The sequence below is a fragment of the Undibacterium pigrum genome (assembly GCF_003201815.1).
GTDB classification, from domain to species: domain Bacteria; phylum Pseudomonadota; class Gammaproteobacteria; order Burkholderiales; family Burkholderiaceae_D; genus Undibacterium; species Undibacterium pigrum.
This window is the reverse complement of record NZ_QJKB01000023.1, coordinates 1-43069: the sequence shown is the minus strand read 5'-3', so window position 1 is coordinate 43069 and position 43069 is coordinate 1. Positions and strand designations below refer to the sequence as shown.

Here is a 43069-nt window from a genome sequence, read left to right as displayed (position 1 = left end):
AACCCGATCGCGATGGAAGAAGGCTTGCGCTTCGCTATCCGTGAAGGTGGCCGTACAGTCGGTGCTGGCGTTGTTGCTAAAATCATCGAGTAATAAATAAGTAGTAAAATATATGTCTTGCCTGAATATTCAGGCAAGACATATAGCAAGTGTCAAGATGTAGGGGTGTAGCTCAATTGGCAGAGCGTCGGTCTCCAAAACCGAAGGTCGCGGGTTCGATTCCCTCCGCCCCTGCCACCATCAAGGCCACAGGCCACCGAAAGTAAATAAAGTATGTCTAATCATCCCGTTCAAACAGTTAGTACATCCAATGACAAGTACAAAGTCATTCTGGCGGTAGTGGCTGCGATTGCCGGTGTTGCTGCTTTTTATATTCTCGCTGGACAGGCAACGTGGATACGTGCCATTGCTTTGGTAGTTGGTTTGTTGGTTGCAGTTGGATTTGTTGCAACGTCTGAAATGGGTCGCGATTTTGTCAGCTTTGCTAAAGAAGCTGTGCGCGAAACCAAAAAAGTTGTATGGCCGACCCGGAAAGAAGCTGGTCAGATCACTGCCGTCGTATTCGGCTTTGTCCTGGTGATGGCAATTTTCCTGTGGGGCACCGATCAGTTAATCGGATTTTTGTTGTATGACGTAATCCTCGGATGGAAAAAATAATGAGCGAGAACATTCAGGAAAACGAAGAAGGTACAGCACCAGCGGTGTCTGTACCTAAAAGTGCTAAAAGATGGTACGCCGTGCATGCTTATTCCGGTATGGAAAAGAGCGTGCATCGTGCATTGGTAGAGCGCATAGAACGCGCAGAGATGCAAGACAAGTTCGGTCAGATTCTGGTTCCGACTGAAGAAGTCATCGAAGTAAAAAATGGCAAGAAAGCAGTGACTGAGCGTCGTCTGTTCCCTAGCTATGTATTTGTTGAAATGGAAATGACTGACGATACCTGGCATTTGGTGAAAAACACCAGCAAGGTAACCGGTTTTATCGGTGGCAAATCAAACAAGCCTTCCCCGATACCACAACACGAAGTCGACAAGATTTTGCAGCAGATGCAGGATGGCGTTGAAAAACCAAGACCAAAAGTCTTGTACGAAGTAGGCGAGATAGTACGCATCAAGGATGGTCCTTTCACTGACTTTAACGGCAATGTCGAAGAAGTCAATTATGAAAAATCCAAAGTACGCGTCACAGTCACCATCTTCGGCCGCGCAACTCCAGTTGAACTGGAATTTGCCCAGGTTGAAAAGGTTTAAGACCAGTATTCACGTTTGACCGGTACGTAATAAAGCAATTTATTGAAACTGGTCAGAGCGTTAGCTGTTTAATACAGATAACTCTCAGCAGGCGGAGGAGCCTGTTGGTGTGAAAAGACATTGACAGGCGCTACTACTCAATTTTTGAAGGAGCCAAACATGGCAAAGAAAATCATTGGTTTTATCAAGCTGCAAGTGCCAGCTGGTAAAGCAAACCCATCCCCACCTATCGGTCCAGCTCTGGGTCAACGTGGTCTGAATATCATGGAATTCTGCAAAGCTTTCAACGCACAGACCCAAGGTATGGAACCAGGCATGCCTATTCCTGTTGTGATCACCGCATTTGCTGACAAGTCTTTCACATTCGTGATGAAGACTCCTCCAGCAACTTACATGATCAAAAAAGCAGCTGGCATCACTAAAGGTTCTTCCAAACCACATACAGACAAAGTTGGCAAAATTACTCGCCAGCAAGCTGAAGAAATCGCGACAGTTAAACGCGCTGATTTGACAGCAGCTGATATGGACGCAGCAGTGCGTACTATTGCTGGTTCTGCTCGTTCCATGGGCATCACGGTGGAGGGTCTGTAATGGCTAAGTTATCTAAAAAAGCAAAATTGCTGGCAACGAAAGTTGACCGTCTGAAAGTGTATCCATTTGACAATGCTATCGCTTTGATCAAAGAATGCGCAACAGCAAAATTCAACGAATCCATCGACGTATCCGTTCAACTGGGCGTTGATCCTAAGAAATCTGACCAGGTTGTTCGTGGCGCAGTTGTATTGCCAGCTGGTACAGGCAAAACAGTACGCGTAGCCGTATTTGCACAAGGTGCAAAAGCGGAAGAAGCGAAAGCTGCTGGTGCTGACATCGTTGGTATGGAAGATTTGGCTGAACGCGTTAAAGCTGGCGACATGCCATTTGACGTAGTTATCGCTTCTCCAGACACCATGCGTATCGTTGGTACTCTGGGTCAGATCCTGGGCCCACGCGGTTTGATGCCTAATCCTAAAGTCGGCACAGTAACTCCTGACGTAGCTAATGCAGTTAAAAATGCAAAAGCTGGTCAAGTTCAATACCGTACAGACAAAGCAGGTATCATCCACACAACAATCGGCCGTAAGTCGTTTGCTGATGGTGACCTGAAGTCCAATCTGGTTGCACTGATCGATGCTTTGAACAAAGCAAAACCAGCATCCAGCAAAGGTGTGTATCTGCGTAAAGTATCCATCTCATCCACTATGGGTGCAGGTGTACGTGTAGATCACGCTAATCTGGCAGGCTAAGAATTAAGTCCCTGCATCTTTTGATGCAGGGCGCATCTTTGGGCTGGATGTTTTGAACAAACATCCAGAGTGTCAAAGACCGTTGGGCCGAGTGTGCGAGGGTAGTTTTCAAGCATGAGGTTAATATCTGAAGAGTAATCGACAGGCCCCAACGCAGATGGTGTACCCGAACAAGTTTTGTAGTGATTACTGGTCCCCCAGTGAAACTCCTAACTTCGGACGCCGTGTTCGAAACGATATGAGGGAAGTACATCATTCCGGTGTATGGACTGAATATCATTAATGGAGGTTGACCGTGAGTCTCAATCTGAATGACAAAAAAGCCGTCGTCGCTGAAGTCTCTGCAAAAGTAGCAACTGCACAGACTATCGTCGTGGCCGAATATCGTGGCATCCAGGTCGGTCATTTGACGCAATTGCGTGCTAGCGCACGCGCTCAAGGCGTATACATGCGTGTGTTGAAAAACACATTGGCACGTCGCGCTGTTGAGGGAACTGCATTTGCAAGTCTCGCTTCTGAAATGACTGGTCCGTTGATTTATGCAATCTCGGAAGATGCTGTTGCTGCTGCTAAAGTCGTTCAAGACTTTGCAAAAAGCAATGACAAACTGGTTGTTAAAGCGGGTAACTATGCAGGCAAATCGCTGGATAAAGCTGGCGTTGTCGCATTGGCAAGCATTCCTAGCCGTGAAGTACTGTTGGCACAAGTGGTTGGCATGATGCAGGCTCCTGTATCTGCTTTCGCCCGTGCTCTGGCAGCCGTCGCAGCACAGAAAGAATCCGGTTCTCCTGCAGCACCAGTAGCCCAAGCTGCTGAAGCTGTCGCAGAATAAGATTTTTTCCGTCAAATACCGTATCAATGTAATTAATTAATTGGAGTTTCAAATGGCAATTAGCAAAGACGATATCCTGGAAGCCGTAGGCGCGATGTCCGTAATGGACCTGAACGACCTGGTAAAAGCTTTCGAAGAAAAATTCGGCGTATCCGCAGCAGCAGTAGCTGGCCCAGCAGCAGCAGGTCCAGCAGCAGCAGTTGAAGAACAAACAGAATTCAACGTAATTCTGGCTGAAGTTGGCGCAAACAAAGTTGGCGTCATTAAAGCAGTTCGCGAAATCACTGGTCTGGGCTTGAAAGAAGCTAAAGATCTGGTTGATGGCGCACCTAAAGCAGTTAAAGAAGGCGTTTCTAAAGCTGATGCTGAAGCCGCTAAGAAAAAACTGGAAGAAGCAGGCGCGAAAGCAGACCTCAAGTAATTCAGGTATTATGGCAAATCTCCGGATTTGCCCAAGTCAAAGACAGGAATCCTCTTGGAAGAGAGGGTTCCTCTTTGGCTTCTTTGTCGTTCAGGGTTGTTTAGCTGTTTATTAAGACCGAGGGTTGAGACTTGAGGTTTTTTTGTCACAGAGTTGCTATGCGTTGTTTTTGTGACAAAAATCCTGAATTCTCTATCCTTCCTTGCCACTCACGGAGTGTCCATGCACTACTCATTTACTGAGAAGAAGCGTATTCGTAAATCTTTTGCGAAGCGCGCCAACGTCCACAACGTTCCGTTCTTACTGGCGACTCAAATCGAGTCTTACCAGAGCTTTTTACAAGAAGACAGAACACCGTCAACTCGCAAAAATGAAGGCTTGCAGTCAGCCTTCACTTCGATTTTCCCTATTGTTTCGCACAATGGTTTCGCACGTCTGGAGTTCTTGTCCTACGTTTTAGGCGATCCTGCATTTGACGTCAAGGAATGTCAACTGCGTGGACTGACTTATGCATCGCCTTTGCGTGCAAAAGTTCGCCTGGTCATTCTGGACAAGGAATCGCCAACCAAGCCGGTTGTCAAAGAAATGAAAGAACAGGAAGTCTACATGGGCGAATTGCCTCTGATGACAACTACGGGTTCTTTTGTTATCAACGGTACTGAGCGCGTTATCGTGTCCCAGTTGCACCGTTCCCCTGGCGTGTTCTTTGAACATGACCGCGGCAAGACACATTCTTCCGGTAAATTGTTGTTCTCGGCAAGGATCATTCCTTACCGTGGTTCCTGGCTCGATTTCGAATTCGATCCTAAAGACATCCTGTTCTTCCGTATTGACCGTCGTCGCAAGATGCCAGTCACTATCCTGCTGCGCGCCATAGGCATGAGCAATGAACAGATCCTGGCCAATTTCTTTGTCTTCGATAATTTCAATCTGCACAGTGATGGCGCAGAAATGGAATTCGTTGCAGAACGTCTGCGCGGCGAAGTTGCCCGTTTTGACATCAGCGACAAAGCCGGCAAAGTCATCGTTGCCAAGGACAAGCGTATCAATGCCAAGCATGTACGTGAAATCGAAGCCGGTGGCATCAAGCACATCTCCGTGCCTGAAGACTACCTGCTGGGTCGCGTCCTGGCCAAGAACATCGTTGATGCAGACACTGGCGAAGTCATTGCCAATGCCAATGATGAGCTGACAGAAGAATTGCTGGGTCGTTTGCGCGATGCCAAAGTCACTGATATCCAGACTTTGTACACCAATGACCTGGATCAGGGTGCTTACATTTCCCAGACTCTGCGTGCTGATGATACAGCTGACCAGATGGCTGCCCGCGTTGCCATCTACCGCATGATGCGTCCTGGCGAACCACCAACAGAAGATTCTGTTGAAGCCCTGTTCAATGGTTTGTTCTACAGCGAAGACCGTTACGATCTGTCCGCAGTCGGTCGCATGAAGTTCAACCGCCGTATTGGCCGTGATGAACTGACAGGCGCCATGACTTTGTCGAACGAAGACGTGCTGGCCGTGATCAAGATTCTGGTTGAGCTGCGCAATGGCCGTGGTGAAGTCGATGATATCGATCACTTGGGTAACCGTCGCGTACGTTGCGTTGGTGAATTGGCTGAGAACCAGTTCCGTGCTGGTCTGGTACGTGTTGAACGTGCTGTCAAAGAGCGTCTGGGTCAGGCTGAAGCCGACAACCTGATGCCGCATGACCTGATCAACTCCAAGCCTATCTCTGCTGCGATCCGTGAGTTTTTCGGTTCTTCACAATTGTCCCAGTTTATGGATCAGACCAACCCATTGTCAGAAATCACGCATAAGCGTCGTATTTCCGCCCTGGGACCTGGTGGTTTGACACGTGAGCGCGCCGGCTTTGAAGTCCGCGACGTTCATCCAACCCACTATGGCCGCGTCTGCCCGATTGAGACACCAGAGGGACCAAACATTGGTTTGATTAACTCGCTGGCTCTGTATGCGCGTCTGAACGAATACGGTTTCCTGGAAACACCATACCGTAAAGTGGTTGACAGCAAGATCACGACACAGATCGATTACCTGTCCGCGATTGAAGAAGGTCGTTACATCATCGCTCAGGCGAATGCGACGATCGACGGTGAAGGCAAACTGATCGATGAACTGGTCTCTGCCCGTGAAGCTGGCGAAACGATCCTGGTATCCCCGGAACGTATCCAGTACATGGACGTGGCGACTGGTCAGGTGGTTTCTGTTGCGGCATCCCTGATCCCGTTCCTCGAACACGATGATGCGAACCGTGCGTTGATGGGTGCCAACATGCAACGTCAGGCTGTTCCTTGCTTGCGTCCAGAAAAAGCATTCGTTGGTACAGGTATCGAACGTACTGTGGCAGTTGACTCCGGTACAACAGTACAGGCACTGCGTGGCGGTAAAGTTGATTACATCGATGCGGGCCGTATCGTTATTCGCGTCAATGATGCTGAAGCGCAGGCTGGTGAAGTCGGTGTGGATATCTACAACCTCATCAAGTACACCCGTTCCAACCAGAACACCAATATCAACCAACGTCCTATCGTTAAAGTTGGCGATCTGGTCGCAAAAGGTGACGTACTGGCCGACGGCGCATCCACAGATCTGGGCGAATTGGCCCTGGGTCAGAACATGCTGGTCGCGTTCATGCCCTGGAATGGTTATAACTTCGAAGATTCGATCCTGATCTCTGAAAAAGTTGTGGCTGATGATCGCTATACCTCGATCCATATCGAAGAGTTGTCGGTTGTTGCCCGTGACACCAAGCTGGGTGCGGAAGAAATCACACGTGATATTTCCAATCTGGCAGAAAATCAACTGGCACGTCTGGATGAATCCGGTATCGTCTACATCGGTGCTGAAGTAACAGCCGGCGATACCCTGGTTGGTAAAGTGACACCAAAAGGTGAAACTCAACTGACACCAGAAGAAAAACTGCTGCGCGCCATTTTCGGTGAAAAAGCTTCTGACGTTAAAGATACATCCCTGCGCGTACCTTCCGGCATGGTAGGTACAGTTATCGACGTACAAGTGTTCACCCGCGAAGGCATACAACGCGACAAACGTGCACAACAGATTATCGATGATGAATTGAAGCGTTATCGCCTCGATTTGAACGATCAGTTGCGTATTGTTGAAGGCGATGCATTTGAGCGTCTGGAACGTATGCTGGATGGCAAGATCGCTGACGGCGGCCCGGCCAAACTGGCTAAGGGCAGCAAGATCACCAGAGAATACCTGGCCAGCGTGGATAAATACCACTGGTTCGATATTCGCCTGGCATCTGATGAAGCAGCCAATGCATTGGTCGCGATGAAAGATTCCATCGCTGAAAAACGTCATCAGTTCGATCTGGCCTTTGAAGAAAAACGTACCAAGCTGACGCAAGGCGATGAATTGCCGCCAGGCGTACAAAAAATGGTCAAGGTTTACCTGGCTGTTAAACGTCGCCTGCAACCTGGTGACAAAATGGCGGGTCGTCACGGTAACAAGGGTGTGGTTTCCCGTATCGTGCCTATCGAAGACATGCCTTACATGGCTGACGGTACACCAGCAGACATCGTGTTGAACCCACTGGGTGTTCCATCACGTATGAACGTTGGTCAGGTTCTGGAAGTGCATCTGGGCTGGGCAGCGAAAGGCCTGGGCTTGCGCATAGGCGAAATGCTGAAAGCAAAAGCCAAGGTAGAAGAACTGCGTGGTTTCCTGAAACAGATTTATAACGAGTCTGGCAAGAAGGAAGACATCGACGGCTTCTCTGATGCTGAGATCCTGGAATTGACGAACAACCTGAAAAATGGTGTGCCATTTGCAACACCAGTATTTGACGGTGCGCATGAAAGCGAAATCCGCCGTATGCTGGATCTGGCCTTCCCTGACCATATCGCCGCACAACTGGGTATGACACCATCGAAAAACCAGGTCACCCTGTTTGATGGCCGTACTGGTGAAGCGTTTGAGCGTAAAGTCACGCTGGGTTACATGCACGTTCTGAAATTGCACCATCTGGTTGATGACAAGATGCATGCACGTTCGACCGGTCCTTACTCTCTGGTCACGCAACAACCACTGGGCGGTAAAGCTCAGTTCGGTGGTCAGCGTTTCGGTGAGATGGAAGTCTGGGCACTGGAAGCTTACGGCGCGTCTTATGTCTTGCAAGAGATGTTGACAGTCAAGTCTGATGACGTGAATGGCCGTACCAAAGTGTACGAAAACCTGGTCAAGGGTGACCATGTGATCGACGCCGGCATGCCTGAGTCCTTCAACGTTCTGGTCAAAGAAATCCGCTCTCTGGGTATCGATATCGATCTGGAACGTAGTTAATAAGTAAAGGAGCATCTGAGTAAGCGTAGCGAGCGGCGTTAGTTTGGCGCATTGAAAACCCTGACGCACAGTCGTACGAAGGTACGGCGAGCATCGCAGGCCCAAAATAGCGTCGCGTAGTAGCTTAATCAGATGTTCCGATTTGTAATTGCAGTAAAATCATCGCCCGGATAGCATTCGGGCGATGGCCGTTAAACCTGGCAAGCAGTTTGGAAGTAATGTCGTTCCCGGTATCAGCGGAACCTGTGTCGAAAAGACCTGGCTCTCCCGCTCATGCGAACAGGGTAAAGCGGCGAAGCTTCTGTTGCAGCACCATTCAGCCACCAAGCGTTTGCGCGCTTAACTGGAGTGATACACATGAAAGCTCTGCTCGATCTATTCAAGCAAGTCCAACCCAACGAACAATTCGACGCGATCAAAATTGGTCTGGCGTCCCCAGAAAAAATTCGTTCCTGGTCCTACGGCGAAGTTAAAAAGCCGGAAACCATCAACTATCGTACTTTCAAGCCTGAGCGCGACGGTCTGTTCTGCGCCAAGATTTTTGGTCCTATCAAGGATTACGAATGCCTGTGCGGCAAGTACAAACGTCTGAAACACCGCGGCGTTATCTGCGAAAAATGTGGCGTTGAAGTGACTCTGGCCAAAGTGCGTCGTGAACGCATGGGCCATATCGAGCTGGCTTCCCCAACTGCGCATATCTGGTTCCTGAAATCCCTGCCATCCCGTCTGGGTATGGTGTTGGACATGACCTTGCGCGATATCGAACGCGTACTGTATTTTGAAGCATATGTGGTCACCGATCCAGGCATGACTCCGCTGAAAAAATGCCAGATCATGTCTGAAGATGATTACGCAGCCAAGTACGAAGAATTCGGCGACGAATTCACGGCATTCATGGGTGCTGAAGGTATCCGCGAATTGCTGCGTTCCATCGACATCGACCGTGATGCAGAAACCCTGCGCACAGAGTTGAAAGAATCCAAATCTGAAGCCAAGATCAAGAAATACGCAAAACGTCTGAAAGTACTGGAAGCATTCCAGCGTTCAGGCATCAAGCCAGACTGGATGATCATGGAAGTTCTGCCGGTTCTGCCGCCAGAACTGCGTCCATTGGTCCCGCTGGATGGTGGCCGTTTTGCGACTTCCGATCTGAATGATCTGTATCGCCGCGTTATCAACCGTAACAACCGTCTGAAGCGTCTGATGGAATTGCGCGCTCCTGAAATCATCACACGCAATGAAAAGCGTATGTTGCAGGAAGCCGTCGATTCCCTGCTGGATAACGGCCGTCGCGGTAAGGCAATGACAGGCGCCAACAAGCGTCCTCTGAAATCCCTGGCAGAAATGATCAAGGGTAAGGGCGGTCGTTTCCGTCAAAACTTGCTGGGTAAGCGCGTCGATTACTCTGGCCGTTCCGTTATCGTGGTTGGTCCACAACTGAAATTGCATCAGTGCGGTCTGCCAAAATTGATGGCATTGGAACTGTTCAAACCTTTCATTTTCAATAAACTGGAATTGATGGGTCTGGCTACAACCATCAAGGCAGCGAAAAAACTGGTAGAGATACAAGAACCAGTTGTATGGGATATCCTGGAAGAAGTTATCCGCGAACATCCTATCATGCTGAACCGTGCGCCTACGCTGCATCGTCTGGGTATCCAGGCCTTTGAGCCAGTCCTGATTGAAGGTAAAGCGATCCAGTTGCATCCACTCGTCTGCGCGGCTTTCAATGCCGACTTTGACGGTGACCAAATGGCGGTCCACGTTCCTCTGTCTATCGAAGCACAGATGGAAGCACGCACTTTGATGCTGGCATCCAACAATATTCTGTTCCCATCCAATGGTGAACCGTCTATCGTTCCTTCCCAGGATATCGTGTTGGGTCTGTACTACGCTTCCCGTGAAAAAATCAACGGCAAGGGCGAAGGCATGATGTTCCCTGACGTTTCAGAAGCGATCCGCGCCTGGGACAACAAGGAAGTCGAACTGAGCACACGTATCACAGTACGTATTACTGAATACCCTAAGAATGTAGAAACCGGCGAATTCGTTAAAACCATCAAGCGTTATGAAACGACTGTTGGCCGCGCGATCTTGTCCGAGATTCTGCCTAAAGGCTTGCCATTCACCGTACTGAACCGTGCGTTGAAGAAAAAAGAAATTTCCAAACTCATCGATACCTCATTCCGCAAGTGCGGTCTGCGTGCAACGGTAGTGTTTGCTGATCAATTGATGCAAATGGGTTTCCGCCTGGCGACACGCGCCGGTATCTCCATCTGTATCGATGACATGCTGGTTCCACCACAAAAAGTGACTTTGCTGGCAGCAGCAGAACACGAAGTCAAACAGATCGAACAGCAATATGCGTCCGGTCTGGTGACTGCGGGTGAACGTTACAATAAAGTGGTCGATATCTGGGGCAAAACCGGTGATGAAGTCGGCAAGGCCATGATGGAACAACTGAAAGTTGAGCCAGTCACACGCCGCGACGGCACTGTCGGTACACAAGAATCTTTCAACGCCATTTACATGATGGCCGACTCCGGTGCGCGTGGTTCTGCAGCCCAGATTCGTCAGTTGGCAGGTATGCGTGGTTTGATGGCGAAACCGGATGGCTCGATTATCGAAACGCCGATCACCGCGAACTTCCGCGAAGGTCTGAACGTTTTGCAGTACTTTATTTCCACTCACGGTGCGCGTAAAGGTCTGGCCGATACGGCGTTGAAAACAGCTAACTCCGGTTACCTGACACGTCGTCTGGTTGACGTGACGCAAGATCTGGTCGTGGTTGAAGATGACTGCGGTACAGCCAATGGTTCGTCCATGAAAGCCATCGTTGAAGGCGGTGAAGTTAACGTGCCTTTGCGTGACCTGATCCTGGGCCGCGTTTGCGCCAACGACATCGTCAATCCTGAAACTCAGGAAACACTGTACGAAGCTGGCACACTGCTGGATGAAACATCGGTAGAACGCATCGAAGCCCTGGGCATCGATGAAGTCAAAGTACGTACACCACTGACATGCGACACACGCTACGGTCTGTGCGCAATGTGCTATGGCCGTGATCTGGGTCGTGGTTCTCTGGTCAATGCTGGTGAAGCAGTTGGTGTTATCGCTGCGCAGTCCATCGGTGAACCAGGTACACAGTTGACGATGCGTACCTTCCACATCGGTGGTGCAGCATCCCGTGCAGCGATTGCATCGTCTGTTGAAGCCAAGTCCAACGGTACTATCCGTTTCACAGCAACCATGCGTTATGTCACTAACGGTAAAGGCGACCAGATCGTTATTTCCCGTTCTGGCGAAGTGCTGATCACTGATGACCACGGTCGTGAACGTGAACGTCATAAAGTACCTTACGGTGCAACCCTGATCGTTAAAGACGGTCTGGTCATCAAGGCTGGTACAGCATTGGCAACGTGGGATCCATTGACCCGTCCTATCATTACCGAATACACCGGTACGGTGAAATTCGAAAACGTCGAAGAAGGCGTGACTGTTGCCAAACAGGTTGATGAAGTGACAGGTCTGTCCACTTTGGTGGCAATTGATGCGAAACGCCGTGGTAGCGCTGCTGGTAAAACGTTGCGTCCACAAGTCAAGCTGTTGAACGAACAAGGCGAAGAAGTCAAAATCGCTGGTACAGAACATGCAGTAACGATCGGCTTCCAGGTGGGCGCGCTGATTACCGTGAAAGACGGTCAGCAAGTACACGTGGGTGAAGTTCTGGCGCGTATCCCGACAGAATCACAAAAAACCCGTGATATTACCGGTGGTCTGCCACGCGTTGCCGAGTTGTTCGAAGCCCGTTCACCAAAAGATGCCGGTATGCTGGCAGAGGTAACAGGTACGGTTGCGTTTGGTAAAGAAACCAAAGGTAAGCAACGTCTGGAAATCACAGACATGGACGGCGAGAAACACGAGTTCCTGATCACCAAAGACAAACAAGTTCTGGTGCATGACGGCCAGGTGGTGAACAAGGGTGAGATGATTGTTGACGGCCCGGCCGATCCACAAGACATCCTGCGCTTGCTGGGTATCGAAGCGCTGGCACGTTACATTGTTGATGAAGTTCAGGACGTGTACCGTTTGCAAGGCGTTAAGATCAATGACAAGCACATTGAAGTTATTGTGCGTCAGATGTTGCGTCGCGTTGTCGTGGTGAATCCAGGCGATGCCAACTACATCGTTGGTGAACAGGTAGAACGTTCTGAATTGCTGGATGAGAATGATAGCGTCATTGCTGCCAACGGTATCCCTGCAACATATGAAAATATCTTGCTGGGTATTACCAAGGCATCTCTGTCTACAGATTCCTTCATCTCTGCAGCGTCCTTCCAGGAAACCACACGTGTTCTGACCGAAGCTGCGATCATGGGCAAAAAAGACGGTCTGCGTGGTTTGAAAGAAAACGTCATCGTTGGTCGCCTGATCCCTGCTGGTACAGGTCTGGCATTCCACCGTGCCCGCAAGTTGAAAGAAACTTGGGAAGCCGATGAACGCGTAGCCTTGCTGGAAGCGGAAAAAGCAGCATTTGCTCCGATCCCAGAAGTGACAGCAACTGATGTAGTAGATGGCGAAGCGTAATTAGTCAGCCTATTTAGTTCATTAAGTCATGAAGAAACGGCACCCATAACAGGGTGCCGTTTTTTTTACGCCCGCTGGAATGCCGGGCCGCTGTAAAATACCCGCATACTGATGCGTATGGACATAGATGCATATAGGCGCATCTTCAATAAGTCATACGGTTTGAATCATATTGAGTGACCAGGCAATTGAATAAAAACACCTTACTGAATGCCGTCGACATAGAAAAACTCTGCGATGCAGCCGCACGCGAAGTTGATATCGAAGTCGTGCAAGAAACCGGCTCCACCAATGCCGACCTGATGTCGCGCCTGCCGCTATTGCAGCGCCCGGTGCTACGGGTAGCGGTACACCAGACCGCCGGGCGTGGCCGCGCTGGTCGCCCATGGCTGACCGTGCCTGGCGGCATGCTGACTTTTTCTCTGGCCTGGCATTTGCCGCAAGCACCGCAAAACCTGCTGGGCCTGCCGCTGGCGATAGGGGTTGCGCTGGCCGAGTGTCTGAATACCCTGAACCAGAACGTGCAACTCAAATGGCCAAATGACATCCTGCGCGATGGTAAAAAACTGGCTGGTATCCTGCTGGAATCTGCCGCAGCAAGTGAGGGTGGTACCTGGATAGTCGCTGGCATAGGCCTTAACCTGCAAGTATCAGACGAACTGGAAGCGCAGGTTGGCCGTGCCCTGGCCGATGCACCCTGGCTGGCACAAATGGATAGAAACCTCTTGCTGGCGCAATTATTGAATGCCCTGGCAAGCGCCTTGCAGCAATTTGCCGGACATGGTTTCAGTGCCTTCCTGCCACGCTGGAATGCCTTGCATGCCTACGCCAACCAAAGTGTGCATATCCTCGATCATGGGCAAATTTTGCATGCAGGCATAGCGCTGGGTGTGGACTTGCTTGGTTGCCTGGTATTGCAGACCGAGCAGGGCCAGGTCAATGTATTGGCGGGTGATGTGTCTTTGCGGCCAGCAACATGAAAAAGGATAAAACTGGCATGACGCAGTTATTCATCGATGCAGGCAACACGCGCGTCAAATGGGCGGTAATCTCGCTGGATACAGTAGTAGCGGGCGCTGCACCGGTATGGCAGCAGATCGCCTCTGTCAGTCACGCTGAGCTGGATAGTTTGAAAACCAGCTGGCAAGGCATGGAGTTCAAGCATGTTCTGATTTCCAATGTCGCTGGTGCAGCTATCAAAGATAAGTTGACGGTCTTGCTGGAAGATGTGCAGCCATGTGTAGCTATAGACTGGTTTGCTTCGCAGGAAAACATCGCTGGCCTGCACAATGCTTATCGCAATCCGGCGCAACTGGGCTGTGACCGCCTCGCCTCCATGATAGGTGCGCATTATCTGTTCCCGCAACAAAGCCTGGTAGTCGCCACTTGTGGAACTGCCACCACAGTCGATGCTGTTACTGCCGCAGGCCTGTTCAAGGGCGGCATGATCTTGCCTGGCCTCAAGCTCATGGCAGAATCACTGGCACGCAATACCGCGCAATTGCCTCAGGTGGCAGAATCGACCGATATCGCCAGGGTGTTTGCCGACAATACCGATCATGCCATCATCAGTGGCTGTATCAGCGCCCAGGTCGGCGCCATCTTGCGCGCTGTCGATGCACTGGAAAAGCAAGAATCGCAAAGCATCAAATGTGTGATTTCTGGTGGCGCTGCACCGTATTTACTGAGCCATTTGGGCATTCCTTACCAACATGTCGATAATCTGGTCTTGACGGGCCTGTTTGTCGTGGCACAATCAAGCCCGGACCGATAACACTGACACTTACCATGCTGAGATTCTTTTTCTGGAGCCTGCTCATCCTGAATGCCTTCCTGCTGGCATTCAATCTTGGCTATTTAGGACATTGGTCACTCGATACCCATGAGCCAGAGCGCCTGAAGAAGCAACATCATGTCGACCAGCTCAAATTGATGACGGCTGCCGAGGCACTCACGCCTGCAGAGCCAGTATCAGAAAAGAAAGCCGAAGTCATTGCCTGTCTGGAAGTTGGTAATTTCCAGCAAACCGAGATACCCCGCATAGAAGAAAAACTCAAGACCCTGGCCCTGGGCGACCGCCAGTCGCGCATCAATATTGTTGATGTCGCCACCCACATGGTCTTCATCCCATCTCAGGGTAGTAAAGAAGGTGCGGATAAAAAAGCGGGCGAATTGCGCCGCCTGGGCATCAATGATTTTTACATCGTCCAGGACCAGAGCAATCTGCGCTGGGGTATTTCCCTGGGCGTCTTCAAAACCGAAGAAGCAGCGAAACTGCATTTGAACAATCTCAGCAACAAGGGCGTGCGCTCAGCCCGTATAGGCCCGCGTACCGTCAGTACCAACAAATTCGCTTTCCAGCTCAGAACCCTGAGTGCAGAAGAAAAGAGTAAGTATGACGCCATCAAGGCTGGTTTCCCTGCGCAAGAGAATCGCAATTGTCAGTTGACGCCGTATAGCAGGAGTTAATTTTTACCAGATCTGTTATCCTGCCAATATGAATAGTTTTGTCATCCTGACCGTTTGCATTGCGATTCTCTGTCTGGTAATGAATCTTTATGTGACTTACCTGGTCGCCAGGAGTGAATTTTTTGATCCTGTGCAAAAGTATTGTCAATATGGCCTGATCTGGCTATTACCAGTCATCGGGGTTATAACTTGCTATCTGTTTGTGCAGCCCAGCCTGGGGCCTCCCAGTGGACAATATGTAAGTCGGGACGATGCAAGCGAAGGGGATTTCATGAACTTCTCAAGGTCAAATAAAGATTATTTCAGCGGTCACGACTGATTCTCTGTTCTTCATATCTCTTTTCACTTCAAATACCTGATGCAATTCCCATAATGTGGGAATGCTTTCTTGATGTTTCTCATTTGCTTGCTAGAATGAGTCACGTACTGCTATTTCAATCCATGTTCCCATGTCCACAGCCAGCAAGGACCTCATTCCCCAAAACGAACGCGTTCTGCAAGTCCTGACTTGCATAGCCCGTCATGGCGAAGCACTGTCTGCGCGTGAATTGGTAGAGCAAACCGGCTTGCCCCTCAGTACCCTGTACCGCCAGCTTGCGCCGCTCAAGAAATGGGGCCTGGTGCAGGAACATGCGCAAACCGGCCTGTATGAACCTGGCCCTCTGGCCGTGCAACTGGCGCGCGGTTTTGACCAGCATTCCTGGCTCATGAATGCCGCACGTGATGAGCTGGCTGAGCTGGTGCAAAAATCGGGGGAAAGCGTAGGCCTGCTGGCCTACGTGAATGGGCAGGTGGTGTGCCTGGACATGCAGGAAAGTCAGCAAGCACTGCGCTGTTCCTTTGCCAAGGGCCGTGCCAGTTCCAGCGTGCGTGGTGCGTCGGCCAAGGCCTTGCTGGCATATCTGCCACCTGCCTTGCAAGATGATCTGCTGGCACAGAATTTCCTGGAAAATTCACCGTTATCAAGCCCGTCCCTGCAAGACTTGCAAACCCAGTTGAACCGCATACGCGAGCAAAGATATGCCACCAGTGAAAATGAAGTTGATCTGGGTATCTGGGGTGTCAGCGCACCGGTATTTTCTGGCCGTGGCAAACTCGAAGCCACTTTGTCCCTGATGGCACCGGCGCAGCGCATACAAGAGCGCAAGCAAGAATTCATCAACATGACCCTGGCAGCAGCCGACAGGCTGAGCCGCAAACTACAACATCCATAAAGACGGAGACATCATGACTGCGTATCACTTTCAACAGGGCAGCCTGCCACTACTGATTTCCATGCCACATGCAGGCACCAGCATACCGGATGATGTCGCAGCCCAGATGCTGCCAGTGGCGCTGGAAAAAGCCGATACCGACTGGCATTTGCCCAGCCTCTACAATATGGCAGCAGAGCTGGGTGCGTCTACCATAGCAGCAGAATATTCGCGCTATGTGATAGACCTGAACCGCTCCTCTGACAATGCCAATCTGTACCCAGGGCAAGATACAACCGGCCTGTGCCCCGTCGACACTTTTGCCAAACAGCCTTTGTATGCACCGGAAAATTTGCCGGCAGAAGCCGAAGTGCAACGCCGCATCGCCACTTACTGGCAACCCTATCACCAGCAATTACAGCAAGAGCTGGATCGTTTGCTGAGCCTGCATGGCAGCGTCGTCCTGTGGGATGCACATTCCATTGCATCGCAAGTGCCACGTTTTTTTGAAGGCAAATTGCCAGACCTGAACTTTGGTACTGCCGATCAAAAATCCTGTGATGCAGGCATGCAAACTGCCGTCGCCAATGCGCTGCAGAATTCAGCCCATGCATCTGCCTATACCCATATATTCAATGGCCGTTTCAAAGGGGGCTATATCACCCGCAATTATGGCCAGCCATCCCGCAATATCCATGCGATACAGCTGGAAATGAGTCAGTGTGTCTACATGAACGAAGCCGCGCCTTATGAATATCGTCCCGATCTGGCTGCACAAGTACAGCCTTTGCTGAAGCAATTGCTACAAGCCTGCCTGGACTGGAACAAGGCGCAAGGGAGGGTCGCATGAGCAGTTTGTTTGCCCATCATGCATTGCTGCCACAAGGCTGGACCAGCAATGTACGCCTGCACTGGAATGAGAGCGGTGACCTGAGCCTGGTCGAACAGGATGCAGCTTTGCAGGCACATGAAAACCAGGCGCAGTTTGTTTTGCCTGGCATGACCAATTTGCATTCGCATGCCTTCCAGCGCGCCATGGCAGGCATGACAGAAATGGCTGGTGAGGGCAAGGACAGTTTCTGGACCTGGCGTGACCTCATGTACCGCTATGCCCTGCATATCAAGCCAGAACAAATCCAGGCTATCGCTGCACAACTGTATGCAGAATGCCTGCGCCATGGCTATACCGCAGTCTGTGAATTCCATTACCTGCACCGTGACCAGGATGGCAGTTTTTACGCACGCCCAGCCGAGATGGCCGAACGCGTCATCGCTGCTGCAGAGCAGACCGGCATGGGTATCAGCATGTTGCCAGTGCTGTACAGTTATGCCGATTTTGGTGAGCAGGCCTTGCGCCACGACCAGCGTCGCTTCTCTACCAATGTGGCAGAGATCATGCAGTTGATAGAAGCGCTGGAAGGCAGGCGCAATGCCCAGGTTGAGGTTGGTGTAGCCCCGCATTCACTGCGTGCTGCCAGCATCAGCCAGATACGTGAACTGGTAGAGACATTACCCGCCGCCCGTCCCATCCATATCCATATCGCCGAGCAACAAAAAGAAGTCGATGCCTGCATCGCTTACTCAGGCAAACGCCCGGTAGAACTCTTGCTCGATAGCGGGCTTGTGAATGAGCGCTGGTGCCTGGTGCATGCCACGCATCTCAGCAAGGCAGAAGTGCAGGGCATGGCCGCCAGTGGCGCAGTGGCTGGTATCTGTACTACCACTGAAGGCAACCTCGGCGATGGTTTTTTTGATCTGCCAGATTACATTGCAGCTAGTGGTCGTTTTGGCATAGGCAGTGACAGCCATGTATCACAAAGCCCGGTAGAAGAATTGCGCTGGCTGGAATATGGCCAGCGCCTGCGCCTGCAAGGCCGCAATATCGCCAGCATTGCCGGACAGCGCAAAGTTGGGGATTTTTTATACCAGCAAGCTTTGCAAGGTGGTGCGCAAGCCAGCGGGCGTAAGCTCGGCCAGCTAAGTGCAGGCTACCGGGCCGACATCGTGGTACTTGATGATGAGCATCCCAACCTCGCAGGGATAGCTAGCGCAGATGTACTCAATACCTGGATATTTGCAGGCAACGATAATCTGGTGCGCGATGTGTATGTGGGTGGGCAACAAGTAGTGGAAAATGGCAAGCATAGGCAGCAGCCTGAAACACAAGCCGCTTATGCTTTGTGTATGCGTGCTTTACGCATGTTATAAAAAATTGAGCCTCGTTGAATTTTGTTCAGAAGGTCACTGTATGTCGCCCGAGGCAGGGCACATGCTCATCTTATGCCTTGACTAAGCAAGATATACAGAGTGCCATGCAAAGTTGTGAGGGCAGAATACAAAGCGCATGAAGCAATACCAAAAGCCACAAATGCTGCCGTTATTTTAAAGAAACCAGATGGCGTACTTTGTGGACCATAGTCGTTTCCCCAACGTGGTCCGGATAAGAAGCACAGCAAAGGGAGAATGATTACGGCGATCAATGGAAATGACAAGACCTTGACCGACCATGCCGGGACATTCAAGTCGCGTAAGCGAGCAGCCGACATGGGATAGAAAAATGCCGCAAAGACGAGGCCCAGTATGGAGACACTCAACTTGAACATAGGTGGACTGATGTATCCAGGCACCACAAGTTTTTCACAGATCAAGGTGACAGCGACAGACCAAATAATAATCGCTACTGACATGCTCAGTAAGTAAGTGCCCGCGCCGATTCTGCGCTTCATTAATTTGATCAATGCTCTGACGTAAGTTTATCGTGAGGGGGAATTTTGAGTGTAGCTTTTGGCGCCACACTCATCACTGGAATTATAAAAGAGCTTAATTTCCGCGCAATCTCGTCGCAGCATCCCGCAACATCTTCTCCGTCGTTTCCCAATCCACACAGGCATCAGTCACTGAGCAGCCGTATTTGAGTTGCGACAAATCCGCAGGTATAGGCTGGTTGCCGGCGATGATATTGGATTCAATCATGACACCGACGATGTCCTTGTTGCCATTGGCAATCTGGTTGATCACATCGGCCATGACCAGAGGTTGCAGTTCCGGTTTTTTATAGCTATTGGCATGTGAGCAGTCGACCACGATATTGGGTGGCAGCTTGGCCTTGACCAGGGCTTGCTGGGCCATGGCGACAGATACTGTATCGTAGTTAGGGCGGTCGCCACCACCACGCAAGACTACATGGCCATATTGATTGCCGCTGGTGCGCACGATGGAGACGCGGCCCTGGCCATTCAGACCCAGGAAAGAGTGTGGGTGTGAAGCAGACAGGATCGCATTGATGGCGATGCTGATATCGCCATCCGTACCATTCTTGAAACCCACAGGTGTAGACAAGCCGGACGACATTTCACGGTGGGTTTGTGATTCCGTCGTGCGCGCACCAATCGCCGTCCAAGCGATCAGATCACCCAGGTATTGTGGCGAAATCGGGTCCAGCGCTTCGGTTCCGGTCGGCAGACCGAGTTCACAGACGTCCAGCAAAAACCGGCGGGCTTTTTCCATGCCCTCATCAACGCGGAAAGAATCATCCATATACGGATCATTGATATAACCCTTCCAGCCCGTCGTCGTGCGTGGCTTTTCAAAATACACGCGCATGACCAGCAACATCACATCCTTGACTTCTTCCTGCAGGGCTTTCAGGCGACGTGCATAATCCAGCCCGGCAACCGGGTCATGGATTGAGCAAGGGCCAACGACGACGAACAGGCGTTTGTCCTTGCGCTCCAGTATGCTGCGCAGGCTTTCGCGGCTTTGCTCGACGACATCGCCTGCCAGATCGCTCAAAGGCAGGAGCGCATGCAATTCTTCAGGGGTGGGCATGTTCTCGAAAGAACTGACGTTGATATTTTCCAGTATGGTGTGTGTCATGTTGAGTAAGATGCTTTTGCGTTAGTTTATTGCGTTAAATTTGGCCTACATTATCACCTATTACCGGATTTTGTTTGTGCCCCTGTAATCACAATCTCGCTTAAATTGCCTTTATCTGTTCTGATCATCCCAGGATAAAGTCCCCTAAAATCCAGAGTAAGCCGTTTTTTGTGCGTCATGACAGATGCACGGTGATGGCATTTTGCTCACTGAAGATGATGACCATGTTAAGTACTGCGCAACAAGAAGAATTTGCCAGCCAGGGGTTTCTGGTATTGCGGCAACAGGCCAGCACGGCCTATTGCGAAGAAGTAATCGCCTATTGCGAACAGCAACTGGCTGGGCAGGTACAACCTATAGAATACGAGGCTGATACCCGCTATCCTGGCGCACCCGCTTCACGCGATGCAGAAGGCGGCCTGACGGCCAGGCGTTTATTGCAGGCTTATGCCCGTGACCCGCGTCTGGCGCGATGGGCGACTGGGCCAGCCCTGGCTGCGACTTTACTGCAATTGCTGGGTGAGGGGGCCTTGCTGTCCCAATCGCATCACAACTGCATCATGAGCAAGCAGCCGCAGTATTCCACCGCCACAGGATGGCACAGGGATAGCCGTTACTGGAATTTCCAGCGCGCAGAACTGATATCGTCCTGGCTGGCATTGCGCAATGAGACTCTGGAAAATGGCTGCCTGCTGGTGATACCCTGTTCCCACAAAACCGATATTGATGTTGCCCAACTCGACGAAGCCCAGTTCTTGCGTACTGATCTGGAACAAAACCAGGCTTTGCTGGCGCAAGCACGGCCCGTGCCTTTGCAGCAGGGCGATGTTTTGCTATTCCATAGCAATCTCTTTCATGCAGCAGGCAAGAACCAGACTGCAGCGACCAAGTTTTCCATGGTATTTACTTACAGATCTGCAGATAATCCACCACGGCCAGGTACGCGTTCTGCCGCTTATCCTGAAATCACCTTATAAGCGCAGACGGTAAAGGCAATCTGCACTATGCTGTAAGTTATCGTCCAGACAGAAGTGGAGTATCACCATGCTCAGTATGTCAAAGTTGTTGGCTTTAACTATTATCGTCGTGTCCAGCCTCAATGCCCAATTTGCGCAGGCGGCAAGTAAAGAAGTGTTCCCTGCGCAGCCCGCCCTGGCTGGCACCATGCTGAATGGCAAACCCTTTAAACTCGATACGGGTAAGGGCGAGGTCATCCTCGTGACATTCTGGGCCACATGGTGCCCAACCTGCCAGGCCGAGATGCCAACGTTTCGCAAATTTTATGAAGCCAATAAAAAGTCTGGCTTTGAACTGGTGGCCGTCAGCATCGATGATGCCATGAGCGATATCGACGACTATGCCAAACAGGCAAAATGGCTGAGTAAGGCTAACCAGGGCTTTCCCTCACTCTGGCGCAATGCCTCTGATTACCAGGACAATTTTGGCAAGGTGTTTGCGACACCAACAGTTTTTTTGATAGGCCGTGATGGCAAAGTGCTGGAGTCATTTAAAGGCGGCATCAAACCCGCACAATGGGCGCATATCAAGGCCATCATACAAAAGCACCCTCCCTCAGCTAAAAGCTGATCATTCTCAGCAGTATCCTCGCCAGCAATTTGCCATGCTGCATGACAGATTTTTATTGTAAAAATTTGTTGTCAAACTTGCCGTATTGCTATATTGACGTTACTATCTGACAAGTTTGGTGAGTGAGAAATGAATTAGTTTTCCTACTTTCCTGTTTTGCTCTCCCTTTGCAATCCCTTAGCACTCCCTGCTGCAGGCCATGCGCCAGATCAATTTTGCCTGCAGCTTTTGAGAGTTTTTGTATGAAAGGTCTTGGTGAAGTCAAATGCGCTTGTGCACGCTTGCCCCGGTTTTGCGGCTGACTTCGCTCGTTCTGGTACTTGGGCTGAGTATGCAGGCGGCACATGCCAAAGACGTAGTCATACTGACGGCCGATCCTATAGACCAGCGCGGCCAACCCTTGCCCCTGAAACTGGCAGACAAGTTATTCGAATTTATCGAACGCGAAGAAAACCTGCAGATACAACAGCAGCGTAGTCCCTGGCCACGCGCCATGCAGGCAGCAGAAAATGGCGAAGGTGTTTTATACGGCGTCAGCAAGACCAAAGAACGCGAAAAAATCTTCCGCTTTTCCCTGCCCATACAATCAAAGTACATGTTCCTGGTGACCAGGAGCGATGCACAATTCCGCTTCAATACCGTAGCTGACCTCAAGGGCAAGACCATAGGCATACCGCGTGGCTTTAGCTATGGTGACCGCTTCGATGCCATGAAAGACAATCTCTTCAAGGTGGAAGTTGATAATTACGCACCCTTGTCACGCATCTATAAACTTTTGTTCCGGCGCATGGATGCTGGCTTGTTTGGTGAGGTGAATAAAGACCCGCGCGTGCTGGAAAATCGCTTGCAGGTCTTGCGTGATGAGAATGAAGGCAGCAGCTCACCATTTGCCGATGTGCGCCTGACGGTATTGCCCAAGCCGCTGCTGATAGACACTATCCATTTTGCAGTCAGGGCAGACAAGGATGACGGCATCATCGACAGACTCAATGCTGCCATCCTCAAAGCCAGGAAGGCTGGCCTCCTGGAAGAAATACGCTAAAACTTTAGATATTTTCCAGTGCTATCAATTCCTGCACCGTTTGGCGACGGCGGATTTGCTTGATCTGCTCACCATCCACCAAAATCTCCGGTATCAGCGGGCGTGAATTGTAGTTTGACGACATGCTGGCACCATAAGCACCGGCATCATGGAAGACAAACAAGTCGCCAATTTCGCAAGCTGGCAAGTCCTGGCTTGTTACTACGCCACCATCTTCTTGCGTGAATACGTCGCCAGATTCACATAAAGGCCCGGCCACTACGGTAGGGCGCAAGGCGGTAGTACGTGCCGTGCCATCTGCTGCATGACAGCTAATGCGATGGAAACTGCCATACATGGAGGGGCGCACCAGATCATTAAAGCCAGCATCAACCAGGGCAAAGAAATTACTGCCCACCTGTTTTTGCGCACGCAATTCAGAAATCAAGATGCCGGATTGCGCCACCAGGAAACGGCCAGGTTCTATCTCCATGCTGATCTTGTGGCCCAGCAGGGTTTCGATTTCTTTCCTGGCCTTGTCCCAGATTTCAAAATAGTGGGCAGTATCGACCGCAGGCTCGTCACCACGGTAAGGGATGGACAAACCGCCACCGATGGAAATTGCCTGCAAGTCACGCTTGCAGATTTTCACCTGTTCTATCATCGCATCGCAGACGCTTTGCAAATGATTATAATCAACGCCAGAACCGATATGCATGTGCAGGCCCACCAGCGTCAAACCATATTGATCAATGATGGCCAGTGCATTCTGCAATTCTTCATGCCAGATACCGTGCTTGCTTTGCTCTCCACCGGTATTGGTCTTGCGGCTGTGGCCGTGACCAAAGCCAGGGTTGATGCGCAGCCACACTGCATGGCCAGGATGTGCCTGCCCCAGTTGCTCCAGCATTTGCGGTGAACCACAGTTCACCGGGATATTTAATTCCACCACGCGCTTCAGGGTTGCACGGTCCAGCAAATCGGCAGTGAACACGATAGGGGCATGGCCGCCATGCTCAGCCTGGCTGGTATAACCTGCTGCCAGCGCGCGTTCCACTTCACCGAGCGAGACAGAATCTACCATCACGCCTTCTTCACGCATCAGGCGCAACAAATGGATATTGCTGGATGCCTTCTGGGCAAAACGGATGACATCAAATTGTCGCAGGCGGGCAATTTGCGCTCTTATAATGGAAGCGTCATAGGCCCAGCAAGGTGTGTCAAACTCAGTGGCAATATGGGCAAGCTGGGTTGCGGTAATAGTCGTTGTCATGGCAATTCTTCCAGGGCGTTCTAAGGTTTGGTGTAAGCTCTACAGTAACTCTACTTTAGCAAGTGCAATCCATGGTTTGAATGGGATTCCATAGGGAATTGTTCATCCCGCCAAGGGTTTGATTGGAAATCTACGCAAAATGCTTATGAATCATAAACTTGATCAGTTTGACCAGAAAATCCTGCAATTATTGCAACAGGATGCCCGCATGTCCCATGCCGAGATAGGCCGCCAGGTACACCTGAGCCAGCCTGCCGTGTCCGAGCGCATCAAGCGCCTTGAAGCTGCCCAGGTAATACGTGCCTATCGTGCCGATATTAATCCCAGGGCACTGGGTTATCAAATTACCGCCATGATCAGGCTCTCAACACAACAGGGGCGGCCTTATGCCCAGTATGTCGCCAGTTGCCCTGAAATCATCGATTGCTATACCGTAACAGGTGAAGATGGTGCCGTGATGCGCGTACTGGCAACCGATGTAGAACATTTGCAGCGTATCATTAATGAATTGAATGCCTTTGGCTCTACCTCGACAGCGATAGTGCTGACTACCCATGTTGCCGGTAAAGCCATCAGTGCGCCCAGTGTGCTGATCACAGAATGAAAGGAAAACCATGTCCAGCTTATCTCGCTCAGGTTTGACGTTGTTCACTTTGCTGGCTTGCCTGGCCTCTCAGTGTGCACATGCTGCCGATGAAGAAGTCGATGCCATTACTCCTTACCGTCCCTCAGTATCGAATGCGGCACAATTGCCAGTGGCGGGGCAGCTTGAGCTGGAAATGGGGATTAACTCCAGCAAGACCGGGCCTGCACTGCGCCAGAGTTTGCCTTATCTGTTCAAGCTGGCGTTTTCCAAAGAGTGGGGCATCTTGCTCGGTGGCGAGGCACATATTATCAGTGATGATGGCGCAGGCCAGCGTGACCGCGGCTTTGGCGATACTACATTCACCATAAAGCGGGCGTTCGTGATTGACGAGGCAACTGCTTTCGGCCTGGAGTTTGGCAATAAATTCCCCACTGCCAAAGACGCCCTGGGATCTGGCAAATCTGACTGGACAGTGAACGGTATCATCAGCCAGGACATGGGCAAAGTCCATGGCGATTTGAATTTGAACCTGACACATCTGGGCTTTGCAGAAGATGCCACATCGCACTGGCAAACCGGCTTGTCGACTTCCTTGTCGACCGAAGTGACAGATAAAATGGGCCTGACTGCCGAATGGGCAGGCTGGCGTCGTGTCGGTACCAAAAGCCAGAAGCAGGCACTGATCGCTTTCACGTATAGCCCCAATAAGCGTCTTACTCTTGATGCTGGCATGATCAAGGGCTTGAATACGGCGACCCTGGGCCGTGTCTGGTTTGCCGGTGTGGTGGTTCCGGTTGCCAGGTTGTGGTAACGCAGCCTGCTTGTGAGCGGGCGCAAAACCTGATGATGACTTAAGCCGTATAATGCGCTTTTGTATTGTTTATTGATTTGTTTTTTGCTTTGGGAAAACCATGCTGGCGCCTTCTTCACCGCGTAAATTTGCGATCTTCTCCGTCATTGCTGCAATAGCACTGATCGCACTGGCGGTCACGTTTTTCATGAATTACCAGTCTAAAACACCTGCACCGGCAGTCACTTTCGTCAATCTCAAAGGCGAAAAAATCTCCTCAGAAAGCTTGCGTGGCAAAGTGCTCATGGTGAACTTCTGGGCAACCTCCTGCGTCACTTGCGTAGCAGAAATGCCGAAGATGATAGAAACCTATAATAAATACAATAAGCAAGGCCTGGAATTTGTCGCCGTCGCCATGAGCTATGACCCACCGAATTATGTGCTCAACTACGCCGAAACTCGCAAGTTGCCTTTCCATGTTGCCCTTGATACCCAGGGCCAGCTGGCCAAGTCATTTGGCGATGTCAGGCTGACACCAACCACCTATGTCATCGACAAGCAAGGCAATATCCTCAAACGCTATGTCGGTGAACCATCGTTTACTGAATTACATACGCTGCTGGAACAGGCTTTAGCGACCTAGTCGAGCGGGAAGCTTTGCAACTCGGTTTTGGCAGCCAGCAGCGCTGCCTTTAAAATTTCTGCAATGTCAGGATGGCTGAGCATGCCATCCTCATCCAGCCCCGCACCTATCACAGGCAGCTTCACAGATGCTGTTTCCAGTATCTTCGCCGACATCACGCCCAGTATCTCGCGCAAGGCAGCATCAGCATGGGTGGCCCTGGGGGACGCATTGAAGACGATGACAGGCTTGTTGACAAACACATCGCTGCTGACTGTCCAGTCCAGTGCATTTTTCATGACGCCAGTCACGCCGTGGGCATATTCCGGGCTTGCAATCAGCACGGCATCTGCGGCACTGATCTGTGCTTTCAAGTCCAGTACGGTAGCAGGGGGTGTCAAATCCAGATCGGGATTAAACAGGGGCAATGCTGCCATCCCTTCATAAACCAGTATTGCCATATCCGGCGGTGCCAGGCGTGCAGCAGCACGTAACAGCATGGCATTCAGGGATGCCGCGCGCAAACTGCCGCAAATTGCCAGTATCTTCATTGGTCTGTGCATCCTATGTGAGCAAGCAGACATTATGCGTTAAATAGTATGTGATAAAAAGATAGTGGAGATGGCGGAAAAACGATGGTCTTTGCCGGGAAAACAAGATGGTGAGTCAGCTTCTCAAGGCAAAAAAGCAACTGATATGTCAAATCTTGACATTGACGATATTATTTTATTGACCATTAGTAATAAGCAGTCTATTTTTCAAGAAAAATATACAAAAAGGTAAATGGATGTCAGCATCATTCAGTAATGACGAAATAGAAGATAAATTTTTCCTGTTGGGGCAGCGAGAAATTCTGGGGATCTTGAATGAGCTTGCCCATAGACGTGAACCAGTCACAGTCTATTTCAATGAAGGTCGTGAATTCATCGTGACCCTGATACTTTCTGCCAGGGACGATGGACTGGTATTCGACATAGGTGGCGATGCCCGCGCCAACAAGTTGCTGGAAAAAGCCAATAGCTGCGTTTTTCTGGCTCTGCCTGACGGCATACGTGTACAGTTCAGCGGTGTTAATCCACAGCGTTTTACCTGGGGTGGTCAGGATGCCTTCTGGGTGCCTATCCCGCAGCGCGTCGTGCGCATGCAGCGGCGGGAATATTTCCGCAATGAATTACCGATAGTCGATCCGCTCAAGGTCAGGCTCTACGACGACAAAGGCGAAACCCTGGCTTACTGGCCCATCTTCGATTTATGCGTGGGCGGCTTGAGTGTGCAAGTGTCCGGCCCGCCAGAAGTCAAGGTACAGGACCGCATCGCCAGGCTGCATATCGTGCTGGGCATACGCAATGTTATTCGCTGTGAAGGTGTGGTGCGCCATGTTACCCCCATAGAAAAGAACAAGCAGGGCAGATACCGTATAGGTATCAGCTTTCATAAATTGCCGCATGAAATGGATGTCGCCATACAAAGACATATCAATCAGCTTGAATATGAGCGGCGCAAGTTGTTGCCAAAGTGAGCGAGCCAGTGCCAGGCCGCCGCGCCGTGTACGACAGTGTCATGTTGTCGGGGGCCTGAGATATTGTGAGATGCGTGGCAATTGATTCACTCAGCCATTTTCATGTCCTGCCCGGTTTCCTGTTTTTCTTTCGATTCTTTTGCCGCCTTATAACGCTCCTCGCGCTTTCTGGCTTGTTCGAACATTAACTCGGTTGATTTCCAGAAGCCTTGAATTTGACGGCGGGTTTCTCTGGCTACGTTTTTATCTACAGGATTGCAGTGCCGAATAGTCTGGCCCTGTTCATTGGGATGCCAGGTAATAGCGGTATCTATGGCGCCTTCCAGATTCTTCGCTGGCTGGCCATTCAGGCATAGTAATACCACGTCCACACTTAACTCCGCCCTGCCTGGCACTGCCTTCCAGAACACGGCCAGGCCTTCACTGTTCCAGACTGTATTGTAAGAACCATTTGCCAGCTCTTTCTTGTCTGCCAGCCATTGATAAATAAACTTGATATCATCAAAATGCAATTGATTCTCTTCTACTACAGTACGGCTGATACCTTTGCATGCGCCAGGCACAAAAAAGGAAAAAAATGGTGCAGAACCCACGTCGCTAAGCCCCAGGCTCCCAAACCATCTTGAGGTTCTTGGACTGGTATGGCTTCTTAGCTTGCAACCATCGAATTCATATTCGCGTTCAAAGGTATCATCTGCCTTGATTTTGATCGTCGATCCATTCACGTTCACTTCCAACCGGGTATTCATCTGCATGACCATTTCAGGTATGGGCGGAACGCGTGCAAATGAAATTGGGGTGACAGACAGCAGCATCGATAACAGTGTAAGTGTTGGCGCGGTTCTCCAGATATGTTTAGTCGTGAGCATGTTTTACTGGTTGTGGTGGAATGATAAAAATCTTGCGACGCGTACTTTGAAGTGCTTGCAACGCGATGGCAAGCAAAGCGCTAATCTGATTCAGATGGCGCATTACTCAATACTTCAAGTTGCAAATTGGAATACCGTCCAGAAAATGACCGCCGTGGCGCTGGCAATAGCAGGTAGCTAAACTTCAATGGAATACAGTATTATCAAATTAAAATTTGTGAAGAACTGACATAAGCTGTTTCTGGAAGCTGGCATGATAGTGCCAGACCTGATTACCTGGAGTTTTGCCAATCCTGCCATGGCACTTACACTGCGCACCCTTTTCGAAAGCGAACTCCTGTCCATACGGCATGGCGTGGCCAGACCTGCGCCTGATGATAGCAAAGAGCTGGAATGCGAAACTGCTGACCTGGTATTGCTACCCATCGCCGGTGTGCTGGCCAAACATGATGGCCCAAAACAGCATGTCATTGCCAATGCCAATCATGCGATTTTCCTGGGGACAGGCCAGCCTTACCGCATCACCTTTCCTGGTGACATAGGTGATGAAGCCCTGGTACTGGACTTCTCAAAAGAAGCGCTCATGCAAATGCTGGTTGATGCCGTTGGTGTGGAACAACTGTATGCTCCGGCACTCAGGCCACATAGTCTGTTGCCACCAGCCAGTGTACTCAATCGCGAACTCCTGTGGCGGCATCTGCATGAGCCCGTCGTCAATCAACTGGCTGTGCAGGAAATCAGCGTCTCCGTGCTGACCAGTTCAGTGCAGGCAGCTTGCCTGGACCGCCAGCAATTGCAGCGCACCAGGCATACCCAGACGCAGGCTCGCAGACGCTCGCAAGTTGAAGCAGTCAAGGAACTCATCTCGCTGTGTCCGCAACAGGAATGGGCGCTCGATGAGCTGGCCAGCCATGTGCATGCATCGCCCTTCCACCTCGCCAGGGTATTCAGGGAAGAAGTTGGCTTGCCTGTGCACCGCTATCTGGTACGCACCCGGCTGGCCAGGGCCTTGCGCGCCATGCAGGCCTCCTGCGCAGACCTGACCCAGATCGCCCATGCATCCGGCTTTGCCAGCCACAGTCATTTCACTTCCAGCTTCCGTTCGGTATTCGGCATGACACCGACGCAATCGCGCCAGCGCAATAGCACTAGTTGAGCATGATGTAAAAAAACTGAGCAAGATTGTGGTAGCGGCGCCAGTGATCGGTGTTTAAGATCGCCAGTACCGAAACAAGCAGGAAGGCTTATGTCCCATTACTTTGATACCCGCAGCAACCCACGCCAGGCCTATCCGCTGCTCGCGCTATTGACGGTGCTGATGCTGGCCTTGCCCTTTATTGCCATGCAGTTTGGCAATGCCTGGGTACGTATCATGGACTTCGCCTTGCTCTACATCATGCTGGCACTGGGCTTGAATATTGTCGTCGGCTTTGCCGGATTGCTTGACCTGGGTTATATCGCCTTTTATGCCCTCGGTGCGTATATGACAGGTTTGCTGGCCTCACCGCAATTTGCTGTCCTGCTGGAATCCCTGATCAATAATTTCCCCATGCTGGGCAAGGCTTTGCTATGGCTATGCGGGCCGGAAATTGCTGAGCATGGCATCCATTTATCAGTGTGGATCATTGTTCCGCTGGGTGCAGCGCTGGCGGCTGTACTGGGAGCACTGCTGGGCGCACCTACCCTGAAGCTGCGTGGTGATTACCTTGCTGTCGTTACCCTTGGCTTTGGTGAGATTGTGCGCATCTTCATCATCAACCTGAATGCGCCTGTGAATATCACAGACGGCCCCAAGGGCATCAATATGATAGATCACATACGCATCTTTGGCGTGTCTCTGGGCGGCGAGCCGGGTTCGCAGGCCACAGTGCATTTTGCCGGTTTTTCCATGCCCTCGGTGAATGCCTATTACTTCCTGTTCTTGAGTCTGTGCGCGGGCATTATCTTCGTCACTGTGCGCCTGCATGATTCACGCCTGGGTCGTGCCTTTGTCGCCATCCGTGAAGATGAAACTGCCGCCATTGCCATGGGCATCAACACCCGCAATATCAAATTATTGGCCTTTGCCATGGGGGCCTCGTTTGGTGGCGTGGCCGGTGCCATGTTTGCTGCCTTCCAGGGTTTTATCTCGCCAGAATCATTTTCACTGAATGAATCCATTATCGTTTTATCGATGGTGATACTGGGTGGCATCGGCCATATTCCCGGTGTCATTCTTGGCGCACTGTTATTGGCTATCCTGCCCGAGGTATTGCGCTATATAGTCGCCCCCTTGCAACAACAACTGTTCGGGCATATGTTGATAGAGCCTGAAGTATTGCGGCAATTACTGTTGGGCCTGACCATGGTCATCATCATGTTGAAACGCCCGGCGGGTCTGTGGCCAGCACCCAGGCATGAAGACAGAATGCAGCTTGCAAGCCAGTAAAAGAACATCATGGAAAACCTGCTCGATAACATCGTCTGGCATACCTTGTCAGGCCCGCATCTGCCGTTTTCCATGGGCAATGCCAGAGTGCGCCGCTATGTCGAAGGCTTTCCTGCATTCGTTGGTTTTGCAGACCGGGCCAATCCAGATTTCACAGGACTGGCCACGCTAGTCAGCCCCGGCGAGCAAGTGTATTACGATGGACTTGCCACTATCAGCTTGCCGCAAGCATGGTCAGTAGAAGCAGAATGCAGCATACAAAAAATGCTGTGGAATGCAGGCATGCCCCCGGCAGATGAGAGCCTGGACGCCCAGCGTCTGGGCCCATCTGACGCAACAGCCGCCATGCAACTGGTGGACCTGACCAGACCCGGCCCTTTCAGCCCGTGTAGCCTGGAGCTGGGCGAATACATAGGCGTCTACAACGGCCCGTATTTATTTGCCATGGCAGGCGCACGGCATTGCGCAGGTGGCTACCGGGAAATCAGCGGTGTCTGTACCCATCCCGATTTTCAGGGCCAGGGCTGGGCCAGGCGGCTGGTACTGGCTTTGATACGCCGCCACATGCAGGCGCAACAAAAGATTTTTTTGCGTGTCCTGCTTGAGCATGAGCAATTGCATCGCCTGTATCTGGGCATGGGCTTTGACGACTATGCGGTATCGCTGGCCAGGACCATCAAATATACTCGCTGATAAATGAAAAGCTAATCTAGAAAAAAAGTTCTAGACAAAAGTTTCTAGAACATTTATTCTGCATCCATTGTGTAAATTGGATGCAGAATATGTCTTCCTCAGTTGCAAAATCATCTATCCCCAAACCCACGGCGTCCGAGCTGAACCTGCTCAAGGTCTTGTGGCAGCATGGCCCCATGAGCGCCAAGCAATTGCATGAAACCATACAGGCAGAACGGCCCGATCTGGCTTATGCCACCGTCTTGCGCCATCTGCAAATCATGCATGGCAAGGGTATTTTGACGCGCGATGAAAGCCAGCGCTCGCATGTGTATGCGCCATCCCAGGAGCAGGATTCACTGCAAACCAATTTGCTCAAGGACATGATACAAAAAGTCTTCGCCGGTTCTGGCAAGGCCCTGGTGCTGGCCGCCTTGCGTGGCGGCCATGTCAGCGACAAAGAACGTGATGAAATCGAACAAATCCTGCAGGATGAGAAAAAATCATGACAGCAGTTTCATTTACAGAATATACCGTCGCTGAATTGCTGGGCTGGCCCTTGCTGCATTTTGTCTGGCAGGGTGCCCTGATTGCCAGCGTCTGCGCCATCCTGCTGGCCCTGACCCGCAATGCAAGGCCGCAATTGCGCTATATGCTGGCATGCACAGCCATGCTCATGTGCCTGCTGTGGCCTGTAGCAGGTGTGCTGCAGCAATGGCAAGACCCGCAAACCATCAGCCTTGAGACGGCGATACAGCTGGCTGGCAAGGCCAATGTCTCGCTGGACCTGGTCTGGGTCAAGCAAAGCCTGCTGGCAGCCCGGATTGAAGCCTGGCTACCGCTGGTAGTCACTGTCTGGAGTATGGGTGTGCTGCTCATGCTCATGCGTCTGGCGCTCGGCCTGTTATGGGTTTACCGTCTGGGCCAGCATGGCAATGACCTGGCTGCCCTGACGCAGCAATGGCAGGCCCGCAGCAATCAACTGGCTTACCAGTTTGCCATTCGCCGCCAGGTGACATTGAAGTTCCAGAAAGACCTGGTAAGCCCGGTCACCTATGGCTGCCTCAAGCCCGTCGTCGTCATGCCCGCGTCTTTGCTGACCGGCATGGCACCCGATATGCTGGAAGCCTTGCTGGCACATGAGCTGGCCCATATCAAACGCTGGGACTATGCCGTCAATCTCTTGCAAAACCTGGTCTTGTCACTGCTGTTTTATCATCCTGCAGTATGGTGGATATCAAAACGCATCGATGCCGAAAGAGAGCTGATCGCCGATGACATGGCCGCCGCCATGCTGGGCCAGGCCAAGCCACTGGCACGCGCCCTGCAAGTGCTGGATAAACTGCAGATAGCAGGCATGCCACAGACAGCCATGGCAGCCAATGGTGGCGACCTGCTGTCGCGCATCAAGCGCCTGGTACGCCCCGATGCACAACCCTGGCACTGGAAGATGGCCGCACCCGTCCTTGGCATTGCTGCTGCTTTACTGCTGGTATTGCAAACCCAGGTCAATGCTACGCCAGAGCCTTCGGTGCCCAGTGTCACCCAAAAAACAGAAGCACCCGTACACCTCAACGCCTATATCAAAACCAGTTCAGCACATGTACTGGTACTGGATGAGCAAAGCGGCAAAGTCTTGCTGGAAAAAAATGCCGACACCATTGTACCCATCGCCTCAATCAGCAAGCTGGTGACAGCCATGGTCATGCTGGATGCCAGACTGGATATGAACGAAAACGTCACCATCAGCAAAGACGATGTGACTGGCTGGCAAAATACCCAGGTCAAATTGCAGGCAGGCATGACCCTGTCACGCCAGACCCTGCTGGAATTGATGCTGACACCTTCCAGCAATGCCGCAGCAAGAGCAATGGCCAGGAGCTACCCCGGTGGCAAGCAAGCCTTTGTCGCTGCCCTGCAAAATAAAACCGCCAGCCTGGGTTTGCGGGCCACCCATCTGGAAGAAGCCGCGGGCATCTCCGAAAAAAATCGCTCCAATGCGCGGGATGTAGCGCGCCTGGTACAAGCCGCCGCCAGTTATCCCGAACTGCGCAGGCTGACCAGCCGCAGTGATGGGACATACATGGTTGCAGGCCAGCTCCATCAATACCAAAGCACCAACGACCTGACCGGCAACAAAGAGTGGGATATCAGCCTCTCTAAAACCGGCTACTCCAAAATCGCAGGCCGCTGCCTGAGTATGCGAACCATCATTGCAGGCAAGCCCATCATCATGGTCTTGCTGAACGCAAAAAACAGCGACGTGCGCACTGACGATATTGTGCAGATACGTAATGCTCTTGAAGCAGCAACAGCAGCGCCAGGCTAGATCACCCTGAGCAACTAATCCCCCTTTTCCACGCATGACAGTCTTGCGCCAGCAATGGCGCAGGGACTGCTCACGCCTTTAAAACCAGAAGAAAGAAAACATCATGCTTTTTCAGCAGACCTCAACACGTCTGTCCACCATCGCCCTGAGCATACTGGCCCTGTTTGCCAGCAAGCCAGCGCTGGCGCAACAGACTCCGCAACAAGTCGAAATCAGCGCCAAAAGCCAGCCTAACCGCGACAGGCAGGAAGATGTAGGCATGCGTGTCGTCTATGGCCGTGAAGACCTGGATAAATACGGTGATACCAACCTCAGCGAAGTCCTGAAGCGCCTGCCCGGCATCAGCGTTACCGAAAGCAAGGGCAGGGGCGCAGAGATACGCATGCGCGGCCTGGGCAATGGCTATACCCAGATACTGCTCAATGGCCAGGCCACACCAGTCGGCTTCAGCATAGACAGCATCGCCCCGGACCTGATAGAAAGCATAGAAGTCATGCGCGTTGCCGGTGCCGATGTCAGCGCCCAAAGCATAGCCGGGACCATCAACATTATCCTCAAGAAAAAAAGCAGCAAGCAAGCCACAGAAATCAAATCCAATGCCAGCATGCAAGATGGCCGCCTCTCTGGCAATCTGTCCTGGAGTGTCGGCGATAAATTGCCTGGCACACAGGCCGACATTTCCTATGTCCTGGCAGGCACGCTGGAAAGCAATAGTACCGAAGTCAATGCCATCCAGGCCGAGAAGTATTCCACGCGCGCAAATGCAAGCGCAAACACAAATACGGCATGGCACATGCAAACAGACAGGCTGCTGCAACAAAGCCAGCAAAACCGTCGCGATGTCGCCAGCCTGTCACCCCGCCTGAGCTGGAAAATCGATGCACAAGACAGCATCAACTGGCAAGGCAATCTCAGCCTCTCCAGGCAAGAGCAAGCCAAGCATGAGAAAGACAATTCGCCACCAGAGCAAAGCACAGAATTCCCTGACAACCACAGCATCTGGGCTGCCCATTTACTCACTTCACGCAACGATATCAGTTGGGAACGCCGTCTGGCCGACAGCGCCAAACTGACGATGAATTTCGGCTGGAACACGTTCGACCGTTCTGCCAAATTCCAGTTCTGGGGCAAGGACAATAGCGGCGCATTGGCGGTACATCGCTATGTCACTGGCGATGCCGATGAACGAGAATATCGCTTCAACGGAAAATACCTGGCCCCGTATTCAGCATCACATGTACTTAGCCTGGGCTGGGAAGCCAGCCGCGCATTGCGACATGAAAACCGTGATGAACAAGAATTTATCATCGGCACCGGCCCCACGCCCATAGATCCCCATGCCTATCAGGCCAGCCTGCAAAAACTGGCAGTCTACATACAGGATGAATGGACCATCAACAGCGCCTGGTCGGCCTACCTGGGTTTGCGCATGGAGCGCATCAGCAGCAATAGCAGAGAGGCTGGAGCCTTCGACTTTGAGAATAAATCAAACATGCTCAGCCCCATACTGCAAAGCGTCTGGAAACTCGATGCACAAAGACAATGGCGCATGGCCCTCAACCGCAGCTTCAAGCTGCCTACCGTCGCCAACCTCGTGCCGCGCCGCTTCCGCATCGATAATAACAATACCCCGCTGAATGCAGATTTTCAGGGCAACCCCAACTTGCGTCCAGAACGCGCCTGGGGTCTGGAGCTGGCCTATGAGCATTACCTGACAGAAGGCAGCGTCATCAGTGCCAATGCCTACTGGCGACGTATCGATGACGTCATGCTGGAACAACTCGATCAGAACGGTAAAACCTGGGTAGCCAGCCTCTTCAACAATGGCCGCGCCAGGATAGTGGGCCTGGAAATTGAAGCCAAGGCCAACCTGCAAGAACTGGGCAGCAAATTTGGCTTGGGGCAAACTGCATCCATACCCGCCATAGAAATACACGGCAACCTCAACCGCAACTGGTCCACCGTAGAAAAAATACCCGGCCCCGACAACCGCCTCGCCCAGCAAACCGGCCTGCTGGTAAGCGTGGGGGCAGATTACCAGGTGCAACCCGCCTGGCGCATAGGCGCAGACTACAACTACCAGGCTGCCAGCAGCTTGCGTGAATCTGTTTACCTGACCGGGCACAGCAACCCCAGACGCCATCTGGATATCTACCTGGCCTGGAAACAAAGCAAGCAAAGTCAGCTACGATTTTCCATCGCCAATGTTCTGCAACAAGACAAAGTCGAATACGGCAGCTACACCAATGAAACTTCACGCTGGACAGAAACCGGCCTGCAACAAACAGCACGCACCTGGCGTCTGGTGTGGGAGCTGAAGCTGTAAATTGAAACTGTAATGCAAGCCCACAGCATTCATCAAGACTATAATTTTTAGCAATTTTTAAGGACAAACAAATGAAATCCTCAAGCATGAAATTTCTCAGTACCAGCATATTTTTCTGCGCATCCATGCTCAGCTTCAATACCATGAGTGCACAAGTCGACGACGTCAAAAGCGTTGTCGATGCAGCCGTGCTCCCCCTCAAAGATAGCAATGCCATCCCCGGCATGGCCGTCGGTATCTATGTCAACGGCCAGCAATACATCTTCAACTATGGCCTGGCATCCAAAGCAGACAACACGCCGGTGACTGACACCACCCTGTTTGAAATAGGCTCCATCAGCAAAACCTTTACCGCAACCATGGCAACACTGGCGCAAGAAAGAGGCAAGCTCAAACTCAATGACAAAGTAGCAGACCACCTCCAAAGCCTCAAAGGCCACAGCTTTGGAAGCACCAGCCTGCTTAGCCTGGCTACCCACACCACAGGTGGCCTGCCATTGCAGGTGCCAGAGACAGTCAAGAACGACGAACAACTGATGAGCTATTTAAAAAACTGGAAGCCAGCGCATACACAGGGCACATACAGAACCTATAGCAATATCAGCATAGGCCTGCTCGGCGTCATCGCCGCCCAAAGCCTGCAACAGCCTGCAGCAAATATCATGCAGGAACAAATCTTTCCCGCATTTGGTATGAACAGCAGCTACCTCGTCGTGCCAAACAACAAGCGCGCAGACTATGCTCAAGGCTATAAAAAAGACGACACCCCAGTCCGCCTGCGCGACGACGTGCTTTCCATAGAAGCCTACGGCGTCAGAACTACCGCCAGCGACCTGCTGCAATTTATCAAGGCCAACCTCGGCGACATGCCACTCGCACCAGAATTTGCACAAGCCCTGAAAAATACCCACACCGGCTATTTCAAAGCCGGTGGCATGACCCAAAGCCTGATCTGGGAACTATACCCATACCCCGCAGACCTGGCCACCCTGTTTGAAGGCTCATCTGACCGCATGGTCTTCGAAGCCACACCCGTACAAAAAATCACACCACCCATGACATCCACAGCCAATGTCTTCATCCACAAAACCGGCGCGACCAACGGCTTCGGTGCCTACATCGCCTTTGTACCACACAAGAAAATAGGCATAGTCATCCTCGCCAACAAGAGTTATCCCAACAAGTTGCGTATAGAAACTGCGCAGAAAATATTGGGGCAGTTGGGGGCATAAATTAGCCAAAAAATTGAGTTCAATGCATGTCTTTCAGGACAGATGGTTCACAAAGCTGTGGGCCAAGTGTTCCGTACCTGCCTTGCTCAGGCAGGAGACTGTGGGAGGTATTACAGAGGTTTAGTTCGGCAACTTATAGCATTGAAATTCTGATTAATGTTATTCAGTTGGGAATTTGCTTTTTTGTCGTCCATCTTTATAGCGTCTGCTTCTGATACTTGAAAAGTGTTAAAAACCTCTCGATTTTCTAACCATATCAAAGGCAACGTTGATGCGCTTTCCCTCGGCTTCAGCGACAATACGGAGTTTTGGCCCAAGTGCCGCAACCTTGTCTGGATGGTATTGCTGAATGAGTCGCCGCCGCTTGTGTTCTATTGCTTCCCACTCAGTCCCTTTGTCTGCCTCAAATAACTTATAAGCATCTTCCAGGGTTAAGAGGTCATTATCATCTGGTGGCGATTTTTGTTCCTGTTCAAACATTAACGTTAGAATGCCGTTCTTGAATGAAGCCGAAAATATAGCATTACATTTTATGCATGTGTACTGCCGATTCTCGACTTCTATCTGGAGACGAAGGCGTTGCCCGCATTTACAATCAATAATTGGGCGTGGATTTGGGGAAGTCTCCGTTTGATTAATATGATCGGTATTTTCTCCAAGCGCAATAATTGCATCTTGAACTTGTTTTGCAAGTGCTGTTGCCTTTCGAACTTGTCGATGTTTAAGTTCTGCAGCAATTTTTTTCAACTCACAATGGTCGGATTTGGAAACTTCAAACATTTCTTGAAGCTCAAAAATCGACTTCTGAATGTAAATACGTGTCATACGATTACACTTTAGTTGATTGTTCTGATTCGACTTTTTCTTCGGGGCCTACGTCATAAGGATCTGCCTCTCGATGAAGAGTCCAAATCGTGTTGTCCACGGACTCTGCACCTAATGCCTCAATGCCCATTTTGTCTAATGTAGCGAACAAATCTGCAGCGACTCTCTCCCGATTCATGACAAAACTTGATGCGAAACATCGCCAGAAAGTCCATCCAGCGCGCTCCAATATGCGCTGGCGACTCATATCATCCATCCATTGTCCAGGGCCATGGAATCTGTCGCCATCACATTCAACTGCTAGCCGCCTACCTTCAGACCCTTCGATAACAAAATCGATGCGGTAACCACCGCAACGAACCTGTGGTTCGACACGATAATTCTGTGCGACCAATAGATCAAACATATCTCGTTCAAAATTGGATTCGCAACGCTCGCGTAATGTATCAATTCGCCGAGCATCTTGGGTAAATGGATGTCGGAAATGTCTAATTAACTTGGCTGTTAGGCTATCGGGCTTGAAGGCAGACTCTTGGACGGATCTAAACAAATACATGCGATCCCGAGCGCGCGACAATGCAACATTTAAACGTTGCTCCATTTCCAGTTTGTTAGCGGTAGAACGGTCTCCTGGTTCTAGTACCATTGAAACAAGCATAATGTCGCGTTCGCGTCCTTGAAACACTGGCGGTGGACCAACAGCGATTCTTCGTTCAACGATGTCTGTAGGTGAAATATCTTCATTGATCAATTTGGCGATATGCGCAGCCTGTACCATTCCAAGTAGGGTGACGACACCGATAGATCTTCCCGTCAGAGTTGGATCAGCGATGATGGCCTTTATTTCATCCACAATCGCTTTCGCTTCAGGGGGATTGGTATCTTCTTTGCGATAGCCTCCACGTACAAACACATCAATCAGTGGCGGGTCAAGCCTTTCCGAAGCCTTAGGAATTCTGAGCGGTTTGATGTCGCCTTGATAAAATTCGCGATTCGAGAACTCAATAATGGCCGGAACGCAACGGAAGTGCTCTTTGAGCATAACGGAGTTACCTGCAAAAACCACTCTTGCCAAGTCATATATTGATTTATCTGGCGTCATTTCGGCACCATGCGGTTGATCTCGCAGGAATCTGTCGATCAGTTCCTGAATTTTCAATTCCGCGGTGCCGATTGCAGACGGCGATACTTGTTTGTGATCGCCAACGACAAGAAGCTTTTTACCTCTAAGTAGCGCTGGTAATGCCCAGATATCCGATTGAGAAGCTTCATCGACAACGACCAGATCGAATAAACCGATTTCTGGTGGTAACGTTTCAGATACGCGCCATTGTGGTAGCACCCAGCAGGGAACAGCTTTGTATGCCCGTTGCATGGCTTCCCTTGCATTCCGTCTAAACCGCACGGCGCGAATACCTGTGCCTGAACCCATTGCTTGAATAGCATTTAAATAAGCTTGTAGCGCCTGACGAATATCATCAGGAGAATTGTCATGGACACCGAGCCAAGTTTTTTGCGCGATAAGCTCCCGGTAATTTTTTGACAAATCAATCTCAAGAGTACGTTTCTCTTCGAACAAAGTTTTGAGTTTCTGGTGGCTGTCAATTCGCTCAAGAAACGCGCGGGCGATTCGCCAGTTCCAAGCTTCAAGCCAGTCAGTTGGGGTAGTTGTATCCCCGAATGCAGGGTTTGCAGGCATAAGGCGCAAACGCCTTGCCCAGCGACTGGCTCCAGATTTTTCTATGAGGACCGTAACCCGGTCAATTTCCTTGAGGCTGCTCTGTAGATCGGTAACTCGCTTCAGCTCAATGATTGATGCATGCCAAATCTGCTGAAGTGTCGATTCAGCTATTTCTGTGTTGCCTATTGTCGAGATGAAAAATTGTCGAAGTTGTGCCACCACTGGTCCAGATTTCCCATCAAGTTTCTTGATAAGCTCTGAGATCTGTTGAGCCGCATAAATCAAACGCTCCTTGTTGATGTGCTGGGACAGACTTGCACGCATCGCACTGAGCAACGCGTCCCGTTGTTCATCGAAGAAGATGACCACTTCTTGTCCAAATACCATTTCAACGTGACTGCGTATTGTCGTCTCAAATTCTGAAGTAAACCGCCGAATGTTTTGGATATTGCTTTGCCAATTGACCAACGATCGAAAAGATTCTTCTGTATCGCCATGTGTCGCTGGAAGTTCAAATTCGGCTGTCAATGCATTCCAGCGCGCTGCTAGCTCGCGGGCCTTCAGCAGATACTGGACTTTTGTTTTTACGTGCTGCCACTCCTCCGGCGAGCTTGGCCTTCTACCGGCGATTGCCACGTTTGCTACAAAGGCGCGTGCTTCCTGTTTTCCAAAGGGCAGCACAAACGGACCTTTACCAGAAACCAAGCGGGCAAGAGCTTCCAGGAATTCCTCATGTATCTCTGCATTTGATGGAATAGCCACAGCTCTTGCAAGCAATTCACGGCGTAGCACTTCGGTCTTTTCGATATCTGCAATGAGCAGATCAAGAGCTAACAGAGCTGGATCAGTCGCTTCGGCAGTGACCAATCGAATGCTGAGGTTTTCGCTCCAGATGAAGCCTGCTTGTTTGATTGTCTGAAGCAATGTTTCTCTTTCTGCCAAGAAAATCGAAAGCGATTGTGCACGAACAAAGGTTTCATGTGTCGAATCGACCAGTTTCAGCAACTCTCCCTTAGACACGCTCTGTTCGATTTCTTTAGCTCTAATGAGATCTTTATGTATCGCAAGGATACTTGTCCAAACAGGAAAGCTGTCCACTACTGGCAGAGCACAGTCCAAGTAAGGCAAGTCTGCGCCGACCCGCACTCGTGCTTGTCTTAAACTGTTGATGTCAGCATCGGCAAAGTTAAGTGTCCCAGAAGTTTTGGAATCAAGTTCGTCGTCTAACCACTCAAATCTATCGGTGTTTTCAAGAACGAATTTGGCCAATTCTTCTGGAGAGGTTTCACGTCCTTGAAACGGATAATGCCGCATATGTTTTTCGGCAAAGCTGTTGATAGTCTGATCCACAGCCGCAATTTTTGCATGCAAGGTATTGAGTTGTTCCTCAAGTGCTGCGATAGCAGTCGCGGACTGGGTGGGGTTGAGCGCATTTACGCTGGAAGCTATCGTTTGTATTGAATGTTCAAACTGGCGCATGCCATCGCGCTCGTCGGTAAGTAGAGAAACGCTAAGTGGACGAATTTGTTCAGGCAATTTTTCTTGTAATACCGCAAGCGCTGTTTCACTTTTGGCTACGACCAATACTCGCTTGCCTTGGGCGAGAAAATGACAGATAACATTTGCAATAGTATGTGTCTTGCCAGTGCCTGGGGGGCCCTGAACCACAACACCATCGTTAGTCTCCAGCTTTTCAACGATAGAAACTTGCTCATCGTTATAAGGCATCGGAAAGTACAGCTCTCGAACTCCCTGCCCAGATCTGCTGGAAGATAAGCCTCGAAATTGCACGGGCGTTCTCGCCCTGACCGTTGAGTCACCGGATTGAACAAATCCAGCGATGACCTGTGGAACGGTCGGATTTGCGATGAGGCGCTGCTTCAATCGTTGAATGTCTTGAACGAAAATATGGTCAGAGCGCTTTCGTACGAAAAGCACCCACGTATCGGTAATGCGTAAAGTATCACTCGGTGCGGGCATTTCTGGTTCTGTTTTCCCGCCGAGATAAGCGCCGTTGGAATCAAGATGCCCAACCGCAGCTTTTAACGTCCCTTCGAAGGTTGATGGCTCGAATGGATTGACGCGATTTGCAGATGTCGCAAGAACACTTTTCCAGTAATCCTCCAAATGCCTAACCCCTGGCAACTCAAGATCTGCATAGCAGTCAAGCTCCAAGCGTGCATCTGTATCTCGTGGCCGAACATCTATTTCAAAAGATTGCTCGTTAAGAAGAATTTCACAAGGTTGCGTAATCAAGGGGTGACGGATAGCGGTGGCTGCACCTTCTTTCTTCCAACACGCGTAACCAAGTCCCCACACTAGTTCCAGTGGAGCTTCTGCACCATCGCTCGCGATCGTTTGTTGAACTGCGAACAACTTATTATAGAAACTAATGGTCTTGCGGCGCGGCCTTTCTGCTGATGCCCAAGGTTCCCATAGCTCTTTGACGTACCATTCAAAAGCACGTTGAATTTCCGGGTGGTCTATCAAATTCTGCAGTCCGACCTCTTTCTTGTTTTCGATAAGAATAAGCTCGGTCCGCAGCTGTGGTGACTTTTCGGGGCTTTTCGAGATAGTGACCCAAGGTCTAAGTGCATTGTCAACATCGGGTGGTGTAATTTCTTTCAAGCGAGGCACCCTAAGCCAAATATCGTCGCCCTCGACTTGAATACTGAACTCAATCCCAGGTAGGCCCTTAAGTTCAGTTTGATATGCGGCAAAGAAGTCAGTTGGAACTATATAGGCTGGTTTGCGTTTAAGCTTTTCAACCTGTTCGATGTAATCGAGAAGTCCGATAAGACGATTAGCGCTGTCGGTCATATCGAGCCCATAGTGACACTTGTTTGAATTGAGTAGAGGCGTGCAAACTGTATGATGTTGTCTTAGAACCTGTTCGAGATCTTTTTTGATCACTCCCGGCGCAAGAGCAAAGTGAGGAAGGCCAAATTAACGAATTGCAAGCTGGTATTCAATTGCCGCTCACAGTTTTTCCAAAGGCGATGGCATTTCTCCAGCCAAGCAAAAGAGCGTTCCACCACCCACCGCTGAGGCATGACACTAAAGGTG

General features: G+C 50.9%; 40 protein-coding genes and 1 tRNA gene. 33 read left to right on the top strand and 8 right to left on the bottom strand.

Going from position 1 to position 43069, the window contains the following annotated elements; translation table 11 throughout:
* From DFR42_RS28040 to DFR42_RS27960, 17 genes are all read left to right on the top strand, one after another.
* On the top strand, positions 1-93 hold a 93-nt coding region (locus DFR42_RS28040), incomplete at its 5' end, for an EF-Tu C-terminal domain-related protein (RefSeq protein WP_484418525.1).
* A 68-nt stretch (positions 94-161) separates the two neighbouring features.
* Positions 162-237, top strand: a tRNA-Trp gene (locus DFR42_RS28035).
* Positions 238-273: 36 nt separating this feature from the next.
* A complete protein-coding gene (secE, locus tag DFR42_RS28030; RefSeq protein WP_110258380.1) occupies positions 274-657 on the top strand; it encodes a preprotein translocase subunit SecE in 384 nt (127 codons plus the stop codon).
* Complete coding sequence (gene nusG / locus DFR42_RS28025) at positions 657-1250, top strand: transcription termination/antitermination protein NusG (RefSeq protein ID WP_110258379.1); 594 nt, start codon at positions 657-659, stop codon at positions 1248-1250. Before secE ends, nusG begins: the two co-directional genes overlap by 1 nt.
* Positions 1251-1409: 159 nt before the next feature.
* A complete protein-coding gene (gene rplK, locus DFR42_RS28020; protein ID WP_110258378.1) occupies positions 1410-1841 on the top strand; it encodes a 50S ribosomal protein L11 in 432 nt (143 codons plus the stop codon).
* Entirely contained in the window at positions 1841-2536 is a 696-nt protein-coding gene (gene rplA / locus DFR42_RS28015) for a 50S ribosomal protein L1 (RefSeq protein ID WP_110258377.1), read from the top strand. Before rplK ends, rplA begins: the two co-directional genes overlap by 1 nt.
* Positions 2537-2831: 295 nt before the next feature.
* On the top strand, positions 2832-3368 hold the full coding sequence (rplJ, locus tag DFR42_RS28010) for a 50S ribosomal protein L10 (protein ID WP_110258376.1): 537 nt from the start codon (positions 2832-2834) through the stop codon (positions 3366-3368).
* Between the two features lie 52 nt (positions 3369-3420).
* Positions 3421-3789, top strand: coding sequence for a 50S ribosomal protein L7/L12 (gene rplL / locus DFR42_RS28005; RefSeq protein ID WP_110258375.1), 369 nt, complete (start codon positions 3421-3423; stop codon positions 3787-3789).
* Between the two features lie 222 nt (positions 3790-4011).
* Positions 4012-8118, top strand: coding sequence for a DNA-directed RNA polymerase subunit beta (rpoB, locus tag DFR42_RS28000; protein ID WP_110258374.1), 4107 nt, complete (start codon positions 4012-4014; stop codon positions 8116-8118).
* Between the two features lie 357 nt (positions 8119-8475).
* Positions 8476-12705, top strand: coding sequence for a DNA-directed RNA polymerase subunit beta' (gene rpoC / locus DFR42_RS27995; RefSeq protein WP_110258373.1), 4230 nt, complete (start codon positions 8476-8478; stop codon positions 12703-12705).
* Positions 12706-12893: 188 nt separating this feature from the next.
* The gene (locus DFR42_RS27990) at positions 12894-13685 is read left to right on the top strand and encodes a biotin--[acetyl-CoA-carboxylase] ligase (RefSeq protein WP_110258383.1); all 792 of its coding nucleotides are present in this window, start codon (positions 12894-12896) and stop codon (positions 13683-13685) included.
* Complete coding sequence (locus DFR42_RS27985; RefSeq protein ID WP_245937120.1) at positions 13682-14479, top strand: type III pantothenate kinase; 798 nt, start codon at positions 13682-13684, stop codon at positions 14477-14479. The genes DFR42_RS27990 and DFR42_RS27985 overlap by 4 nt, the downstream gene beginning before the upstream one ends.
* Positions 14480-14493: 14 nt before the next feature.
* Positions 14494-15174 (top strand): SPOR domain-containing protein, encoded by a 681-nt coding sequence (locus tag DFR42_RS27980; RefSeq protein WP_110258372.1) that lies wholly within the window; start codon positions 14494-14496, stop codon positions 15172-15174.
* 28 nt (positions 15175-15202) lie between these two features.
* Positions 15203-15493: a hypothetical protein gene (locus DFR42_RS29420; protein WP_110258371.1), complete on the top strand. Its 291-nt coding sequence runs from the start codon at positions 15203-15205 to the stop codon at positions 15491-15493.
* 130 nt (positions 15494-15623) lie between these two features.
* Positions 15624-16388, top strand: a complete 765-nt coding sequence (locus DFR42_RS27970; protein ID WP_110258370.1) for an IclR family transcriptional regulator — start codon at positions 15624-15626, stop codon at positions 16386-16388.
* Between the two features lie 13 nt (positions 16389-16401).
* Positions 16402-17217 (top strand): N-formylglutamate deformylase, encoded by an 816-nt coding sequence (gene hutG, locus DFR42_RS27965; protein ID WP_110258369.1) that lies wholly within the window; start codon positions 16402-16404, stop codon positions 17215-17217.
* Positions 17214-18575 (top strand): formimidoylglutamate deiminase, encoded by a 1362-nt coding sequence (locus DFR42_RS27960; protein WP_110258368.1) that lies wholly within the window; start codon positions 17214-17216, stop codon positions 18573-18575. The genes hutG and DFR42_RS27960 overlap by 4 nt, the downstream gene beginning before the upstream one ends.
* Positions 18576-18640: 65 nt before the next feature.
* Here DFR42_RS27960 and DFR42_RS27955 read toward each other — a convergent pair whose 3' ends face one another.
* Positions 18641-19093 (bottom strand): DUF805 domain-containing protein, encoded by a 453-nt coding sequence (locus DFR42_RS27955; RefSeq protein WP_110258367.1) that lies wholly within the window; start codon positions 19091-19093, stop codon positions 18641-18643.
* A 94-nt stretch (positions 19094-19187) separates the two neighbouring features.
* The gene (locus DFR42_RS27950; protein ID WP_110258366.1) at positions 19188-20243 is read right to left on the bottom strand and encodes a 3-deoxy-7-phosphoheptulonate synthase; all 1056 of its coding nucleotides are present in this window, start codon (positions 20241-20243) and stop codon (positions 19188-19190) included.
* Positions 20244-20467: 224 nt separating this feature from the next.
* Here DFR42_RS27950 and DFR42_RS27945 point away from each other — a divergent pair, with 224 nt between their 5' ends.
* The 3 genes from DFR42_RS27945 (at position 20468) to DFR42_RS27935 (ending at position 22872) form a co-directional block, all read left to right on the top strand.
* A complete protein-coding gene (locus DFR42_RS27945) occupies positions 20468-21220 on the top strand; it encodes a phytanoyl-CoA dioxygenase family protein (RefSeq protein ID WP_245937119.1) in 753 nt (250 codons plus the stop codon).
* Between the two features lie 67 nt (positions 21221-21287).
* A complete protein-coding gene (locus DFR42_RS27940; protein WP_110258365.1) occupies positions 21288-21830 on the top strand; it encodes a TlpA family protein disulfide reductase in 543 nt (180 codons plus the stop codon).
* A gap of 265 nt (positions 21831-22095) precedes the next feature.
* Positions 22096-22872 carry a substrate-binding periplasmic protein gene (locus DFR42_RS27935; protein WP_110258364.1) on the top strand — a complete coding sequence of 259 codons (777 nt, stop codon included), beginning with the start codon at positions 22096-22098 and terminating at the stop codon, positions 22870-22872.
* Positions 22873-22876: 4 nt separating this feature from the next.
* On the opposite strand, the gene lysA is transcribed toward DFR42_RS27935, so the two are convergent.
* Complete coding sequence (gene lysA / locus DFR42_RS27930; protein WP_110258363.1) at positions 22877-24124, bottom strand: diaminopimelate decarboxylase; 1248 nt, start codon at positions 24122-24124, stop codon at positions 22877-22879.
* Positions 24125-24269: 145 nt separating this feature from the next.
* On the opposite strand from lysA, the gene DFR42_RS27925 reads away from it, so the two are divergent.
* The 3 genes from DFR42_RS27925 to DFR42_RS27915 all read left to right on the top strand — a co-directional run bounded on the left by DFR42_RS27925 (position 24270) and on the right by DFR42_RS27915 (position 26143).
* Positions 24270-24728, top strand: a complete 459-nt coding sequence (locus DFR42_RS27925) for an Lrp/AsnC family transcriptional regulator (protein WP_170133726.1) — start codon at positions 24270-24272, stop codon at positions 24726-24728.
* Positions 24729-24738: 10 nt separating this feature from the next.
* Entirely contained in the window at positions 24739-25521 is a 783-nt protein-coding gene (locus DFR42_RS27920; protein ID WP_110258361.1) for a transporter, read from the top strand.
* A gap of 100 nt (positions 25522-25621) precedes the next feature.
* A complete protein-coding gene (locus DFR42_RS27915) occupies positions 25622-26143 on the top strand; it encodes a TlpA family protein disulfide reductase (RefSeq protein WP_110258360.1) in 522 nt (173 codons plus the stop codon).
* Here DFR42_RS27915 and DFR42_RS27910 read toward each other — a convergent pair.
* Positions 26140-26673, bottom strand: coding sequence for an NADPH-dependent FMN reductase (locus tag DFR42_RS27910; protein ID WP_110258359.1), 534 nt, complete (start codon positions 26671-26673; stop codon positions 26140-26142). The genes DFR42_RS27915 and DFR42_RS27910 overlap by 4 nt on opposite strands.
* Positions 26674-26743: 70 nt before the next feature.
* Here DFR42_RS27910 and DFR42_RS29415 point away from each other — a divergent pair, with 70 nt between their 5' ends.
* Both DFR42_RS29415 and DFR42_RS27905 read left to right on the top strand, forming a co-directional pair.
* Positions 26744-26905: a hypothetical protein gene (locus DFR42_RS29415; RefSeq protein WP_170133725.1), complete on the top strand. Its 162-nt coding sequence runs from the start codon at positions 26744-26746 to the stop codon at positions 26903-26905.
* Positions 26906-26909: 4 nt separating this feature from the next.
* On the top strand, positions 26910-27641 hold the full coding sequence (locus DFR42_RS27905) for a flagellar brake protein (protein WP_110258358.1): 732 nt from the start codon (positions 26910-26912) through the stop codon (positions 27639-27641).
* An 86-nt stretch (positions 27642-27727) separates the two neighbouring features.
* On the opposite strand, the gene DFR42_RS27900 is transcribed toward DFR42_RS27905, so the two are convergent.
* The gene (locus DFR42_RS27900; RefSeq protein ID WP_146218997.1) at positions 27728-28390 is read right to left on the bottom strand and encodes a hypothetical protein; all 663 of its coding nucleotides are present in this window, start codon (positions 28388-28390) and stop codon (positions 27728-27730) included.
* A 4-nt stretch (positions 28391-28394) separates the two neighbouring features.
* Here DFR42_RS27900 and DFR42_RS27895 point away from each other — a divergent pair, with 4 nt between their 5' ends.
* The 8 genes from DFR42_RS27895 (at position 28395) to ampC (ending at position 37497) form a co-directional block, all read left to right on the top strand.
* A complete protein-coding gene (locus DFR42_RS27895) occupies positions 28395-28691 on the top strand; it encodes a hypothetical protein (RefSeq protein WP_146218996.1) in 297 nt (98 codons plus the stop codon).
* Between the two features lie 72 nt (positions 28692-28763).
* The gene (locus DFR42_RS27890) at positions 28764-29666 is read left to right on the top strand and encodes a helix-turn-helix transcriptional regulator (RefSeq protein ID WP_110258355.1); all 903 of its coding nucleotides are present in this window, start codon (positions 28764-28766) and stop codon (positions 29664-29666) included.
* 90 nt (positions 29667-29756) lie between these two features.
* Positions 29757-30938, top strand: a complete 1182-nt coding sequence (locus DFR42_RS27885) for an ABC transporter permease subunit (RefSeq protein ID WP_110258354.1) — start codon at positions 29757-29759, stop codon at positions 30936-30938.
* 9 nt (positions 30939-30947) lie between these two features.
* On the top strand, positions 30948-31631 hold the full coding sequence (locus DFR42_RS27880) for a GNAT family N-acetyltransferase (RefSeq protein WP_110258353.1): 684 nt from the start codon (positions 30948-30950) through the stop codon (positions 31629-31631).
* A gap of 89 nt (positions 31632-31720) precedes the next feature.
* Positions 31721-32119 carry a BlaI/MecI/CopY family transcriptional regulator gene (locus DFR42_RS27875; RefSeq protein WP_110258352.1) on the top strand — a complete coding sequence of 133 codons (399 nt, stop codon included), beginning with the start codon at positions 31721-31723 and terminating at the stop codon, positions 32117-32119.
* A complete protein-coding gene (locus DFR42_RS27870; protein ID WP_110258351.1) occupies positions 32116-33939 on the top strand; it encodes a M56 family metallopeptidase in 1824 nt (607 codons plus the stop codon). Before DFR42_RS27875 ends, DFR42_RS27870 begins: the two co-directional genes overlap by 4 nt.
* 103 nt (positions 33940-34042) lie before the next feature.
* Positions 34043-36265: a TonB-dependent receptor plug domain-containing protein gene (locus tag DFR42_RS27865; protein WP_110258350.1), complete on the top strand. Its 2223-nt coding sequence runs from the start codon at positions 34043-34045 to the stop codon at positions 36263-36265.
* Between the two features lie 71 nt (positions 36266-36336).
* Positions 36337-37497, top strand: a complete 1161-nt coding sequence (gene ampC, locus DFR42_RS27860) for a class C beta-lactamase (RefSeq protein ID WP_110258349.1) — start codon at positions 36337-36339, stop codon at positions 37495-37497.
* Between the two features lie 228 nt (positions 37498-37725).
* Here the strand turns inward: ampC and DFR42_RS27855 are convergent, their stop codons facing one another.
* The 3 genes from DFR42_RS27855 to DFR42_RS27845 all read right to left on the bottom strand — a co-directional run.
* Positions 37726-38322: a J domain-containing protein gene (locus DFR42_RS27855; protein WP_110258348.1), complete on the bottom strand. Its 597-nt coding sequence runs from the start codon at positions 38320-38322 to the stop codon at positions 37726-37728.
* A gap of 4 nt (positions 38323-38326) precedes the next feature.
* Complete coding sequence (locus tag DFR42_RS27850) at positions 38327-42823, bottom strand: AAA domain-containing protein (RefSeq protein ID WP_110258347.1); 4497 nt, start codon at positions 42821-42823, stop codon at positions 38327-38329.
* An 89-nt stretch (positions 42824-42912) separates the two neighbouring features.
* Positions 42913-43069, bottom strand: a 157-nt coding sequence (locus DFR42_RS27845; RefSeq protein ID WP_146218891.1) for a transposase, incomplete at its 5' end; no start/stop codon positions are given.

Coding starts and splice junctions, on each gene's coding strand:
- secE (WP_110258380.1), top strand. CDS start 274: ATGTCTAATCATCCCGTTCAAACAGTTAGTACATCCAATGACAAGTAC.
- nusG (WP_110258379.1), top strand. CDS start 657: ATGAGCGAGAACATTCAGGAAAACGAAGAAGGTACAGCACCAGCGGTG.
- rplK (WP_110258378.1), top strand. CDS start 1,410: ATGGCAAAGAAAATCATTGGTTTTATCAAGCTGCAAGTGCCAGCTGGT.
- rplA (WP_110258377.1), top strand. CDS start 1,841: ATGGCTAAGTTATCTAAAAAAGCAAAATTGCTGGCAACGAAAGTTGAC.
- rplL (WP_110258375.1), top strand. CDS start 3,421: ATGGCAATTAGCAAAGACGATATCCTGGAAGCCGTAGGCGCGATGTCC.
- rpoB (WP_110258374.1), top strand. CDS start 4,012: ATGCACTACTCATTTACTGAGAAGAAGCGTATTCGTAAATCTTTTGCG.
- rpoC (WP_110258373.1), top strand. CDS start 8,476: ATGAAAGCTCTGCTCGATCTATTCAAGCAAGTCCAACCCAACGAACAA.
- DFR42_RS27985 (WP_245937120.1), top strand. CDS start 13,682: ATGAAAAAGGATAAAACTGGCATGACGCAGTTATTCATCGATGCAGGC.
- DFR42_RS27980 (WP_110258372.1), top strand. CDS start 14,494: ATGCTGAGATTCTTTTTCTGGAGCCTGCTCATCCTGAATGCCTTCCTG.
- DFR42_RS29420 (WP_110258371.1), top strand. CDS start 15,203: ATGAATAGTTTTGTCATCCTGACCGTTTGCATTGCGATTCTCTGTCTG.
- DFR42_RS27970 (WP_110258370.1), top strand. CDS start 15,624: ATGTCCACAGCCAGCAAGGACCTCATTCCCCAAAACGAACGCGTTCTG.
- hutG (WP_110258369.1), top strand. CDS start 16,402: ATGACTGCGTATCACTTTCAACAGGGCAGCCTGCCACTACTGATTTCC.
- DFR42_RS27960 (WP_110258368.1), top strand. CDS start 17,214: ATGAGCAGTTTGTTTGCCCATCATGCATTGCTGCCACAAGGCTGGACC.
- DFR42_RS27955 (WP_110258367.1), bottom strand. CDS start 19,093: ATGAAGCGCAGAATCGGCGCGGGCACTTACTTACTGAGCATGTCAGTA.
- DFR42_RS27950 (WP_110258366.1), bottom strand. CDS start 20,243: ATGACACACACCATACTGGAAAATATCAACGTCAGTTCTTTCGAGAAC.
- DFR42_RS27945 (WP_245937119.1), top strand. CDS start 20,468: ATGTTAAGTACTGCGCAACAAGAAGAATTTGCCAGCCAGGGGTTTCTG.
- DFR42_RS27940 (WP_110258365.1), top strand. CDS start 21,288: ATGCTCAGTATGTCAAAGTTGTTGGCTTTAACTATTATCGTCGTGTCC.
- DFR42_RS27935 (WP_110258364.1), top strand. CDS start 22,096: ATGCGCTTGTGCACGCTTGCCCCGGTTTTGCGGCTGACTTCGCTCGTT.
- lysA (WP_110258363.1), bottom strand. CDS start 24,124: ATGACAACGACTATTACCGCAACCCAGCTTGCCCATATTGCCACTGAG.
- DFR42_RS27925 (WP_170133726.1), top strand. CDS start 24,270: ATGAATCATAAACTTGATCAGTTTGACCAGAAAATCCTGCAATTATTG.
- DFR42_RS27920 (WP_110258361.1), top strand. CDS start 24,739: ATGTCCAGCTTATCTCGCTCAGGTTTGACGTTGTTCACTTTGCTGGCT.
- DFR42_RS27915 (WP_110258360.1), top strand. CDS start 25,622: ATGCTGGCGCCTTCTTCACCGCGTAAATTTGCGATCTTCTCCGTCATT.
- DFR42_RS27910 (WP_110258359.1), bottom strand. CDS start 26,673: ATGAAGATACTGGCAATTTGCGGCAGTTTGCGCGCGGCATCCCTGAAT.
- DFR42_RS29415 (WP_170133725.1), top strand. CDS start 26,744: ATGGCGGAAAAACGATGGTCTTTGCCGGGAAAACAAGATGGTGAGTCA.
- DFR42_RS27905 (WP_110258358.1), top strand. CDS start 26,910: ATGTCAGCATCATTCAGTAATGACGAAATAGAAGATAAATTTTTCCTG.
- DFR42_RS27900 (WP_146218997.1), bottom strand. CDS start 28,390: ATGAATACCCGGTTGGAAGTGAACGTGAATGGATCGACGATCAAAATC.
- DFR42_RS27895 (WP_146218996.1), top strand. CDS start 28,395: ATGACCATTTCAGGTATGGGCGGAACGCGTGCAAATGAAATTGGGGTG.
- DFR42_RS27890 (WP_110258355.1), top strand. CDS start 28,764: ATGATAGTGCCAGACCTGATTACCTGGAGTTTTGCCAATCCTGCCATG.
- DFR42_RS27885 (WP_110258354.1), top strand. CDS start 29,757: ATGTCCCATTACTTTGATACCCGCAGCAACCCACGCCAGGCCTATCCG.
- DFR42_RS27880 (WP_110258353.1), top strand. CDS start 30,948: ATGGAAAACCTGCTCGATAACATCGTCTGGCATACCTTGTCAGGCCCG.
- DFR42_RS27875 (WP_110258352.1), top strand. CDS start 31,721: ATGTCTTCCTCAGTTGCAAAATCATCTATCCCCAAACCCACGGCGTCC.
- DFR42_RS27870 (WP_110258351.1), top strand. CDS start 32,116: ATGACAGCAGTTTCATTTACAGAATATACCGTCGCTGAATTGCTGGGC.
- DFR42_RS27865 (WP_110258350.1), top strand. CDS start 34,043: ATGCTTTTTCAGCAGACCTCAACACGTCTGTCCACCATCGCCCTGAGC.
- ampC (WP_110258349.1), top strand. CDS start 36,337: ATGAAATCCTCAAGCATGAAATTTCTCAGTACCAGCATATTTTTCTGC.
- DFR42_RS27855 (WP_110258348.1), bottom strand. CDS start 38,322: ATGACACGTATTTACATTCAGAAGTCGATTTTTGAGCTTCAAGAAATG.
- DFR42_RS27850 (WP_110258347.1), bottom strand. CDS start 42,823: ATGACCGACAGCGCTAATCGTCTTATCGGACTTCTCGATTACATCGAA.